A 57,486-nucleotide genomic window follows, 5' to 3' on the forward strand; every position below is an offset into this window, starting at 1 on the left:
TGATGGCCGGGCCGTAATACTCCACCAGCACCGTGCTGGGATGGTCCGCCGTCGCCTCCTGGACGATCCGCGCCCACAGGGCATGCCCGGCATCCATCACCGGCGCCAGCATGGCGGCGGCGCAGGACGGGATGTGCCCGACCGGCGCCAGTGCCGACCACAGGGCGACGGCGTTGTTGTCGTGGGGATTGTCCGGCTCGCGGATGGACATCAGGATGTCGCCATAGCCAGCCCCGTCCATGTGGGCGCCGGGATAGTAGAAGGCCCCGGCCACCCGATCCGCAGCCATGGAAGCGGTGGGCCGGGCTTCCAACCAGGCCCGGCCCTCGGCGATAGCCATCTCCCGCTCCAGCCGTTCGTGGGCACTCCTGCTGCAGCCTTGTCATCGGCCAGGCCGGTGTTGTCATTGGCCCCCGGCAGGGGTGTCATGACTTCCAGCACGAACTCCGCCATGGCGTTGTTCTGGATGTCGCGGACGCCGGAGATCAGCTCCCGCTTGCTCGGGCGGTGGCCGATCTTGGCCTGGAAGACCTCGGCCTTGACGATGACCGCCTCCAGCTTGCTCAGGTTGTATCCGTCCAGCAGGCGCCGCGCGTCGCTCAGGTGCAGCACCGCCACCCGCATGGCCCAGCCCACGTCCTCGGCGTCGATCCGAGCGTCCCCCTTGCCCAGCAGGACGTGGTAGATGGCGGCATATTTGAAGACCCGCCACATGACGCGCCGGAAGAAGCTGGCGGGGATGGAATGGTGCTGCTCGAAATGATGGCGGAAGCCAGCTTCGAATTCCGCCTCGGCCTCGGGCGTCACCGTGTAGAGGGGATGGAGCGGTAGGGCGGCGATATTCTCCCATGCCGCCTGCAGCGGGGCCAGGTTGCCGGCCTCCTCGACACGGTAGATCGGGAAGCGATGGGGCGGACGGGCTGGATCCGCTTCGCCGATGACAATGCCGAACCTTTGCATGAAGCCGTCCAGCATGCTCTCGGCCGAGACGATGGTGGTGAAGGTCTCGAACACCGTGGTGCCAAGGATGACCAAGGCCGGTTCCTCGACCTCAATGGAGCCCTTGGCGGTGCGCCGGGCCAACGGCTTGCCGTCATGGGCGCGCAGCAGGTATTCCCGCATCTCCTCGGCGTAGGACTGGGTCTCGATCCGCCGCAAGAACTGGCCCCATTCATCCTGCAGCCACAGGCCGCGATTGTGCGCGGCCAACTCCTCGATGAAGCGTGCGGAGGTGGTGGTCTCGGGGAACAGCCGAACCGGCATGACGCGAGCCAGCATCGAGGCGGTCTTGGTCTTGCCCGCCCCGCTGGGGGCCAGAAGGGTCGACCACAGATCCGGCTTCAGCCTGGTGCCCGCCACCTCGATCTCCACTCCCCGATCCAGCAGGTAGGCCGCCATGAAGTGCAGCACCATGAAGGCGGGCAGTTCCAGGGGGAAGTCCGTGGTCCGTTCGAACAGGCTGACCGCCCGGTCCAGCAGGCTCCCTGGCGGCATGATGGTAAGACCCCGCCAGGTGGTCGAGGGCGTCTTGGCGGCCAGCAGGCCGCGAAGGGCTTCGGTCTGCTCAGCCCCCAATCGCCTCTCGCCGATCAGGTCCAGCAGGCTCAATTGCACCGGCTTGACGGTAGACGGCGTCCGCTTCCTCGCTCGAAGTATCTTCGGCATGGTTCTCTCCCTCCCTGGGGCGGACGGTCTTGCCCGCTGGTGTCGACCTATGCCCCCGTCGGCGGGTATCAAGTCGGGAGGGAAGATTTTTTGCTGCCGCCGTGGCCCCCCTACCGTCAGCGCCAGCGGATTGGGCGAAACCCTAGGCACACCGCGCCTCACGGGGCGATTTTGGGCCGTCTGCAGTGCGTCTACAGCCCATCGGCACTTGGGTGCGGTGGGGAACCGGCCGGACGCAGCGACCGCCAAGAGTCAGGCGGAGGCTGGCCCGTTATCCACGGCCTCAACGAGGGCAGATGTCCGGCGGGGGCGATCTGATCGCCCCTCCGGTTCAACAATAAACGCGAACAGCGGTTCCTTCCCTCTTTGGGGTCCAGGGCTCTCCCTGGCATACGGTCGGCATTCGCGAAGAGAATCCCGACGGCGTAGGTGCCGCCTTTTAGGCGAGCTGGCTCTTTTTTGCCTTTTCCCCATTGACCTTCCCTTTTTTCGCTCGATGTCGACGGCGGGGCGATTTCGCAGGGAGGGCGTCATGGCGGACAACGACAACAATGGCGGAGGCGGCGGTCCTATGTGCATCCTTCGCCATGGGCGGAAGTCACATACGTGGGGGGAGCTTCGACAGGCTACGCAGCACACCGTCCGGGATCCGGCCGTAAGCTGGTTGGGAGGCCGCCCGCGATCTCCGCCTCAAGGCCGAACAGGATGCCATCCGGGCACAGATCGAGCGGCAGGGGGCCGAATACGCCACCCTGCTGGCCCGGAAGGCGCAGCAGGCCGCCGAGGAATCCCGCAAGGCCACCATCGTCGCCAGGACGGAGGTCGAGGAATCACGGCGCCGAGCGGTCCAGGCCGAACAGGATCAGCTTGCCCTGCTCGCCAATGTCAAAGGCGAACGGGATACGGTCGAGGATGACAAAAGGGCCTTTGGCATTTTCGTGAAGGCCCATGGCATCGAGAGGGAGTTCGACCAATGGCGGGCCGACACCAAGGCCGTCGCCGCCCTGCGACAAAACAAGGGGCCGGAGTGGGGCCAGTATGAAAAATCATTGGCGGCCTATGCCACCGACCTCAATCAATACGGCACCCTGCGCGATATCATCGTCCGCCGGGCGGATCGGCATCTGCGCTTCCTGCTGGAGGTTGGTGCCATGGCCCTGGGGCATTCCTCGATCATCCGCAATCCTGCCCGCCTGGTCACCGATGGCATTGCCGCCTGGCTGCGGCTCGTCGGCGGGAATGATCTTGTCCAGCGGCACCGCACCGTCGTCGGCTGGATGCGGGAGATCTGGGCCGCCGTGGTCGATGCTGCCATCGAGGAGCCGCAGCGGAACAGGGGGCGAGAGCGGTGATAAAGGTCGCAGACTTTCCCAATGGCGGCTGTCGGTCGCATAGCCGTCAGACGCAACGTGGGGGCAATCGCCCGGACATGACCCGACGCGGCCATTCAGTTGCTCGTCGCCCAGGTTCTCTCGGCAGTGGTGAACCAGTTTCCAAGGGATTCGAATGTCGTCACCGCGCACTCGGCGGCCTTCTGTTGCGCGGCGGGGTTTGCATCCAGCTGCTCGGCCATCCGGGTCTGGAACTGACGCCAGTGGGGGCCTGCACCGTCGCCATGGAAATTGTGGAATGAGGTCGCAAGCCCGGAAAGCACCCCCAGGCAATGACTGATCCGGCGCATGACCACCTGACCGCCCAAGGTCGCCCCCTCGAGAACATAGACCATGCCAAGCCCTTCTCCCCAGCTTTCCACCGTGGGAATCGCCGGACTGAGGGGCAGGGCTGCCACTTCCATATCGCTGAAGCCCAAGGCTACCAGATCATGCACCAGGGCTGGTAGCTTTGGCCGGATCCCCATGGTCTCGGCCAGATGGGGGAATTTGGCGTAGAGAAGCTCCTCGCTTGGCCGATAGAAGCCGTAGATGACGGCAAGGGCGTTGCGGTACTGCTGCGGTGTGACGCGCCCCTCGCTGAGCGGAAGCATCAGAGGATGGCGCTCGATTTCGGCATGAAGGTCGCGGGTCGCGTGCCGCAGTAGGGCCAGAGTGTCGACGCCCCGGAGGTTGCGTTCCGGTGCGGCTTGATGTTCCGCCTTTGCCGCTGCGGGAAGGGCGAACTGGACCGTCGTTCCCCGATCCGCAATCGAGGTCAAAGAAATTCTTCCACCCAGCTGTTCGATGATCCGGTGGCACAGGGACAGGCCAAGGCCGATCCCCCTGCTTTGCTCGGCGGGACGCAGGGTCTCGAACAGATTGAAGACGCGTTCGTGATATTCGGGCTCGATGCCGATTCCATTGTCGCCCACGGAGATCGTCCAAACGTCCTCGCAGCGCTCGGCCCAAATGTTCACTTCCGCTCCCCTGTCCGGGGATCGGAATTGCAGCGCGTTGTCGATCAGGCTTTGAAAGACGAACTGTATCCCCCGCTGATCGCCGAGAACCTCGGGCAGATCGCCCAGGACCCGAACCACCGCGCCCACGGACCGGATCTCCTCGTCCATCTGCGCAAGGACCGGCGCCAACGCATCGGCCAATTGCAGGGGCCTCGGCGCAATCTGGGAATGACCAAACTCGGAATAGGCCAGGAGCCCCTTGAGACGCAGATCCATACCCTCGGCGGTGTCGCGCATCTGTTCCAAGATGACCTCTCCACCCCCGTCGAGGTGATCGCGCAAATGGCGCCGGATCTGCTGACAACCGATCAGAATCCGCCTGGGGCTTTCGCGCAGGTGATGCGACGTCACCCAAAGAAACCGTTCGACCTCGCCGTTCAGAGTCTTGATCCGCCGGTTCTGCCGCAAGATCACCTTGGTCATGGCCGTCGCGAGCGCGCCAGCCACCTGGATCTCCCAGGAAAGCCAGCGTGCCGAATGGCCGTGCTTTTGCTCGACCCATCGTTCGAAGGAGCGGCGCGGCAGATAGGTGGTGCCAGTGCTGTCCATGGTCTTTTCCGGACGGCCGCCCCAATTAATCTCGCGGATCACTTCGGGACGGAACCACAGCAGCGCCTGGTCGCGATTGTCTCCAATGAAGGTCGCCAAAACGCCGCTGGCCTCCTTGGCGTGACTGGCGAAGGCCGGAAAGATCGAGGAGATACAATCGGTGGACACCACGGATCCAGCCGAATAGGCCCGCAGCCATTCCATCAGGCGCAACACGTCGTCGGGTGGCGGAGTTTGCCCGATCAGTCTGGTGGCGATTTCCCGGCGTTCGTTCAGGTAGACGATGGCGGCGCCGGTGCAGTTGGCAAACATGTCGGTCGCCACCAGGGGTGGCTCCGACATGGCGTCTACGAAGTCATCGGCTCCCGCCAGCTTACTGAGGAACTGGGCGTGGCGACTGCTGTGCTCCACCAGGGCCTCGGCCTCTCCATGCAGTGACAAGGCCATCAAACGCAGCGAGAAGGCACTTACCAGGCTCTCCACATGCTTGCGGGTGGTGAAGGGGGCCCTGTGGGATTGGCGATGATGTCCGACCACCAGCCCCCAAAGTGCGCCATCCTTGAGAATGGAGATGGTCATGGCGCCATCGACCCCGAGATTGCGCTGATACAGGTTATGGATCGGCGAAACGCTTCGGTAATGGCTGTATCCGATGTCGAACGGCTTGCCCGTGAAAGGATTGAAGTTCGGCACGATGGCAACCGGATCGCAATCGCGGACCGGAACCCAGCGGGCGGTGACGTGCAGATAAAGCCGTCTCGCCTGGGACGGAATGTCCGAGGCCGGGAAATGCAGTCCCATCAGGGATTGCTCCCAAGTCTCGTCCAAACTTTCGGCGATCACATCTCCATGGCCCTCGTCATCGAACTGATAGAGGAGAACCCTCTCGAATCCGGTGGCATCGCGGACGGCCCAGACCAGCGCGTTGCCAAGCTCCGTCAGGGACCGCGCCGACTGGAACTGGCCCAGAACGTGGGCGGATTTGAGAGCCAGGATCGATGCCTGCGGCACCGGGGATTCAGGGCAGTCCACCTCGAATTCCACGAAGATGACGTCATCGCCACGGAAGCAATGGATTTCCCGCCAGCCCAGATCCGGAAGCTCCGCCATCACCGTGACTTCATGGTGCGATTCCGAGCGGATCAATTCACGGATGCCATCCATCACCGCAGGCGGCAGCCACTCGGCGACGGCCTCGCCATCAACGGAAGGACAGGCGTCCTTCAAATTCTCGCTGACCGCCAGTATCCCGAAACTGGGGATCGACAGGGCCAGGATCACGCCGTGGGGCTGAATCGTTCCCGGTGCATGGATGGGTTCTCGCGAGCAAGCTTCGCCTGTCAACTTAATGGCTGTGGCAAGCCCCTTTTCACCTGTATTCAAGATGCCCTCGCTACGCATCACCCTTCACCCTGATGCGGGGGGAACGTCATGAAGAAGGTACTACCAAGGCCCACTTCGGATTCAATCCAAATCTTACCGCCGTGATGTTCGACGATCCTCTTGCAGATTGCCAAGCCGATTCCAGTGCCGTCGTATTCGTCCTGAGCCACTAGCCGCTGGAACACCATGAAGGCTCTTTCCCGATCTTCGGGAGCAATACCGATCCCGTTGTCCTTAACCCACAGGAGATAGTCACCCGCCTCCTCACGCCACCCAATTTCAATCTGTGGTGTCCGTTCTGATGGGATGTATTTGATCGCGTTTCCGATCAGGTTTTGGAAAAGGCGCACCAGTTCGCCCGGATCGCCCATCACGCTGGGCAGCCCTTCGGTAGTAGAGACTTCGGCCTTAGAATCTCTGATATTCACTTCCAGATTGGCGAGGGCCTCACCGACAGCCTCTCGCAGATGGACTGTGACGGATCCCTTGCCCTTTCCGGTTCGGGAAAACTGGAGCAAATCATTAATAAGACGGTCCATGCGCTTGGCTCCGCCGACCGCATAGTCAATAAACTCTTTGATATCGCCTGTTAGCTCTGCCCCGAGTTTCCTCTCCACCAGCGTCAGATAACTGGTCACCATTCTCAAAGGCGCTCGGAGATCATGGGATGCTACATATGCGAACTGCTCCAACTCGGCATTGGTTGCCTTGAGCTGTTGTGATTGTGTCTCCAGCATCCGGTTGGCTTCGGCAATGCGCTGCTCCGCCTTGCGCCTGTAGGTGATGTCCTCCTTGACCGCCACATAGCGCGCAATGTTGCCGTCGTCGTCATAGATTGGAGAAATGGAGATCAACTCCCAATGCTGGGTTCCATCTTTCTTGCGGTTCAGAAGTTCTCCCGTCCAAATTTGACCTGACGCAATGGCAGACCATAACCGCACGTATGTTTCCAGAGGGGTTTGTCCCGAGGACAGAAGCCGGTTGTTCTGTCCAATAACCTCCTCAGGGCGATACCCGGTCACCGTACAGAATTGCTCGTTTACGAATTCTATGGTTCCTTCGGTATCGGTGATAACCACTGATACCGGGCTTTGCTCGACGACTTTCGACATCATGCGCAACTGCATGGCGGCGTTGGCTTTGGCGGTCACATCGGAGCCGCTACCGCGATATCCTTTGAAGTGCCCGTCGTAATCAAACTGCGGTGAACCGCTGATGGAAATCCACTTCGCCGTTTCGTCGCCGGTCTTGATCCAGTAATGGAAATCGCGGAAAGGACGATGAGCGGTAAGGTCAGCGATATGGGCTTCCCATTTAGGGGATTCGACCTCATGGGTGTCCGACACAATATCCCATCGACGTTTTCCCAGGAGAGAATCCGAAGCAATGCCGATGATTGCGTCGAAAGAATCTGAAAACCAACTGAACCCATGATTTTCGTCGGATTCCCATACCCAATCGGTGGTGCCCTCCACCAGAGATCGGAATCGCTCTTCGCTCTGCTCCAGTTTGGCAGCTGCCTGCTTCTGGGTGCTGATATCCTGGGCGACCCCGAGATAGCCGACAATCCGGTTATCCTCGGCATATACCGGGGTGGTAATTAGAGACACTGTCAGATGCCGTCCGTCGCTGCGAACATAGGTCCATTCACGCCGGTCATGCCCCTCTCGCCCCGCCTTTTCAACAAAGACGCGGAAACCGGAGATCGGAATTCCCAATTCATCGGCCAGCTCTCGTCCTCTTGCCTCTACCTCTGCGGCCAAATGGAAGCGAGCCGGAGTCTCCTTATGAACCAATGACTGGGCCTCATAGCCCAGCATGTTCTCAGCGCCACGGTTAAATAGGGTGATGACGCCATCCGGATCGGTCGCGATGATCGCGACCTCGGAACATGCCGCCAGAATATCCTGGAGCTGACGGTTGAGCCGACGAATAGACTCTTCGGCTTCCATGGAGGTGGTGATGTCCTCCTTCACTGCCAAATAGTGGGAAATCCATCCCTCCGCGTTGACGAGGGGGGAGATATGGGCGCGTTCCCAGTACATTTCCCCATTCTTGCGGACATTGTGGAACAGCCCTGACCACGGATGGCCTGCAGTGATTTGGTCCCACATCGCCTTATACTCTTCATCGGTGGTCGCCCCCGATTTGAGAAACCTCGGATTTTGCCCAATGGCTTCCTCGGCGCTGTAGCCAGTCGTCCGGGTGAATGCGGGGTTTACGTATTCGATCAGGCCATTCCGATCGGCGATAATCACTGACGCCGGGCTTTGCTCGATCGCCAAAAACAGTCGGTTGCGTTCTTCGGTGATGCGACGGCGTTCGGTGACATCGTGGATCAGGGAATACAGCAGGGTTCGCCCGCCGACTTCCAGTGGTCCGGTATGGACCTCCACATCCCGGATTTCACCGGAAGCCAAGAGATGTTGGAAATTGAAATGAGAACGTTGTTCTCGTTTGGCATTCTCCATCTCATGAGCGATGAGGTCTGGGGAAAGCGTGTTGATTTGGCGGATGTTCATGGTCCGCAGGCGATCCATGTCCCAGCCATAGAAATCGGCGGCGGTGGGATTTGCATCAACGATGGTGCCATCGGCCGGATCGACCAGCAGCATAGCGACCTTCGACGCAGTGAACAGAGCATGATAGCGGCTCTCGCTCTCTTCCATTCTTACGAGGGCCTGTTTTAGTTCGGCTGTCCGCTCGAAAACCTTCGCTTCCAGTCCTTCCTGTGCCTCTTGAATCCTGTCCATCATGACGTTAAATGACATGCTGAGATGGGCGATCTCGTCAGTGCCAGAGACGACAACACGGTGATCGGACAGGCCTGATGAAATGACTTCGGAGGTAATTGTATTTAGAGATTGCAGAGAAGTCGTAAGCCTTACTCCTGCAATCCGACTGAGCCTCAACACCAGAAGGAACGCTCCCATAGCCGCCAAGGCCAGTAGCAGGAATACCTGAGAACTGCCATGCCCCGCAGCATTTGGGGGTTCGCGCCAATCGATGTGCAGCTTGATATCGGCCAGGAGCTTCGCGACGGGCAAGGTGACGCGGATCGTATCACCGGAAGCGTCAGCGATATTCTCGATCTCGTAATTCAGTGTGGCAGACCCATGAAGCGGCAATTTGGCGAGAGGCAACCGATAGGTCAGGCTTCCCTCTGGAGCATCTGTCCGATCATAGGCCAGCATCTCCGATGCCAGCACATAGGCCCCTTGCGCATTCGCGATTACCGTGGCGGTTGACTTCCCCGCAACGAGGGCAGCGGTCAGCCACTCCCGTTCCTGACCAGACAGATCATTGCCGCCATTTGTGGCGATGGTCCGCCCCGCGTAATCGGTAAATACAATATCAACAGGAATTCCTTGGATTTGCCGCATTCCGCGCAGGAACGGGATGAGATAGGTTTCCTTTCCAGCGCTATCGACCAGGGCATTGGCGATCAAAGAGTTTTCGGACAACGAGGCGATGCTACTGGTGATGAAGGTGATAATGCCGCCAATTCGTTGAGCCTCGTCGGAGGCATCCCTTTCCATGTTGAGCCGTGTCTGCGTCTCGACCTGACGGAGCAACAGTGTCCAGGCCGTTCCTCCGACTACTAAGATCACCAAGCCAGACAATAGGGCGGCCACCAGCGAGATCCGCAGGGATAGACTGCTGCTGAACCACAATCGGAGCTTAGCCAAAAACATGAAATTCCCCTATGGCACCGGCACTAGAACGCCGTCGGTTCGGTACCGTGCCATCAAAAGATCGGCAGCCCCCAACGCTTCGTGACGATCTGCCGTGAAAGGCTGATCGAATTTCCTCACCAACCCATGATAATTCGTCACCCTCTCAAGAGTATCCCGGACGCTGGCACGATCTGTAGTCCCTGCCATGTTGATGGCACGGGCAATAATGTGGGTCAGGTCATAGGCGTGGGCGAATCCCACTGGCGAGACGATGTCTTCGACCTTGCTGATGCCGAACAGCTTGTTGGTGGTCTTCAACACCGAATCGACCTTAGTCTTGTCGGCCTTGAAGAACGAGAAGGTCTGGATCACGGTGAAGTCCACCGCCTGCATCGCGTCTCCCGCCACCTCAACAAGCTGGCCTCCGGTTACCCCCCAATGGGAAATGATGGGAATGCGACGTTCCTTGGGCAGGGCCGCCATCTCCTTGATCAAGACGGAGGCCTGATCGTCATTGGCGATCATGATGATGGCGTCAGCCCCGGCGTTCAGAAGGTGCTCGTACTTGTCGATTACGCTCTTATCTTTCCAATTGAACCATGTTGTGGCCGCGATGGGAGGTGCCCCACCGCTGGCGATATAGCGTTCCGCCGCCGCCAAGCCGGAACGGCCCCAAGCGGTATTGACCAACAGCAGGCCAACCTTGCGTGCTCCGATCTTGCGGGTGTGATCAAACATGAACGGCATCGCCAAGCTGTCCCGCAGGGAAAGGCGGAAGCTGTAATTGGGCACCATGCCGTTATCGATAATGGGGTCAGCTGAGGACCACGGAGCCAGGAACAGGGTCTTGGTATCTCTGAGAATAGGGAGTTCCTCGATCACCACCGGGCTAAAGCGTCCGCCAAAGACGGCGACCAAGCCGGGCATCTCGGCGAAAGATTTGATATTGTCGATGCCTCGGGCGGGCATGGACCGATTGTCCTTGGCCACCAGTTGCAGCGGCCGACCACCCAAAACCCCACCAGCAGCATTGATCTCATCGATGGCGGTAAGGATACCTTTTTCTATGGCTTGACCGCTGGTGCTGTAAGCCAGCCCCATTTCGGCGTCGAGTCCAAGAAGCACGGGGGATTTCGGTTCAGCACCCGAAACAGAAGATGCCAGCATAGCCAATGCGATAGCCATTACGCTGAGTGTTTTCATTATCCCCCTCCTCGGACATCGCAATGCCGTCGTGCTTGGACAGGAACTAGTCCAAAAACCTTTTGAATTGGTCAGTCCAATCAAACTTTCGCGCACTCCCTATACGCCTTTTGTATAAACAAATGTTTTTGTCTAAAGTTAACGGGCCGTAAATAGCTATGATTTTTTGGCAGCGCACAAATTCAAGAACGGGTTCCGCGTCAGGGAGTGATCGGTCAGGTGTGTGGCCGGATTTGGCACAACGGGGCCATAGCGGACTTTCCCGCCGAATGGCGGCAATGCGGCATGTCATTCAACTGGACGATGTCCGCCTTGCGCCCCGGATGCGCCCCTCATTGGTCCCGGCGGCGGGGCGCAGTTGCCTCCGGAAGGGACAAAAAGCAAGAAGGCTCGGACCATGTGGTCCGAGCCTTCCTTGATTTGGTGGAGCCGAGCGGGATCGAACCGCTGACCTCCTCATTGCGAATCAGAAGACAGGGACATTCTTCCTCTGAGACCACTTCTAGGAAACCTTAAGGTTTAAGCCATGGAAGGCGCTAAAATGCTGGCCTTCTAAGCTGACCACTTGTTTCTATTGTCCCGTACATGCTAGAGAATTGAGCTATTCCTAGGCATCCAGATACGTCTGAGCTTGTCCCAGGATTGTCCCAGGACTGTGACAGAGGGATGGCACACATGGCTAAGCTCAACAAGGTGAACCTAACCCAGCGCATGGTGGACACCCTCAAAATCCCAGAGGAAGGCGAGAGCCTGATCATGGATGAAAAGGTGCCAGGACTGGGTGTCAGGATCAGGGACACAGGCAAGGCTAGCCTACTACCTCAACAAGAAGCAGTCGCTGTTCATCATTGCGCGGTCTGAGACGCCTAGTTCCCCTGAATCCGATTCAAGGCTAAGAAGTTCTTAGGTTCCGTGATCACCCCGCGCCTTGGCGCATAGACAGCCGCGCTGTGGCTGAGGTGTTTGGTAAGCAGCATGGGCATGTGCTGCGTGACATCGCTGAAATCAGTAAAAATTTACAGGCTCCAAATTTGGAGGCTGAGTGGTTTCGTGAGTCAACCTACGTTGGAGACAACGGTAAGACCCTCCCCTGCACCAACCTGACCCGTGATGGCTTCATGCTGTTGGTCATGGGGTACACGGGGAAGGATGCTACCCGCTCCTTCAATACCCAGCGGAACGCAGTGGAGCGTACAGACCATCCGAGTGGTCACCATCGATGACCAGCCGTGGTTCGTGGCGATGGATGTGTGCCCTGTTTTGGGTCTGGCACAGCACAAGGGTAGTTACGCGCACCATCTCCAGCGCCTGGATGTGACTGAGCGGAAAAGCACCCCCAGGTCAGAATTAGGGTACTCCCCTGGCGCAGGTATTTCGATTATTTCCGAAAGTGGCCTAAGGATGGGTTCAGCTATCTCCAGAACGCAGCTACCCATAATGCCGACATCGATAAGATGGTTCGCATCCTGAGCTATCGGACGGCTACCGGCGACGCCACCATGAAGGACTGGAAGAAGCTCCTTACCACCGTCCAGGGAGCTAACCGGCGATGATTAAGTATCTCGTGGCTAGCTTCGATTCTGAGGACAACACAGGCCGGTTAATCACCGTGCATGGCCTTAGCGTCGATACCAAAGAGTATGGGCCTGTGGCTCGTATGTATGGCGACAGCGTCGATCTGATCCAGCTTGCTAGGAAGCATGGCCTTCCGGCGGCCCCCAAGGTCGGAGGCAAGTGATATGGCTGAGATCTTGAAGCCCCCTTTCATCCCCGTTGAGGTATCCCGTGGGATTATCATTATGAAGCCTAACTACACTGGTCTACTCCAGACGTTCAGCTAACCCTCATTGAGATGGACTAGAGCCTAGCTGTCCCGGGATTGTCCCAGCGGGTTATGGAGGGACTGAACATCCGTTCCATATCTGCTGGGATTGTCCCAGGATTGTCCCAGACAAGAAAAAGGACCTAGCCATTTCTAGCTAAGTCCTTGATCTAACTGGTGGAGCCGAGCGGGATCGAACCGCTGACCTCCTCATTGCGAACGAGGCGCTCTCCCAACTGAGCTACGGCCCCGAAAAGGGAAGCGCGATAATGTTCAAACCGCTGCGGCCTGTCAAGCCGCTACCATCGCATCTGGCCGCCCAGGGGCTTTGATTTCTGCATGCCGCGCTTGGTCACCAGGACCCAGTCGTTGAACTGCATGTAGCGGGGCGCCAGGAACTGGTAGATATCCCTGATCTTGTTGGTGTTGTCGTCCGAGCGGACGATGAACACCGTCTTCCAGATCTGGATGAAGTCCTCCCAGGGCAGCAGGCGGCAATGCAGCGCGTCGCGCACCTGGCGGATATAGCCGATCTGGTTGTCGATGTTCTTCAGCATGGCCAGGATTTCGCCGGTCTGGGCGTCCACCTGATCGAAATAGTCCTGAAAGACCTTCAGCGCCCGCTGCGACAGGCGTCCCACCTGATCGGTGGTTTCGATCATGGAGCGGTCGGCGCCGTAGATGCGGCGCAGGGCCTGAAGCTTCTCGTCGATCTTCTGCACTTCGGAGAAGGTGTCGCGCAACGCCTCGATATAGGCCAGTTCCTTGGCCAGGGTCTCGATATAGCGCACCACCTCGTCACGGTTGTTACGGCCCAGGCCCAGTTCTTCCGCCGCCTCGGTGAAGGCCAGCTGGACGTTCTTCTTGACCTGGGGGTCCTCAGCCACCTGGGCCAGTTCCGAGACGTTGCTGATGACGTGTTCGTTGCCGGTCAGCCAGGTGACCAACTGCATGGTCAGGCGCTGATAGGCGATGCGCCGGTGGCGGTCCTGGGGCTCCCACGAGGCTTCGCGGGTGGTGACTTCCTTGGGCAGCTTGTCGCCGGGACGCAGGCCGCGCACGAATTGCAGGGCCTCGGCCACCTTGTCCAGCATCTTGAAATCATGCTGGTCGTCCTTCATGCCGAATTCCCGCTTGATACCGTCAAAGGCGAGGACCGCCTCATTGGTGGCAAGCTTGAGAACCGCCACGGGCTCTCCGGTATCGGTCAGACGGAAATAGAGATCCTCGAAGGACGTGAAGAATTTGTGCTCGAAGGAGACTTCTCCTTCGATCGCCGCCGAATCCTTGCCCTTATCGTCATCAGCCATCTATGTCGCTCACCCCTGGCAGCGCTCCCCCCGGCCACGCCACCGCCCCGAAATGCCTATTCTAAAGCGTGATGCCTTAAATGTGCATCACGCTTTAGCTTCATTTGCTTTGCCCTCGCCGGGCGGGCGCCTCCGCGCCCTTGGCCGCTCGCTCAATGCTCGCATCAGAGCCGCGCCTCATATTTGAGGCTCGGCACTCTAAAGCCGAACCAGTATGCCGGGCCTTCCCGCCTTGAACAAGAGTTGGTCAACCTTGCGCGTCAATGAAGAGGTGGCCCGAGCGGCCGTGGATGTAGCCGTTGGCGAATTCCGCCCCAGGGCACAGATCGGACAAAAGGTCCTCGGCCTCTTCCTCACCAGTCTTGCCCGCCAGGACGGAGCGGAACAGGGCGGCCACCGCCACCATGTCGCAGGTCTGTGGCCACAGGCGGAAACGCTGGATTTGGCGCGCCGCCAATCCCCTCACATCCCCCAGCAGGTCCATGGTGTGATAGGACATGGTCTGGGTGCCGTTGACCGCCAGGAAGGGCACTTCGTCCAGGGTCTCCACCGCCATGCCGTCGGGATCGTCGGCGCAGACGTATTGGCAGCCGTCCTTGGACAGGTTGCGGGCCCTGGCGGCATAGCAGCGGGCCGAGATGGCCAGCGGCAGCCGTCCAAAGGCCTGTACCTCCACCTCCATGGCGGTGGAGGCGGCCAGACAGGCCACGGCATCGGCGGACAATTCGGCGGGCAGGCAGACGCGCACCGCCCCCATGGCGGCCAGCGAGGCCAGGGTGCCCTCGTTATAAATGTTGAGCAGCGGCCCGGCGACGAAGGGCCGCCCATTCATCTGCGCCGCCACCGAAATGTCGTTGGCCTCCACCAGGATGCCGTCCGTTTGCGCCAGTTCGCGGGCCTGGGCGATCTCGCGGTCGCTCATGATCAGGGCGAGCGACGACAACACCACTTCCTTGCCCGCACCGGCCAGACGCTCGACCACCTCGGGAATGAAGGGCTCGAAGAACGGCGTGCGCTTGGAGCACACCACCTCGCCCACATGGACGCTATCCACATCGGCCTCGTCGGCCACGCGGAAGTAGAAGTCGCGCAACGCTTCAGGCTTCCAGTTGAACAGAACCGGGCCGAGAGTAAGCTTCGGAATTGAGGTCATCGCCAAGCCTTCTCATAGGCGCCGGTGGTCTGCTTGCCGCCTTCGGTGATGCGGTCCAGATCGATGTCGGGCAGCGGTTTGCCCGCCATCACGGCGTCCACTCCGGCGCGGAAGGCCTGGACCACGGCGGCCACATAGGCGCGGCCGCGCTGGCGGCCCTCGATCTTGAAGGCGGTGACCCCCGCCTTGATCAGATCGGGCAGCATGGAAAGCGTGTTGAGCGAAGTGGGCTCCTCGAACAGATAGCTGGCCTTGTCATGGGCGATGAAGCGGCCCTTGCACAAGGTGGGATAGCCCGCCGCCTCGTCATGGGCAAATTTGTTGATGGTGAAGCCACCCAGTTCCGAGGTGATGCCCTGGGGGGTCTCGGTATAGCGCACCTCGCCCGCGGGCGAGCAGACGCCGTTCATGTTGGGCGACTGACCGGTTACGTATGACGACAGGGCGCAGCGTCCCTCGGCCATGACGCACAGTCCGCCGAAGACGAAGACCTCGGTCTCGACCGGGGCGATGCGGGGGTTGAGCGCGGCGATTTCTTGGACCGTCAGCACGCGGGGCAGCACGACGCGCTTCACGTCGAAACGTTCGGCGTAAAAGCGGATGGAATCGGGATTGGAGGCGGCGGCCTGCACCGACAGATGCAGCCTCAACTCCGGATGGGTGCGGTGTGCGTGCTCGATCAGTCCGATATCGGCCAGAATGGCGGCATCGGCCTTGAGTCGGGCGGCGTCGGCCACCGCCTGATGCCAGATTTCCGGCTTTCCGGCGCGGGGAAAGGTGTTGATGGCCACCAAAACCTTGGCGCCCCGCTCATGGGCATAGGCGATGCCTTCGCCCAGTTCCTTGCGATTGAAGTTGAGGCCGGGGAAGTTCCGCGCATTGGTCTCGTCGCGAAAGCCCACATAGACGCAATCGGCCCCGGCATCCACGGCGCTTTTCAGTGCCGCCGGGGTTCCGGCCGGGCAAACCAGTTCGGGACGGATCAGAGGGGCGACCGATGCCATCTTAAGCCGCTCCTCCACGCCGAGCCGCCTTGCGCAACTGCTTCAGTTCGCCTTCCAACTGGGCGATGCGGGCCCCTTGATTGGCATTGTCCTTGACGGCGGGCGCGATGATGGCGGCGCGCAGAGTCTCGAAATCCTCGCGCATACGGCTCATCAGCCCCACGGCGGCGCCCGCCAGCCCTTTGAAGGGCCGGGCCAGCGGTCCCAATTCCTGGCTGATATCCTCGATCAGGTCGATCCCGGCCCCGTCGATGGCGTTTCTGAGCGCCACCACCACCTCGGTATCGCCCTCGATCACCAGACGGCGCGAGAAGAACAGGGCATCGCCGTCCACCTTGCCCTCGGCCAGCGCGATCAGCATTTCCAGCGGACCATGGATGGTGGCGGCCACCTCGCCCGGTTCGATGGACCGGCGCACGGTGAGGCGCGGGTCTTCCGGGTTGGGCTCCAGCAGGATGACGAAGGGCAGGTCGACGGGGTCGATGCACACGGCCTTGTCGGAATAATCGGCCATGCGTTCCAAGATATCGGGATGGCGGCGGCGCACCACGCCCAGCATGGCGTCGAACAAGGGCTGGAGCGCCGTGGGGCGGAGCGGCTTCAAGACCATGCCCAGCAGCAGCACCGGCGAAAAGGGCGGCGTTACCGGAACTGCCCCGGTCCTGGCGTTTGCGTGCGTCATACTGTGCGGCCCTTTTCCCAAGAGACAGGCGTTCTGCCTGCCGGTGATAGCCCTCCTCATCGACCGGCGTCAAGCAAACGACACAGAAGTCGGCGCGAGTAGGACTTGGCAGAAGCCTTCGCCCTGGCTAACCTCAGGCGGGTCAGCACAGGAGAGGGCCGCCCAATGAACATCGATGTCGATCTGAGCCCGATCACCGCGCTCATCATCGACGATTCGCGCTATGCCCGATCGTTCATCAAGACGGCTCTGCAATCCTTCGGAATCAAGACCATCCTCGAAGCCGGTGACGGGCCGACCGGCCTCGAGATTCTGGGCCAACAGCCTGTCCATCTGGTCATTGTCGACCACGACATGGCCCCCATGGACGGCATCGATTTCACCCGCTTCCTGCGCGCGGGCGACATGGTGGCCTGCGACGACGTGGCCGTGATCATGATGAGCGCCGAATCCGCCTCCGAGGTGGTGTTCCAGGCGCGCAGCGCAGGCGTCAACGAATTCCTGGTCAAGCCCATGTCGGCGGATTCCTTGTTCCGGCGCATCCGCAACGCCCTGGTCAATCCCAAGGCCTTCGTGCGCTCTCCCGGCTTCAGGGGGCCGGACCGCAGGACGTTGTCGCGCCCGCCGCCCGGCGTGGCCGAGCGCCGCGTGGCCCCGCCGCTGCCCAAGCCTCTGCCGCTGGTGATGCCCATGGGCGCCGCCGGTGCCGCCGCCCGCCCGGCCTCGGCCCCCCATGCCCCGGTGGTTCAGGCCCCCAAGCCCGTCCAGGAGCGCACCGGGCGCAAGAAGTTTCACGCGGGCCAGATCATCTTCAATGAAGGCGATCCGGGCGACATGGCCTATGTGGTGGAAAGCGGCAAGGTCGCCATTTTCAAGACGGTGGGCGGCCAGAAGGTCAAGCTGGGCCAGATTGGCACCAATGGCGTGTTCGGCGAGATGGCCCTGATCGACAACGAGCCGCGCATGGCCTCGGCCATGGCCGCCGAGGACACGGTCTGTCTGATGATTCCCATGGCGGCGCTGAAAGCCCAGATCGGCAAGACCCCCGATCTGGTGATCCTGGTGCTGGAAACCCTGCTTCACGACATCCGCAAGATGGGCCGCGAACTGGGCCAGGTGCGCGCCACCTTGGAAAAGAAGCGGGCGGGGAAGTAGGGGCGGCTGTCGCTCGTCTGCCCTCAGTCATCCGCCGCGAAGCGCTCGGCCGACAGGGGCTGGGGCTGGACGGGATCGTCGGAAGCGGGCGAAAGGGATATCTCGGCGATATTGGTCAGCGAGCGGATGGTTCCCGCCGACTGGTACTTGAAGGTCAGCGTCACCGGCAGGACCGCAGCCTGCATCTCATCCATGAAGATGCCGCAGCCCCGTGAATAGCGGGTTCCGGTGGCGAATTCGATACGGTAGGTCCCCTCGGGGATGCCGCCGATGCCGATATGATAGGTGGCGGGCACATAGAAGGCGGTGACCGTGTTCCCGGCCATGGTCTTCAGTTTGACCACACCATCGCGGCGGCCTTCGTTGTGGACCAGCAGGCGGTGGTCGCCGCTGACCCTGCGTGTCAGGATTTCCCCGGCGCCGGGCTGGGCGCCCCGATTCTCGTTGCACCACTGGGTCTTGAAGCGTCCGCCCGATCCGGCATAGAGCGAGCGGGTCTCCACATAGCCGTCGATGCCCGACGGCGTGCGCACCTTGACCCATTCGGGGTCGGCGGGGTCGGCGGTAACCTCCACGGTGGCGAAGCGGTCCAGCAGGGTAAGGACAGGGGCACCGGCTATGGGGGCCATGCGCACTTTCAGGCTGTCCACCGCCACATGACGGATCTCTCCGCTCTTGGCTGGCTGCATGGCGATGGGCGCGGTGGTGGAAACCGGCTGGTCCCAGGGCTTGGCGGCGATCAGGGCGAAGACGCCAACGGTGACGGGCAGGGCCAGCAGTGGCAGCGCCTGGGCCAGGAACACACCGCCGCCCAAACGCCAGCGGGTCTTGAGGCGGCGGTTGTCCGAGACGTCGCGGGTGGCGTGCAACAGGTCTTCTACCCGCGCGCGGTCGTCGGGCATGGAGGCGAACCGGTTGGCCTGCAGCGCCAGGGAGCGGGCCAATTCCAGATCTCCCCGGCCGAGGAAGGCGCGGCCCTGGCGGATCAGAACCCTGGCATTCTCGTGGCGCGGCTTGGCGCCGCCCAGCAGGTTGCGCAACAGGACCAAAGGCGCGAGAAGAAGGCCGGGCAGGGACCACCAGCCCAGGGCCCAGGTGATGGTCGAGGCGCGTACAGCGGCGCGGTCGGCGCATGCCCGGCAAAAAATTCCTTCCACCGTGCCGGTTTTTGCCCACACCAGATACGAGCGGACCCAGTGATAAACCACGTAGCGCGGCTGGGCGGTGAGCGCTCCACAGCCGCAACAGGCGATGGGGGCGCCAGCCACCTGGACGTCGTCGTCATGGGTGGATTCCTGGCCGAATGTGTCGTATTCGGCGCGGCGGACCACGTCCTTCAAGACACCATAGGCCTCGATAACCCGTTGAAACTCCTCACGCGCACGCTTGGAGGCATTGCGGTCGGGATGGACTTTCTTCACGCGGGAGCGATAGGCGGTTTTGATCGCGCCCGCATCCGCCCCCGGGGCGAGACCGAGGATCGCGTAATAGCCTTTGGGGTCGCGCGCGATGGTGTTCATACCGATTGGTGCTTGTTCCTGGGCCTCTGAGTTGCCGGGTTGTTCAAGCAAAGCCTATGCCATCGGTCGGGGTTTGGAGAAATCGCGCAGGGATCATACCACGATTTGCGTTGCAGGTGCGCCAGCCGGGGGCAGATCCACGAAGGACCGTCCCGACTGGAACGAGACCTGGCCCTTGATGCCGGTCATCTGGCCGCATTCGGCGAAGATGCCCGCGATATCGCGGCACATGACGGGCGGCAGGGCCTCGGCGGTGCGCACGATCAGGTCGAAGCGCTTGGCATCCTTTTGCACCAGCCCGTCCAACTGAATGCGGCCCAGCACGCTCATGCGCACATCCAGGATGAAGCGCTGCTCGCTTCCCTTCTTTCCTCCACCCTCATCCTCGTTGGGCGGACGGTGAACATAAAGGTCGATGGGGTCGATATTGGCCCCATGGGCGAAGGGTAGCGTGATGGCCTGCCAATCGCCGCGTCCCATGGGCCGGGTGGACTCCTCGGCCAGATCGAGGAATTCCTTCTTCAGCCGGTCGGCCAGGTCCTTGCGGCCCGCCTTTTCCAGGCCCTTGGTCACCGGCTCGCTCAGCAACTGGCGGGCATCGCCCGAGCGCACCGCGCCCGTGAAGAGGGACATGGCCGCCGCCAGACGGGGGCCCGCCTGGGGGATCATGCGCATCAACTGCTCGGCCGCCTGACGGTCCGATTGCAGCAAGGTGTCCACCGCCTGATCCAAAGTGGGCCAGCCATCCGGCGACAGGCCCTGGGGCGGGCTGGCGGCGGGGGCCATGGGCGGCGGCGGCAGGGGGCGTCCGATCACTTCCAGCCGCAGCACGCTGCCGGGCTGCAGCGTAGTGCCCACATCCAGTGACAGGACGCCCGCCGGGCTTTGCACCAGGGCGGCACCGCCCGTGGGCTGGGAGAGGACCACGCCGGGCATGGTCACATTGGGCGGGGTTTGCTGCGGCTGCGGGCTGGCGGGCATGGAGGGCGCGGTCAGAGCGGCGGCCGGGGCGGGCTGTGTCCCGGGCTGGGGCGGGACGGCGGCGGCGGCTGGGGCGTGCGGCGCGGGCGGCGGAATCGGCGCCGTGCTGGGCAGTGACGAGGCTGGGGCTTGCACGGCTGGGCTCTGGGCCAAGGGGCCTGGCTGGGCGGGTTGGGCGGTGGCGGTGGGAATGGGCTGGCCGCCACTGATGGCGTTTTCGCCGGGAGGCGCCATGGCGGCGATGCGCACCATCAGGCGCGAACCGGGGGCGAGATCGGTCATGGACTGAGGTAGCGGCTGAGCCATGTCCAGACCGGGCGTGGCGGCGTTGGGGGGCAGCATCACCGCGCCCGGCGGACCGGAGCGGATCACCGTGGCGACAAGGCCCACCGGCCCCGCCGCCAGTCCGGGCGCGGTCACTACCGGCGCGCCTGCCGGACCGGGCTGGGCGGCCGGGATCTGGCCGGGCGCGGTCTGCGCCGGACCAGCCTGTTTGACTCCACTACCCAGCATGGCGGCCAGATCGGGGGGATTGGCGGGCAAGAGGGGTTGGGGCGTCAGCCCCATGGGGCGGCCATTGATGGCCAGCAGCTTGAAGGCGGGCAGGCCGTTCTGCGAGATGTACTGAATGGCCAACTGGGCGCCGTCGGGCGGCAGGGGCTGGCCGGGGGGCAGGCGCAGCGACAGGCTGGACCCGTCGGCGGTCATGACCTGGACCACAGCCTTGCCCTCGGACTGGGTCATGGTGGCGGCCAGGACGGCCCCTGCCTGCAACTTGGCCAGGGCTTCGGCGGCACCCTTATCGGCCACCACGCTCAGCACCACCGGAACGCTTGCCTGGGCAGGCAGGGCGACCGGAGGTGGAGCCGGCGGGATGGCCGAACACATGGCGTTATCGCGAGCGGATCAGGCGCTCGACGATGGCTTCGACATCGGCGGCGGCCTCGGCATTGGGTGAGCGCATCATGATGGGCGTCTGGTTGCGGATAGCCTCACGCACCTTGAGATCGCGGCGGATGACACCGGCCAAGGGCGGGGAAATCTTCAAGAAGCCCTCGCAGGCCTTCAAGAGCGTGTTGTAGATGCGCTCGCCCTCACGGGTCGAATTGGCCATGTTGACCACGATGCGCATATCGGTTCCGGGCCGCTCCATATGGGTGACCTTGATGAAGGCATAGGCGTCGGTCAGCGAGGTGGGCTCGTCGGTGGTGACCACCATGATGGTCCCGGCCTGCTGCGAGAAGTTCCGCGTGGTCTTTTCCACGCCTGCGCCCAGATCCACCACGACGCGGTCGTAATTACCCGCCAGCAGAACCAGATCGTCGCCCAGCATCTGCAGGCGCGACAGGGGGATATTGGCCAGGGTTCCGCTGCCTGAGCGCCCGGCGATGATGTCGAAGCCGCCTTCGGGGAAGCGGGTCAGCGCCTGGTTCAGCGTCATGCGCCCGGCCACCACGCTGCCCAGATCGGTCTTGGGCATCAGGCCCAGCTGGATGTCCACATTGGCCAGGCCCAGATCGCCATCGAACAGCAGGACCCGCTGGCCCGCCCGGGCCAGGGCATGGGAGAGCGTGATGGAGAACCAGGTCTTGCCGACGCCGCCCTTGCCGGACGCCACCGCGACGATGTTTCGTCCCTTGGCCCGAAGGGTCGGGCGGGGTGCCAGGGTGGGAACTTCCATCGTGGTCATGATGCGGATGCCTCGGTCCAGAAGGTTTCATCTTTAGGTTCGGCCTCGGCCGATTGCGGCATGATCAGCCGCGCCAGCGCCACGGCCGAGATGGGCGAGATGCCCGAGGCCACATGGGGGCTGGCGGAAACGTCGCAGAACGCCATCTGCCCGCCCTCGGCGGCGGCCAGGATGGAGCCCAGGCGGCGTGTGGTGTCGAGACGCGACGCGAACAGGCGGGTGGCGCCGATGGCGGAGAAGGCCTCGCCGATCTCGGCCGCCTCCTCCGGGTCGCCGCCCGCCGCCATGACCAGGACCGGCTCCACATCGGCGGCCTCGATCAGGGCCTGGAGATAGTCCATGTCGCTTTGCTTGAAGGGATTGAGGCCGGGCGAATCGATCACCACCAGATCAAAGGCCCCGCTCATGCTTTCCACCACGCGGGCCAGGGATTCGGGTCCACGGGCGCGGACCAGATCGATCTCCAGGATGGAGGTGAAGGCGGCCAGCTGCTCCACAGCACCGGCCCGGATATTGTCGCAGGTGATGACCCCCACCTGACGCTGTTTCAAGACCGAGCGGGCCGCCAGCTTGGCCGCCGCGATGGACTTGCCCGAACCGTTGGGCCCCACCAGCATGAAGGGGCGCGGCGCGCCATGCTCGGGCAGATGGGCGAAGGTGAACCCGGCCTCCAGCGCGGCGGCGCAGGCCAGGGGCGGCTGGGTCAGGCCCGATGTCTGGGCGGCGTTGACCAGGCGTTCGACCAGTTTGGCAGGCGTGCCGTGATCAACCAGCGCCTTGCGCACCGCCTCGGATACCTCGGACCCGCCCGTGGCTTCTTCCAGCATGGAGGCGACCGCCAGATCGGCGTCGACGGATTCCAGGGCGGCGGTGATGCGCACCCCCTTGGAGCCTGCCGCCCGCTGGGTCGAGACGATGATGGCGTCGTCGCCCAGTTCCTGGCGGACCAGTTCCATGGCCTCGGCCATGGTGGGCGCGGTGAAGGATTTAAGCCTCATTTGCCGCTCTCCATGTCATCCCGAGCGGAGCGAGGGATCTCCGTCTGGTTCGATGGCGGGAGAGCGGACACAGCGGAGCAGGATGAGATCCCTCCTCCCTTTGGTCGTCGGGATGACAGGGGGAGGGCAGCGAATGCCGTGCGCACCGTATTCATATCTGCCCCAATGTCTTGATGCGGGCCTTGGGATGAATTTCCGACTGGCTCATCACCACGGTCATGGGCCGGAAACGCTCGACGATGGAGCGCACATAGGGCCGGACCATGGGGCTGGTCAGCAAGATGGGGGTTTCGCCCTGCATGGCGAAGCGTTCGAAGGTCTGGCGCGTGCGGCTGATGAAGTCCTGCAACTGGGACGGCGCCATGGAAATCTGCTTTTCCTCGCCCGTTCCCACCAGGGATTCGGCAAAGGCCTGTTCCCATTCCGGCGACAGGGTGATCAGCGGGATGAAGCCCTGCGGGCTGGTATTGTTGTCGGAAATCTGCCGTGCCAGACGGGCGCGCACATGCTCGGTGATCATGGTGACGTTGCGGGTATGGCCGCAGGCCTCTGCGATGCCTTCCAAGATGGTGGGCAGGTCGCGGATGGAGATGCGCTCGCCCAGCAGGTTCTGCAACACGCGTTGCAGACCGCCGATGGTCATCTGGCTGGGAATCAACTCGGCGATCAGCTTCTGATGCTCCTTGTCCAACTCGTCCAGCAGCTTCTGGGTCTCGGCATGGGACAACAGCTCGCTCATATTGTCCTTGATCACCTCGGTCAGATGGGTGGTGATCACGGTGGGCGGGTCCACCACGGTATAGCCGCGGAACAGCGCCTCCTCCCGGTTGGAAGGCTCGATCCACATGGCGGGCAGGCCGAAGGTGGGCTCGCGCGTTTTTTCGCCCGGAAGGGTGATGTCCTCGCCCCTGGGGTCCATGATCAGCAGGGCGGCGGGGCGAAGATCGCCACGGCCAGCCTCGACTTCCTTGACGTGGATGACATAGGTGTTGGCCGGAAGCTGCATATTGTCCTGGATGCGCACGCTGGGCATGACGAAGCCCATCTCGGTGGCGATGGCGCGGCGCAAGCTCTTGATCTGGTCGGTAAGGCGCTGGCCCTTGGGCGTGTTGATCAGCTGTAAGAGGCCATAGCCCAGTTCCAGGCGCACATGGTCGATCTTCAGCGCGGTGGAGATAGGTTCTTCCGGCACGGGGGCCTGCTGCATGGCCTCGGCCAGTTCGGCTTGCTGCACCTGTTCGGCCTTGGCGCGCTGGTCGCGGTCCAGCAGATAGGCCGAGGCGCCCATGCCCATGCCCAGCAGGAAGAAGGGGATGAACGGCATGTTGGGCACCAGCGCCATCAGGGTCATCAGCGCGCCCGCCATGCCCACGGCGCGGGGATAGCCCGCCAACTGGCTGAACAGGGCACGGTCGACGGCTTCCTGCACGCCCGCCTTGGTCACCAGCATACCCGCCGAGACCGAGACGATCAGGGCCGGAACCTGGGTGACCAGACCGTCGCCCACGGTCAGCTTGGTATAGAACTCGGCCGCCTGGCTGAAGGTCAGCCCCTGCTGCGCCATGCCGATGATCATGCCGCCGATGACGTTGATGGCGGTGATCATCAAACCGGCGACGGCATCGCCGCGCACGAATTTGGACGCGCCGTCCATGGCGCCGAAGAAGGCGGATTCGCCTTCCAGCTCGGCGCGGCGTTTCCTGGCCGTGGGTTCGTCGCACAGACCCGCGGACAGATCGGCGTCGATGGCCATCTGCTTGCCGGGCATGGCGTCCAGGGTGAAGCGCGCCGCCACTTCGGCGATACGGGTCGAACCCTTGGTGATGACCACGAAATTGACGATGACCAGGATGGCGAAGACGATGATGCCGATGACGAAGCTGCCGCTCATGATGAAGCTGGCGAAGGCGGCGATCACCTGGCCCGCGCCCTCGACGCCCTCGTGACCATGGGACAGGATCAGGCGGGTGGACGCCAGATTGAGCGCCAGCCGGATCAGGGTGGTCAGCAGCAAGACGGTGGGAAAGGAACTGAACTGCAGCGGCTTTTCGATGAAGATGGCCACCATCAGGATCAGCACGGCGATGGTCAAGGACAGCGCCAGACCGATATCGAGCAGCCATGGCGGCAGGGGCAGGATCAGCATCATCACGATGACGATGATGCCGAACGCCAAGCCCACATCGCCGCGCCGCGCCGACGCGGCGAAGCGGTCGAGGATTTCCCTGCCGAGGCTGGCCCCTGATGCCTGTCCTTCAGCCATGATACTAGATCATGGCTCGTTCAGCCTCGCCGCCGGCGGGCGGCGGCACGTCGATGCCTTCGTCGTTGTACTGCTTCAGCTTGTTGCGAAGGGTGCGGATGGAAATCCCTAGGATATTGGCCGCATGGGTGCGGTTGCCGAGGCAATGGGACAGGGTGTCGATGATCAGGTCGCGTTCCACCTCGGCCACGGTCTTGCCGACCATGCCGCCGCGCGCGCCCATGACCGAGGCGGCGGCATTGGCCGCCTGGGCGACCACGGGATCGGAATTGGTGCCCACCGGATTGCCCGACAGGATCATGGCCTCGGGGCCGATCTCGGCGCCGCTGGCCAGCAGGACGGCGCGGTGCATGGTGTTTTCCAGCTCGCGCACATTGCCGCGCCAGTGGTGGCGCGACAGCATCTGGCGCACTTCGGCCGACAGGGGGCGGGTGGGCAGGCCGTTGGCCTCGGTGTAGCGCTTGACGAAGTGCTCGGCCAGCACCGCGATGTCCAGCGGGCGCTCGCGCAGAGCGGGCAGGGCCAGGGTCACCACGTTGAGGCGGTAATAGAGATCCTCGCGGAAGGTGCCCTTGCGGACTTCGTCTTCCATATTGCGGTTGGAGGTGGCCAGGATGCGCACATCGACCTTGACCGGCTGGTTGCCGCCCACCCGGTCGATTTCCTTTTCCTGGAGTGCGCGCAGCAATTTGGATTGCAGGCGAATATCCATCTCGGAGATTTCGTCCAGCAGCAGCGTGCCGCCCTGGGCTTCCTCGAACTTGCCGATGCGCCGGGCCACGGCGCCGGTAAAGGCGCCCTTCTCATGGCCGAACAGTTCGGATTCCAGCAGATTCTCGGGGATGGCGGCGCAGTTGACCGCCACGAAGCGCTTGTCCGAACGCTTGGATTTGTTGTGGACGAAACGGGCGATCAGCTCCTTGCCGGTGCCCGATTCGCCGGTGATCATGATGGAGGCGTCGGAATTGGCAACCTGTTCGGCCATCTTCAAGGTCTGGCCCATGCGCGGGTCCTTGAAGATGATGTTGTGGCTTTCGGAGGTGACGGCGGCGATGACGGCGGCGATCAGTTCGGCGTCGGGCGGCAGCGGGATGTATTCCTTGGCGCCAGCCTTGATGGCGCGCACTGCCGCCGAAGCGTCGGACGCGATGCCGCAGGCCACCACGGGGACGATGATGCGTTCGGCTTCGAGCGAATCGATCAGGCCCTTGATGTCGCGCTTGACGTCGATCATCACCAGATCGGCGCCCTGGTTGCGCAGAACCTCCAGGCCCGCGGGCACGTCCTCGGCCTGACGCACCTTGGCGCCGCGCGCCATGGCGATCTGGCTGGCGGCGCCGATCTGGCCGTCGAGCGTGCCGATGATCAGAAGTCGCATGTCGTCCCTCTCCCGCTACTGCGCTTTAGGCCCGGTCGGTTTTGATGATTTCGGTCATGGTCACGCCCAGGCGGTCTTCGACGACCACCACTTCACCGCGCGCCACCAGCCGGTTGTTGACGTAGATATCGATGGCCTCGCCCACCTTGCGGTCCAGTTCCACCACCGCGCCGCGTCCCAGCTTCAGCAACTGGTTGACCTGCATGGTGGCCTTGCCCAGCACCGCCGAGACCTGCACGGGAATGTCGTAGACGGCTTCAAGGTCGCGGGCCGATCGCGGCATATCCGGAACATCGCCGCGCCCCTGCTCTTCGCCGTCTGGCTTGAAATCATTGAGTTCGAAATCGGGCATGGGGTCCTCCAGTTACTCTTCCGGGCGGTGTTCGGGCGGCGCCAGGGCCCGGTTCACCGCCGTTTCGATATCGGCGATCAGACGGGCCTGATCGCGTTCGGCTCCGCCATCGGTCCATTCCACCCGGCAATCGCCGATGGCGACCCTGGGATCGGCCTGGACCACGACGCGGCCTTCGAAACCGTGTTCGATGGCCGTCTGTTCCAGTCGTTCGCGCATGGGATCGACCAGGGCGGAATCCACCCGGACGATGATACGCGGTTCGTCCAGCACATTGGTCAGGCATTCCTGCACGGTGCGGACCACTTCCTCGAAGGCGTTCTGCTCGCAAGTGGCGGGCAGGACTTTTTTCAAAATCGCCATGGCCACCCTGGCGGCGACCCGCTGGTTCTCGTCATTGGCGTCGGCCTGGGCGGCGTCCAGCATGGCCAGGGCGTTGGACACCCGCTCCAGGGACGCGGCCAGCAGGGCCTGCTGGGTTTCGTTGGCCTCGGCCGTGCCGTTGCGATGGCCTTCCTCATAGGCGGCCTCGCGCACCACCTGGAGGTCTTCCTCGGTGAAGCTGGGCGGCGGCGGGGCCTCGGGCTCGGGCTCGGACTCGTAGACATCCTCGCTCTGCTCGGCGGGCTTGGGCCGATTGGCCGGAGGCGGGCCGAAATCCAGATCGAACATGTACTTCTGATAAGCCATAAAAACGCGTCCGCCTCGGTTTTCCGCCTAGTACACCAGCTCGTCTTCCTCGCGGCCTTCGGAGATGACGATCTGTCCCGATGCCGCCAGTTCCTTGGCCATGACCACGATGGCGGCCTGGGCCTGATCCACGTCCCTGAGACGGACCGGGCCCAGGGCTTCCATGTCTTCCCTGAGCATCTTGCCCGCGCGTTCGGACATGTTCTTGAAGAACAGTTCCTTGACCCCGTCGGCGCCGCCCTTGAGCGCGATGGCCAGCTTGTCCTTTTCCACCGAGCGCAGCAGCACCTGGATGCCGGCGGCGTCGATGCGGGTGAGGTCGTCGAAGGTGAACATCAGCGCCTTGATCTTCTCGGCGCTTTCACGGTTGCGCTCTTCCAGGGCCGACATGAAGCGGTTTTCGGTGTTGCGGTCCAGGTTGTTGAAGATGTCGGCCATGAGCTCGTGGGCGTCGCGGCGCTGAGTGCGCGCCAGATTGGTCATGAACTCGGTTCGCAGAGTCTTTTCCACGCCGTCCAACACTTCCTTCTGCACCGCCTCCATGCGCAGCATGCGCATGATGACTTCCATGGCGAAATTCTTGGGCAGGATGGCCAGAACGCGCGACGCGTGGTCGGGCTTGATCTTGGCCAGAACCACGGCCACGGTCTGCGGGTATTCGTTCTTCAGATAGTTGGCCAGCACCTGCTCGGACACATTGCCCAGCTTGTCCCACATGGTACGGCCGGCGGGACCGCGGATTTCCTCCATGATGAGGTTCACGCGATCCTTGGACAGGCTCTTCATTAGCAGGCGTTCGGTGGTGTCGAACGAGCCGGTCAGCGAGCCCGTCGATGACAGGGCGTCGGCGAATTCGACGAAGACGCGCTCCACCAGATTGGAGGACACGGTGCCAAGGCTGGCCATGATCTGGGACAGTTCCTTGATCTCGTCGTCGCCCAGCATGCCGAACAGCTTGGACGAGTGTTCCTCGTTCAAGGACAGCATGAACATGGCCGCCTTCTGGGGGCCGGTGAGGCTGCGGTAGTCTTCCTTGACGCGTGCCATGACGGTTCCCTATCAGCTTTCCTGGTAGAGCCAGTTGCGGATGATGGACAGAGCCTCTTCCGGATGCTTTTCGACGATCTCGCCGATCTTCCTGATGGACGACGCCTTGACGCGGCCTTCCACCTTGTCGATGTCGATGAGCTCGTCGGCGATGACCTCTTCCTCGCCGCCCAGGGGCGCAGGCATGGCCGCGCCGCTGGGGCCGGTGAGCTGAGGCATGGCCCCGCCATCGGTGGTCAGCAGACGGCGGCCGTCGGGACCGACCTGACCTTGCATGGACTCGATGGCCCGGCTGATGAGCGGGCGCAGCACGAGGAGCAGGAACAGGATGGCCACCACGGAGAGGCCCAGATTGGAGGCGATCTTCTCGACGAAGTCGCGGCGCATGCCGAAGATGAACTCGCCCGGTTCCTCGGCCTGAAGCAGTTCCTCGCCCTTGTAGAAGGGCATGGAGGCCACCTTGACCTGATCGTCGCGGTCCTTGGTATAGCCGATGGCCGATTTGACCAGGGCTTCGATCTGGGACAGTTCCTCGGCGGTGCGGTCGCGGTACGAGGTCTGCTTGCCGTCGGCCGATTGCTCGCGCACGCCATCGACGATGACGGCGGCGGAAACCTTGCGGATCTCACCCATCTCGCGGACCGTACTCTTGGTCTTGCGCGAGATTTCGTAGTTCACGGTTTCCTGGTTCTTGTTGATCTTGGTCGAGGTGCGGATATTGCCGCCCGACGAGGCGTTGGGATCGGGCAGGTTCTGCTGCACGGTGACCGGGGTGGGCTCGGCGTCCTGGCTCTGCTCGCCCTCGTTGACGGTGACCTGGGAGCGCACCACCTTGGTCTCGGGATCGAAGGTTTCCTCGGTGGTGGTGGCCTGGCTGAGATCCATGTCCACGGTGACCTCGGCCCGCACGCGGCCCGGGCCTAAGGACCGTTCCAGCAGATCCTCGATGGTCTTGACCAGCTTGGCCTCGGTCTTGACCTTCATGTCCTCGGCGGTCTGGGCCTGGTATTCCTTGGAGTTCTCGAAGCCCTTGGCCAGCAGGGTGCCCTTGTCGTCGACGATGGAAATGCGCGACGGCTTCATCTTGGGGACAGCGGCGGCGATCAGGTGCTGGATGGCGCTGACCTGACCCTTGTCCAGGCGCTGGCTGCCGTTCATCTTGATGATGACCGAGGCCGACGGCTCCTGGGTGTCCCTGGAAAAGGCCTCGCGCTTGGGCAGGACCAGATGGACGCGGGCGGCCTTGACCTTGTCGATGGAGCGGATGGTCTTGGACAGTTCGCCTTCCAGGGCGCGGACCATGGTGATGTTCTGCTGGAAGCTGGTGGAGCCCAGCGCGTCCTGCTTGTCGAACAATTCGTAACCGGCCATGCGGCCGCCGGCGGGCAGGGCCTGCTCGGCCATGCGCACGCGCAGATCCAGCTTGCGGTCCTTGGGCACCCAGACCTCGGTGCCGTCCTTCCTGAGTTCGTAGGGGATCTTGTCGGCGGTCAGTTTTTCGATGATCTGCTTGGAATCGCCCAAGTCCAGATCGCCATAGAGCAGCTCCATCTGCGGCGCGGCGACGCGGCTCATCAGATAGATGAAGAATCCCAAAATGCTGACGCCGACGCCAGCGATGGCGGCCAGCCGCATGGGTCCCAGGCCGCGCAGCATCTGCAGGAATGCGTTCACGTCGTCTCCATCGGGTGCCCATCGGTGCGGAGCACAAGGGGGTGCCGCCGACCGGCACACGCGTCCAGACGACAGACTAAGGTCTTGTCGCTGAAGAGATGGTTAACGCCCGGCAATTTTTGCCGGGTGGGGTTTTTATGTAGATCCGCCAGCCCCTCAATCGCCGGGCGTCCCCCAGAATCAATCCGGCGGCCTTCTGGCCGCCGGATCTCGTTAGGAAGCAGATGGGTGGATTGGACGCGTTAACGCTTGATCTGCACCAGTTCGTCCAGCATCTGGTCGGCAGTGGTGATGATCTTGGCGGCGGCCGAATAGGCGCGCTGGGTGATGATCATGGTGGTGAACTCGGAACCGATATCCACGGTCGAAGCTTCGAGCGAGGCCGACTGCACCGAACCGGCACCGGCATTGTTGGCCTGACGCAGCGTGTAGGAGCCGGACGTATTGGTCTCGATCCACGAATTGCCGGTCAGCGATTCCAAGCCGTTGGGATTGGTGAAGGTGGCGATGGGGATCTGGAAGACCGGACGGCGGACGCCGTTGTCGAACAGGGCGGTGACCACGCCGTCGGTGCCCACGGACACGCCGGAGAAGTTGCCGAACTTGGCGCCGTTCTGGGTCAGATAGGACAGCTGATAGGTGCCGCCCAACTGAGTCATGCCGTCGGCCTGGGAGGTGTTGCCCACGAACCAGTTGATGCGCTGGTCGGCGCCGGTGCCGTTGGGAACCAGGGTCATGCTTTGCGCGCCATTGGCCCAGTTCACGGCCATCTTGCCCACATTGATGCTCTTGGGCGTGCCGTCGCCGTTGAAGGTGATGGCGGGGTTGGTGGCGGTGATGGCGTTGACCTTGAAGATGCCGTCCACGCCGTCCACCGACGGGATGGCCGAGCTCCAGTTGCGGGTTTGCGACTGGGTGAGCGAGGTGCCCATGCCCGAGGCATCCACGGTCATGGTCGTACCGCCCTGCTGCTGGACGATTTCCACCGTGCCGCCATTGGCGCGGAACAGCGGCATGGTCGATCCGACGCTGATCAGGTTGCCCGCCAGATTGGTATTGACGGTGCTGTCCCAATTGCGCGGATTGCGCAGCGCATTGGCCACCAGGGTGGCCACGTCGGAGCCCGAGGTATAGCTGGTGTTGTTCAGATTGATGACGACTTCCGCACCGGCGACCGGGGCGAGGGTGCCGGTGGTGTCGAACTTCACCGTCAGAGTGTTGGAGCCCACGGTGAATTTGAGGGTCTTGTTATTGAGCGCCTGGACATCGGCCGCCGAGGAGGCGGTGAAATCCAGCCGTCCCTGGCTGGCATAGACCAGCGAGGGGGTGGATTCATCGAGAATGTCCATGGAGGCGGCGCCCGACGGCGGGTTGACGCCGCGCTGATCCGGGTAGGGGGCGGTCGACGTGGTGACGTAGTCGCATTCCACCACGGTGATGACATTGGCGCCCGGTTCGGTCAGAACCTTGTAATAGCCGGTATTGGCCGTGGTCGAGGCGCTGTTGCTGATCTTGAAGTAATCGCCGACCGCAAGGCCCAGGCTGGCCGGGGTGACGCCAAGGTCGATCTGAGAACCCGCAGCGGTGAAGGTGCCGGTGATGGAGGTGGTGGTTCCGCCGATCTCGATGGTGGCCGAGGTGGCTGCCTGATCGGTGATGGCCGGGGTGGTTGCCACCTGGGAACTGACGTACCAGTCGCCGTTATTGGTGCTGGCTGTGCCCGAGGCGCCCGAGATGTTCAGCACCGAACCCAGCGGCAGGGCCTGACGCGACGCGGCAAGCGATGCGCCCAGGGTGTTGACCGGCATGGCGATGGCGCCGGAACTGGCGAAATAGCCCATTGCGGTGGAGTTGGCGGCGACCAGGGTCTTCACGCCGCCGGTGGTGTTGCCGGTGGCCTCGCCCTTGATGGTGAGGGCGGCGGTGCTGTTGGTCTTCACATTGGTCAGCGTGGTGTTGACCGAGAAGAAGTTGCTCTTGGTTTCCGCGTCCCACTGGTTCGAATTGGTCTTGGTCCAGTTGACGTTGAAATTGTGAGTGTCACCGAGCGAGTCGTAGATCAGCACGCTGGTCTGGTGATAGCCCGACGAAGACGTGCTGCCCGGATTGTAGATGGTGTCACCCGACGGCAGGTTGGCGCCCATCTTGATCTGAGTGGTCTGGTCGGCGGTGCCGCCGATGGTCTTCAGATTGAGGGACTTGGTTTCCTGCGGGTTGATGATGTTCTGGTTGACGTAGTGGAAGGTGCCGTCCGACTGCTTGTAGGCCTTCATATAGGTGTTGCCGTCGATGGTCAGTTCGGTCGGCTTGGCCAGCGTGTTGTTGTTGGTCGGCTGCAGCGGCCAGCCCTGGACGTAGAAGCCCGACACGTTCTGAAGATAGCCTTCCTTGTCCACCTTGAACGATCCGGCGCGGGTATAGGCGAACATGCCATTGCCCGACGTGGCCGGATCGGGGTCGGTGTTGACCACGAACATGCCCTGGCCCGACAGAGCCAGATCGGTGGATTCGGTGGTGGCCTGCAACAGGCCCTGGCTGTCGATGGCCGCCCTGGGCTTGGACTGGACGCCGCCCGGCGAATAGCTGGTCAGGGAGACCTGCTTGGTCACCAGGGTCTGGAAGTTGACCTTGGCCCCCTTGTAGCCGGTGGTGTTCACGTTGGTGATGTTGTCCGAGATGGCCCCCATGGCGCTGGACTGAGAGGCCAGACCGGAGACACCCGAGAACAATGCGCCGTACAAGCTCATGATATCCTCCTGATCCTAAATTCTACTTGGTGGTCGAGCTGGTGCCCGACGACCCTGTGTTGCTGGAATTGCCCTGCAGCGCCTGAAGCTGGGCCAACGCGGCCTGGTATTGGGCGTTGGCGGCTGCCAACTGGGCATTGTTGATACTGGAAGAGTTGTCCTTGACGCTGACCACCTTATCCATGGTCAGCGTGATGTCGTTGCCCTTGGTCCCGGCTCCCATCACCAGGGTGGTGCCGTTGGTGGCGTCGTTGGTCACCTTGGTCACCTTGCCGAAGCTGGTGCTGGTGGTGGTGATGGCCGTGCCGTCGGCGGCGGTGGCGACCACCTGGAAGGAATAGCGGCCATCGCTCAACTGGGTGCCGGACGAGTCCTTGCCGTCCCAACTGAGGCTGTGGGCGCCCGTAGCGGTTTCGCCGGTGATGGAATTGACCTGCTTGCCCGACGAGTCCTTGACCACGATCTTCACGTCGCGGGCTTCCTTGGGCAGGGTATAGGTCAGCGAGGCGGCGCCGTCCTGCAACGGCAGATCGGTGCCCGCCACCTCGACGGTCTGGCCGAGATAGCTGATGCCCTGCGAGGTTTGGGCGGTCTGCTGCAGCTTGATCAGCTTTTCCAGATTGGAATTGGCGTTGATCTGCTGCTCGACGCTGGAGAACTGGACCAGCTGATTGGTGAACTGGGTCGAGTCCATGGGCGACAACGGGTCCTGATGCTTCAGCTGCGTGGTCAGCATGGTCAGGAAGGTGTTGAAGTTGCTGCCCAGCGTGGCCTTGCCAGCCGCCGAGCCGGTGGCGGCGGCCGTGGCGGCGGTGCTGGAGGTATTGGTATTGCTGGTGGTGCCGACGGTGGTCATTGACTTCGCTCCTACACCGAGATGTCGACGCCGGAGCGTCCGCCCAGCGTCCGGCCGCGGGCGGCCTGGGCCGCGCCAGCGGTGGCGGCCATCTGGCCGTCTTCGCCATTGGCGGCGCCACGGCCACGGCCACGGCGCGAACGGGTGTTGTTGTGGTTGCGGTCGGCGTTCTGCTGCTGCTCGCCGCCCTTCAGGCTGAAGGTGGTGGCGGTGGAGTCGGGCTTGAGGCCCGCATCTTCCAGAGCCTTTTCCAGGCCCTTGGCGTCCTTTTGCAGCATGGCCAGGGTTTCGGGCTTGTCGGCGCTGACCGTGGCCGTGACATGACCATCGGCGGAGACTTCCAGCTTGATCTCGATCTTGCCCAGGTCATAAGGCTTCAACTGGATCTTGATGGTGTCGGCGCCGTCCTTGACCTGCTTGTCGATCTGGACGGTGACCTGCTCCATCACCTGGGCCTGGACCAGGGTGCGGGGCGTCCGGGCGGCGGTCTGGGCGGCCTGTCCGGCCGAGGCCTTGTCCGCCGCCTGGGCGCCGCCCACACCGGCGAGACCGATGACGTTGCGCTGTTCCGGAACGGTCTCGTCGGTGACGGAAGCCTCGACCTGGGCGGCCAGAATGGCGGCGAAGGGGCTGGCCTCGGGTTCGGCGGCGGCCGGGCTGCCCGTCTCCTGGGTCGGGGTGGCCGAGGGCTGCTCGACCAGAGCCGCGCCCGCTTCCTGCTGGCCCGAGCCAAAGCCCTGACCCTGCTGCTGGTCCTGGCTATTGCCCTGGGCATTGGCGGCCTGGGCGGCGAGGTCCTGCAAAGACAGGGTTTCGAGCACGGTGGAGGTGGTCTGGGTGGTGGGCGTGGTTTCCACGGTGGTGGTCTGGACCTTGATGTCCAGGTGGACATTGGACCCCGCCAGCAATTCGGCCAGATCGCGCGCCTGCTCGTCGGCCAGGCTGTCCTTCAGATCATCGGCATTGGCCTGGGCGGCGGCCTTGTGCTGGCCCACCTTGGCGACCAGCTGGCTGACCAGTTCGGTCGCAGCGTCCAGGGCGTCGTCCATGTCGCCGTTCTGCACATCCTTGACCAGCCGGTTCTCCAGATCGCTGACGCGCTTGCGGTCATCGGCCGAGAGGCCCGCCATGGGGTCCTTCTGCTGGTCCTTGGTATCGTCGGCGCCTGTCAGCTGTGCCTTCACATCCTGGACCAGGGCGTTGGGATCCTGTGTCGGAGCATTGGCGGAACCGGGGTCCACCTGCACGATCTCGACGGTTTCCTTGATGGTCACATCGACGGCGATGATGATCTGCTGGTCGTCCTGGGCCTTGATCGCTTCCGGCGCCTGGACGGTCTGATCATCCTTGGCGGCGTTGCTCTTGTCCGAGGTATCGGCGGCGGCAATCTGGACGGCGGGGGTGCTGTCATCGTCGTTCTGAGCGGGGGCCGGAGCAGCCTGGGCGTCGTCATCCTTGCGGGCCTTGGCCGTGTTGCCGCCAGCGGCGCGGGGCTTGTCGGCCTTGAGCGCGGGACGGGCATCCTTGGCATCGCCCTGGGCGTCCTTGCGGGCGTCCTTGGCGTCGATCTTCACTTCCGTGTGCAGATGGGTGATGTGCTCGGACAAGACCTTGTCGCCGGAGGCCAGTCCGCCCAGGCTTCCGTTCTTGCCGGCAAAGCGCTGGGTGGTCTGCTGCAGCACCGAGAGGAAGGCGTCCTCCGCCGACACCCCCGCCTGCGCCTTGTCCTGGGAGACGGGCGTCATGTTGGCTTCGGGTACCACACGCTTGTCGATGGATTGCACGGTCATGGTCTTGTCCCCGCGAAATGGGCTGGCGAACGGTCTTTCACGCCAAGACCAGAGCAAGCGGCGGGCCAAGTTCCTTGAATGCGCCTAGTGCGCTGTATTTGCTGAGTAAATTATTTTTCGCGAAGAGGGGCGGATGGGGTCTGGACCCGCTCTTGGGAAAAAAATGCCGGGTGTGGGGGAAAAGCCTGCCGGTTCAGTAGATGTCTGGGTCCCTGTCGTCGTCCTTGGCCAGACTCATGATTCCAACGCCCATGGCCACCGAACCGAAGGTGACGAACAGGCCGAGGAACATCAGGATCAGGACCGGGGCGGGATTGGGGGAATCCATGGCCAGGGTGCGGATATGGCCGAGATCGGTGGCCAGAACCAATCCGCCGAAGGTCGCGGCGGCGGCCAGGCCGTAGCACAGATGCTGGACCAGGAATTTCAGCGGCTCGCGTTCCTTGGGCGTCATGATGTCACCCTTCCTATATCCCGCCCTCGATCGGCGGGCGCGCCTTCCGGGTCGCTTGCCTCCCGCGGCATAAGCCGCGCGGCCCCTTGGGCCTAACCATTTCCCGATGAGTCCGACTCATCGGGAAATGGTGTCACGGCGGCACCCAATTCGGCCGCCAGGGCGCGGGTTTCGGTCATGACGCGGTCCAGTTCTCCGGCATCGACGCCGCGCGCCACGATGCTCACCAGGGAACGGCCTTCGGTGAACGAGGGATAGGAGCCCACATCCACATGGGGATGGCGGTCCTGAATGCGGGCCAGACCCTCGGCCAGATCGCCTTCACGCACGCAAAGCGTCACCGAGCGCGACAACTGGGGCGGTCCTTCCACCAGGGTGTGGCGGATGCCCTCGAACATGGCGCGCAGGATGGAGGGAACGCCCGCCATGACGAAGACATTATCCAGGCGAAAGCCCGGCGCCTGGCTGATGGCATTGTCCACCAGTTGGGCGCCCGCTGGAATCTCGGCCATCTTGAGGCGGGCGGCGTTCAGTTCGCCCTCGCCATAACGGCTTTGCAGGCGGCGGACGGCTTCCGGGTTGCGCTCCAAGGCCACGCCGAAGGCCTTGGCGATGGCCGCCGAGGTGATGTCGTCATGGGTGGGGCCGATGCCGCCGCTGGTGAAGACATAGGTATGGGTGGCCCGCAACGCGTCCAGGGCGGCGATGATGGCGGCCTGATCGTCGCGGACGATGCGCACTTCCGCCAGCGTGATGCCGCGGGCCGCCAGTTCCTTGCCCAGATAGGCGACATTGGCATCCTGGGTGCGACCCGACAGGATTTCGTTGCCGATCACCAGGATTGCCGCATTGGCCATGACTGTCTCCCATATGAGGGAGCTATACTATACCCAGTCGCGCAGGATGGCGACCAGGGGGATATCGGCGGGTGGCATGGGCAGGTCGCCCAGGCGCTGGGCGCGGACCCACCTCAATTCCTGGCCTTCGCGGGCGCTGGGGTTTCCTTTCCACACCCGGACCACGTAAAGCGGCATCAAGAGGTGGAAGGTGTCGTAATCATGGGAGGCGAAGGCGACGGGGGCCAGGCAGCTTTCGCGCACATCGATGCCCAGTTCCTCTTCCAGTTCACGGACCAGGGCGCTTTCCGGCGTCTCGCCCTCGCCGATCTTGCCGCCGGGAAATTCCCACAGCCCTTCCATGCTCTTGCCGGTGGGCCGCGACGCCATCAGGACGCGGCCGTCGCCGTCCACCAGGGCGGCGGCCACCACCAGCAGGGTGGGGCGGAGCGAGCGGGCCATCACCCACTCGGCCTTGCGCAGTTGGAAGACCGGCGAGACGACGCTGGTTCCCCGCGCGGGCATGGGACAGGTATCCACATGGTGGAAGGTCAGCCCCGCCTTCTCCAGCACCCGCTTTGACGCGGCGTTGTCGGGATGGAACGAGGCCCAGGCCCGGTCGAAGCCCAGTGTCTCGAACAAGTGACGGATCAGGCGATGGGCCGCCTCGGTGGCATAGCCCTGGTTCCAGAATTCCTTGCCGATCCAGTAGCCCAGTTCCGGCGTTCCGTCGTGCTCGAGACCGAATCCCATCACGCCGATCAGCACATTATCGGTGGTGCGTTCCAGGGCCAGGGCCACGCCTTTGCCCTCGATGCGGCGGACTTCTTGCTGGGCGACGAAGGTCTTGGCGTCGGCCGGGGTGAACGGGTGGGGGATGGCGGCGGTCAGACGCACCACCTCCCAATCGTCGAGCAAGGCGACCAGGGCGTCCAGGTCCTTGTCGCCCACGGGGCGCATGCGCAACCGCGCGGTCAGCAGGGGATGGCCTGCCCAGACCGTGCCCGTTTCCCGGCAACCCCGCTCCGCCATGACCTCGTCTCCGTTCCCTCAGGTCCGATAGGACCCGTTGATATCGATATAAGCGTGTGTCAGGTCGCAAGTATAGACGGTGGATCGCCCCTTGCCCACGCCCACATCCACTTCGATGACGATATCCTTGCCCTTGAAGTGGGCGGCTACCGGGGCTTCGTCGTAGCCGTGGGCCATTTCACCCTTGTCGGCCACCAGAACGCCGCCCATGCGGATGGAGAGTTTGTCGCGGTTGGCCTTCTCGCCCGCCTTGCCCACGGCGGCCACGACGCGGCCCCAATTGGCGTCCTCGCCCGCGATGGCGGTCTTGACCAGGGGCGAGTTGGCGATGGACATGCCGATGGTGCGCGCCGCCTTCTTGCCCGCCGCGCCGCTCACATGGATGGTGACAAATTTGGTGGCGCCCTCGCCGTCACGCACCACCTGCAACGCCAGATCCAGCAGCAGGTCGAACAGCTTGGCCTTGAAATCGGCCAGACGCTTGTCCTTGGCATCCTTGATCACCTTGTTGCCAGCCTTGCCCGTGGCAAAGAGCATCAGGGTGTCGCTGGTCGAGGTGTCGGAATCCACGGTGATGGCGTTGAAGGACTTGTCCACGCCCTTGGACAGCAGATCCTGCAGCACCGCAGCGGGCAATGCTGCGTCGGTGAAGACGTAGGACAGCATGGTGGCCATGTCGGGCGCGATCATGCCCGCGCCCTTGGCGATGCCGTTGATGATGACCGGGGTGCCGTCGATCACCGCGATGCGGGTGGCGCCCTTGGGATAGGTGTCGGTGGTCATGATGGCCTGGGCGGCTTCCTGCCAATTGCCGGGCTGAAGCTTGGCGCGCACATCGCCCAGCGCCGCCGTGATCTTCTCGTCGGGCAGGCGCACGCCGATCGTGCCGGTGGACGCGATATAGACTTCCGAGTCCTTGCAGTCCACCAGGGCGGAGGTGGCTTCCACCGTGCGGCGCACCGAGGCCTCGCCCACCGAGCCGGTGAAGGCGTTGGCATTGCCGGAATTGACCACCAGGGCGCGGGCCGAGCCCTTGGCTACCGCGCTTCGGCACCATTCCACCGGAGCCGAGGCGGTCAGCGAACGGGTGAACACGCCTGCGGCCGTGGTGCCCTTGTCCATCTCGACCATCAGCAGGTCGGTGCGCCCGGCATAGCGCACGCCGCAGGCGTGGCTGGCCAGCCGGATGCCGTTGATGACGGGCATGTCGGGAAAGCGTTCGGGAGCGAGGGGGGAGATGGCGGTCATGGAATCGGGTCTCGTCTCGGGTGATGAAAAGGAGAAAGGCCCGGCTGCTTGTCAGCGGCCGGGCCTTGGGGAAGGCTTTTACTTCTTGGCCGCGTCCAGCGGCGTGCCGTCGGGCTTGAACCGCTTGATCTTGGCCTTGTCGCGCAAATCCACGACCATCTTTTCCTGCAATTCGTCGGCGATCTGGCGCGCGATCACCGGCTTGGCCTGGTCATAGGGCGGAATGGTCGCCATCCGCTTGTCCTCGACCTTGATGACGTGATAGCCGAACTGGGTCTTCACCGGGGTCTTGGACACTTCGCCCGGACGCATGGCGAAAGCGACGGTGGAGAATTCCGGCACCATGGCGCCCTGGACGAAATAGCCCAGGTCGCCACCCATGGCGCCCGAACCGGTGTCCTTGGACCGGGACTTGGCCAGTTCGCCGAAGTCCTGGCCGCGATTCAGATCGGCGATGATGGAGCGGGCGCTTTCCTCGGTCTCCACCAGGATGTGGCGCGCATGCACCTCTTCCTGCGGCTGGAAGTTCTTCACCGCCTGGTCATAGCGGGCCTTGACCGCTTCCTCGGTGATGGCGCCGCGCACCTTCTTCTGCATCAGGGCCTGGGCCATGAGCTGAATCTCGACACGGTGCAGCGCGGCCTTAACCTCCGGGTCGGCGTCCAGCTTGTCCCGCTTGGCCTGTTCATAGACCAGCTGGTTGTTGATGGCGACCTCGAGCACCGCCTCATAGGGGGCCTGGGGTCCCATCTGGCGGCCGAACTCGGCCAGTTGCGACATCTTGATGTCGGAGCCGTTGACATTGGCGACAACGGTGTCGGCGGCGAAAGCCGGGCTGGCGGCCAGCCCCGCCGCCAGGGAAAGGGCGACCAAGGGGCGGCGCGCGAACAGCATCTTCATGAGCGAACGTTCCTTCTCGTCGATGGCCGGGACGCCGGAAGCGGTATCTACGGCCGAGACAACAGTGCCTGCGGTTGAACCACAACCGGAGGGGCGGCACAAGTGGTCGATTGGTATCACCCAGGAATGCGGCAAAGTCATGGCGGAAATCCGCCCCCACCCAGCACTGGATTCGAAGCCGACTCTGTGCAATATGGTTCCCCGACTTCGCAGGCCAGGGCGTGCTGCTTTTTCGCGCGCGCCGGCGCCACCCAATCCAAGCCCCCGGCCAGGGCGTGCCTGTAAGACGTCGTGTCGGACCAAGTGGAGGAAATTATGACTGTTCGCGTTGGCATCAACGGCTTCGGCCGCATCGGTCGCATGGTGTTCCGCGCCGTGGCGAAGGAATTCCCCGAGATCGAGATCGTCGGCATCAACGACCTCCTCGAGCCCGATTACCTCGCCTATATGCTGAAATACGATTCGGTGCATGGCCGCTTTGCCGGTGACATCTCGGTCGAAGGCTCGAACCTGATCGTCAATGGCAAGAAGGTCCGCCTCACCGCCGTCAAGGACCCGGCCGAGCTGAAGTGGGACGAGGTCAAGGCCGACATCGTCATCGAGTCCACCGGTCTGTTCCTGGATGCCGTCAACGCCGAGAAGCACATCAAGGCTGGCGCCAAGAAGGTGCTGATGAGCGCTCCGTCCAAGGACGACACCCCCATGTTCGTCTATGGCGTCAACCACGAGAAGTATGCGGGCGAGAAGATCGTTTCGGCCGCTTCGTGCACCACCAACTGCCTGGCTCCCGTCGCCAAGGTGCTGAACGACAACTGGGGCATCAAGCGCGGCCTGATGACCACCGTGCACGCCGCCACCGCCACCCAGAAGACCGTCGACGGCCCGTCCCAGAAGGATTGGCGCGGCGGCCGCGGCATCTTGGAGAACATCATCCCGTCGTCCACCGGTGCCGCCAAGGCCGTGGGCAAGGTCCTGCCCGAGCTGAACAAGAAGCTGACCGGCATGGCCTTCCGCGTCCCCACCTCGGACGTCTCGGTGGTCGATCTCACCGTCGAACTGAACAAGGACGCTTCTTACGAAGACATCTGCAAGGCCATGAAGGCCGCCTCGGAAGGCGCGCTGAAGGGCGTGCTGGGCTACACCGAGGACAAGGTGGTCGCCACCGACTTCGTCGGCTGCAACATGCCGTCCATCTTCGACGCCGACGCCGGCATCGCGCTGGACAGCACCTTCGTCAAGGTCGTCACCTGGTACGATAACGAATACGGCTATACCTGCAACATGCTGCGCTTCCTGCGCCACATCGCCAAGTAGGCCGGTCGTTCGATGCGGGCGGAAGGGTCTCCCTTCCGCCCGAATTCCATTTAAGACAAAAGGGGGCATTCATGTTCCGGACCATCGACAGCTTCGACGTCAAGGGCAAGCGGGTGCTGGTGCGCGCCGATCTCAACGTTCCGGCCAAGGACGGCAAGGTCACCGATACCACCCGTATCGACCGCTCCGCCGCCACCTTGAAGGAGCTGGCGGGCAAGGGCGCCAAGGTCATCGTACTGACCCATTTCGGCCGCCCCAAGGGCCGTGACGCCAAGTACTCCCAGAAGCTGCTGGTCGAGCCGCTGGCGCGGGCGGTGGGACAGCCCGTCCTGTGGGCCGATGACTGCATCGGCGTCGAGGTCGAGCAGATGATCGCCAAGATGAAGGACGGCGAGATCGCCCTTTTGGAAAACGTCCGCTTCTACGAGAACGAGGAAGAGAACGACATCGGCTTTGCCAAGATGCTGGCCGGTCTCGGCGATATCTATGTCAACGACGCCTTCTCGACCGCGCACCGCGCCCATGCTTCCACCGAAGGCGTGGCCCATCTACTGCCCTGTGCCGCCGGGCGTCTGATGCAGGCCGAGTTGGAAGCGCTGGGCAAGGCGCTGGAACATCCCGAGAAGCCCGTGGCCGCCATCGTCGGCGGCGCCAAGGTCTCCACCAAGCTGGACCTGCTGGGCAATCTGGTGGCCCGCGTCGATTACCTGATCATCGGCGGCGGCATGGCCAACACCTTCCTGTTCGCCCAGGGCAAGCAGGTGGGCAAGTCCTTGTGCGAGAAGGATCTGGCCGACACCGCGCGCGAGATTCTGGAAAAGGCCAAGGCCGCCCATTGCCATATCGTCCTGCCGGTCGATGCCGTGGTGGCGGGGGAGTTCGCCGAGAATGCCGCCAATCAGGTGGTTTCCGTCGATGCTGTGCCCGCCGACAAGATGATCCTGGATGCCGGTCCGGCCTCGGCCGAGGCCATCATCGACCGCCTGGGCGGCTGCAAGACCCTGGTGTGGAACGGCCCCCTGGGCGCCTTCGAGATCGCGCCCTTCGACAAGGCCACCAACGCGGTGGCTCAATGGGCCGCCGAGCGCACCGTTCAGGGCAAGCTGCTGACCGTGGGCGGGGGCGGTGACACCGTCTCGGCCCTGGCCAAGGCGGGCGTCGAGGACAAGTTCTCCTACATCTCCACGGCGGGCGGCGCCTTCCTGGAATGGCTGGAAGGCAAGGTCCTGCCCGGCGTCGCGGCCCTCGAGGTCAAGAACTGCGGCTCGGGCTGCGGCTGCGGCGGCTGATCGCGTAAACCCCAGGCGGGCTGCCGCCCGCACCCGCTTGGGGAGGTCCCCAAACCCCCTTTGTTTCAAAAATTAAGGGGGGTTCGGGGCATCGCCCCGATCGGGTTTGGGCGAAAGCCCAACCACTTCGAGGATTGGCGTCATATGACCGTTCATTTCATCGGTGCCGGACCCGGCGCTCCCGACCTGATCACCGTGCGGGGGCTGAACCTGATCCGCCGTTGCCCGGTGGTGCTCTATGCCGGTTCGCTGGTCCCGCCCGAGATCGTCGCCGAGGCCATGACGGACGCGCGGGTGATCGATACCGCGCCGCTTCATCTGGACGAGATCATCGCCGAGATGGAGATGGCCCATAATCTCGGGCAGCAGGTCGCGCGCGTCCATTCCGGTGACCCTTCCATCTATGGCGCCATCGCCGAGCAGATGCGCCGTCTCGACGCGCTGGGCATTCCCTATGACGTGACGCCGGGCGTCCCGGCCTTTGCGGCCGCGGCGGCCGCGCTGGCCACCGAGCTGACGCTCCCTGATATCAGCCAGACGGTGATTCTGACCCGGACCTCGGTGCGGTCCTCGGCCATGCCCAATAACGAGGATCTGGCGACGCTGGGTAAAAGCGGCGCGACCCTGGCCATCCATTTGTCGGTGTCCAATCTGGCCCATGTGGTCAAGGAGCTCTCGCCCCTTTACGGCGCGGATTGCCCGGTGGTGGTGGCCTTTAGGGTGGGCTGGCCCGATCAGAGCTTTATCCGGGGCTGCCTTTCGGACATCCGCGACAAAGTCAAGGCAGCGGGCCTGACCCGCACCGCCCTGATCCTGGTGGGCCGCGTGCTGGGTGGCGCCGAGTTCACCGATTCCCGGCTCTATGCCGAGGACCATACCCATGTCTTGCGCCCCGCGAAGGGGTAAGACTCGAGGGGCGCAACGTCCTATAGTACGGGCCACCATGCTCGACCTGCCTATTGACCTTCCCGAATTTCTCCCCGGTTCCGTTTGGCTGGCGGGTGCCGGGCCCGGTGATCCGGGGCTGCTGACCCTGCTGGCGCTCCATGCCATCAAGAGCGCCGAGGTGGTCATTCACGACGCCCTGGTGGATGGGCGCATCCTGGCGCTGATCCCCGCCGCGGCAGAGATCGAATCCATGGGCAAGCGGGGCGGCGAGGCTTCGGTCCGCCAAGCCGAGATCACGGCGCGGATGATCCATCTGGCCAAGGCGGGCAAGCGCGTGCTGCGCCTCAAGGGCGGCGATCCCTTCGTCTTTGGCCGCGGGCCGGAGGAGGCCTTGGCTTTGGCGGGCGCCGGAGTGCCTTTCCGCATCGTGCCGGGGATCACGGCGGGGATCGGCGGCCTGGCCTATGCCGGTATTCCGGTGACCGCCAAGGAAACCAATTCGGCGGTGGCCTTCGTCACCGGCCATGGTCCCGATGGCGAGATGCCCGACGCGTTCGACTGGGACGCCCTGGCGCGCGGCGCGCCGGTCCTGGTGTTCTATATGGGGCTGAAGCATCTGGAGCGCCTGACGTCGCGGCTGATGGCGGCGGGGCGGCGCCCCGATGAGGCGGCGGCCCTGGTCTGCAACGCGGCGACGGAACGCCAAAGCGTGCTGGAGACCACCCTGGCCGAGGCGGCGGGCGCGGTGGAGCGGGCGGGCCTCAAACCCCCCGCCCTGTTCGTGGTCGGGCAGGTGGTGGCGCTGCGGCGGCAACTGGACTGGTGGCGGGGATGAGCCGTTTCCCGGAATTCGTCATCCCGGCCTTGAGCCGGGATCCAGGGGGGGCGACTCCTGGATTCCGGATCGCGCGTTGCTTGTCCGGGATGACGAAGACGAGGGGGGCTGGGCGTGATTGAGATTTTCACAAATCTCGCCCATGCCGGAATGGGCATCTGCCGCGTGGGTATCGATGGCAACGAGAATCTGCTTCTCGGCCTGTTCGTCACCGGGCTGGTGGGCAGTCTGACCCATTGCGGCGGTATGTGCGGCCCCTTCGTCTTGTCGCAATGCGCGGCGCGGATGCAGGCCATCCCCTTGGAACGCATGACCGAGATGAGGCGGCTGGCGGGGGCGGCCTTGCTGCCTTATCATCTGGGCCGCGCAGCCACCTATGGCGCGCTGGGCGCTTTGGCGGCAAGCTTTGGCGGCATCTTGGGCGGCGGCGGATCGTTCCGGCTGCTGGCGGCGGGCTTGCTGGGCGTGGCGGCTTTTCTTCTGCTGGCCATGGCCTTGCCCGGGATCAAGGCGCTGGGCGGCGCGGGCGGCGACAGTCGCTGGGCGCAAAGCGTGGGGCGTCTGGCAGGCCCCTTGTTCGCCAGGCCCTTCGGGCTACGCGGCTGGGCGTTGGGGGTATTGTTGGGGTTCATCCCCTGTGGTTTGCTTTATGCCGCTTTGGCGGCAGCCGCCGCGGGCGGTAATGGGGTGGCTGGGGCGTTCGGCATGCTGGCCTTCTGGGCGGGCACGGTGCCCATGCTGGTTTTGGTGGCCATGGTGGGGCAGGCGGCCTTGTCCCACTGGCGGGCTCCGCTTTTGCGGGCGGCGCCGGCCTTGTTGGTTCTGAACGCGGGAATGCTGGGCTTCATGGCCTGGCAACTGCTCGCCTCGTGAATACGGAGAGACTTGTATGAAGTTCTCGCGCAGCCTGTTGGCCCTGATGGCGGTCATCGTCGTCGCCTTCGTGGTGATCGGTGTCCGTCTGGTCATCTGGAGCGGCCAGAGTTCCGAGGGCGCCAAGGCCATTCCGTCCATCGGCGGGCCTTTCCAACTGACCGATCACACCGGCAAGCAGGTCAGCGACCGGGATTACCGCAATCGCTACATGCTGATCTTCTTCGGCTATACCTTCTGCCCCGATGTCTGCCCGACCACCCTGTCGACGGTGACGGCGGCCATGGAAAAGCTGGGGCCCGGCTATGCCAAGAAGGTGGTGCCCATCTTCGTCACCATCGACCCCGAGCGCGACAGCGTGGCGGTGATGAAGGAGTATGTGAATGCCTTCTCGCCCGATATCGTCGGCCTGACCGGCACGCCCGAAGAGATCGCCAAGGTGGCCAAGGAGTTCAAGGTCTACGCCGCCAAGGTCAAGGGCGACCGGCCGGAAAACTACACCGTGGACCACTCAGCCATCCTTTACCTGATGGGACCCGATGGCAAATTCGTGGCCCATTTCACCCACGGCATTTCCGCCGATGATCTGGCGACGGGGCTGAAGAAGCACGTTGGTTAACGGTATCATCATCGCCGCGCCCGCCTCGGGCAGCGGCAAGACCACCCTGACGCTGGGCCTGCTGCGTTTGCTGGCCCGCAAGGGAGTGGCGGTGGGTTCGGCCAAGGTGGGGCCGGATTATATCGACCCCGCCTTCCACGCGGCGGCCTCGGGGCGGCCCTGCTACAATCTGGATTCCTGGGCCATGCGCCCGGCCACATTGGCCGCTTTGGCCGCCAAGGCGGGGCGGTGCGCCGATCTGCTGGTCTGCGAAGGGGTGATGGGCCTGTTCGACGGCGCCTTCGTGGCCCAAGGCCAGCCCGACGGCAGCACCGCCGATCTGGCCGCCGCCACGGGCTGGCCGGTGGTCCTGGTCATCGACGGGCGCGGCATGACCGGATCGGCGGCGGCCGTGCTGGCCGGTTTCGCCCATCTGCGTTCCGATCTGCGGCTGCGGGGCGTGATCTTCAACCGGGTGATGGGGGAAAAGCACAAGGCGGCCATCGCGGCGGCCTGCGCCGCATATTGTCCGGAGGTCACGCTGCTGGGCTTCCTGCCGCCGTCTGCCGGACTGGAGACGCCGTCGCGTCATCTGGGGCTGGTCCAGGCCGCCGAGCGCGCCGACCTTCAGGCCTTTCTCGACGGCGCGGCCGCCCTGGTGGCGGAGCATCTGGACGTGGACGGGCTGATCAATCTGGCCGAGCCGTCGCGTCTGGCGGCAAATAACGGCGGCACAGGCGTCCCCCCCCTGGGACGTCGCATCGCCGTGGCCCGCGATACCGCCTTCGCCTTCGCCTATCCCGCCCTGCTGGAAGGCTGGCGGGAGGCGGGGGCGGAACTGTCCTTCTTTTCTCCCCTGGCCGATCAAGGGCCGGACGAGGGGGCCGATTCCGTCTATCTGCCGGGCGGCTATCCCGAACTTCATGCCGGGCGGCTGGCAGGCAATGCCGGGTTTCTGGGCGGGTTGCGCGGTGCTGCGTCGCGCGGTGCGGTGCTCTATGGCGAATGCGGCGGCTATATGGTCCTGGGCCGAGGAATGGAGGACGCCCAAGGCGGCCGTCATGAAATGGCCGGGCTGCTGGGGCTGGAAACCTCGTTCGCCAGACGCAAACTGCATCTGGGATACCGCCACGCCACCCTGGCCGCCGCCGGGCCCCTGGGCCGGGCGGGGGCGGGTTTTCGCGGCCACGAATTCCACTATGCCTCCATCCTGGCGGAAGAGGGCGCGGCGCTCTTCTCCATCACCGACGCGCCAGGGACGCGGCTGGGAATGGCGGGACTGGTGGAGGGCCGGGTAATGGGTTCCTTCGTCCATCTGATCGATTCCAGCCCTTGAACTTGCTGCGACGCAGCATGAAATGATTCCAGGGTCAAGGCGTAATCTGCATCACAATGCCGAATAATTTTGTTGCGGGGAATGCTATCGGCCTGTAACAAAAAACCACGCCACCGTTCCAATCAGCCGGGGTTCGACGGACATGCTCTATCATCTGCACGAAATGCAGCACCACGCCTTTGCCCCCATGCGCATGCTGGCCGAGGCCATGCAGTCGGTTTACAGCCACCCCTGGGTGCCCATGGCCTATACCAAGTTCGGCCGCACGGTGGCGGCGACGGCGGAACTGGTCGAGCGCACCACGCGGCGGTATCCCAAGCCGCCCTTCAACCTGCACACCACCACCGTCGACGGCGAGTCGGTGCATGTGGTCGAGCAGGTGGCCAAGGCGACGCCATTTTGCAATCTGCTGCATTTCAAGCGCAGCGTCGAAGGGCGAAAGGACCCCAAGGTGCTGCTGCTGGCGCCCATGTCGGGTCACTTCGCCACCTTGCTGCGCGGCACGGTGGAGACCATGCTGCACGAGCATGACGTCTACATCACCGACTGGATCGACACCCGCAACGTGCCGCTGTCCCATGGCGATTTCACCCTGGACGACTATATCGACCTGCTGGTGGAGTTCATGGAATTCTTAGGCCCCGACACCCATGTGATGGCGGTGTGCCAGCCTTCGGTGCCCATGCTGGCGGCGGTGTCGCTGATGGCGGCCGACAACAACCCCAACCAGCCGCGCTCCATGCTGATGATGGGCGGGCCCATCGACACCCGCGTCAATCCCACCAAGGTCAACGACGTCGCCACCCACAAGCCCTTTTCTTGGTTCGAGCGCACGGTGATCCACACGGTGCCCATGAACTATCCGGGCCATGGCCGCAGAGTCTATCCCGGCTTTTTGCAACTGCACGGCTTCATGAGCATGAATCTCGAGCGCCATGTGGGCGAACACGTCAAGCTGTACCAGAACATGGTCAAGGGTGACGGCGATTCCGCCGCCCAGCACCGGGAATTCTATGACGAATATCTGTCGGTGATGGACCTGCCCGCCGACTACTATCTGGAAACCATCCGCAAGGTGTTCCAGGAGCATCACCTGGCCCGTGGCATCATGGTGTCGCGGGACCGCAAGGTCGATCCCGGCGCCATCCGCCATACCGCCCTGATGACCATCGAGGGCGAGAAGGACGACATCACCGGCGTGGGCCAGACCAAGGCAGCCCACGCTCTGTGCTGCAATCTGGCGCCCGAGAAGCAGCGCTACCACTTGCAGCCCAAGGTGGGTCATTATGGCGTCTTCAATGGCCGCCGCTGGCGTGAAGAGGTCTACCCCAATGTCCGCGAATTCATCCGCCAACACGACCGGGGCTGATCGAGACGCGGAGGGTCCGCCCTTCTGGCGGACCACTCCGCTGTCGGCCATGACGCGGGCGCAGTGGGAGTCGTTGTGCGACGGCTGCGGCCGTTGCTGCCTGCATAAGCTGGAAGACGCCGATACCGGCGAAGTCCACTACACCAATGTGGCCTGCCGCCTGCTCAACCTGCACACCTGCGGCTGCAAGAAGTATACGACGCGCTGGGATTCGGTGCCGGACTGCGTTGAACTCAGTCCCGTGGTGCTGCCCACCCTCCACTGGCTGCCGTCCACCTGCGCCTATCGGGTCCTGGCAGAGGGCAAGGTGTTGCAATGGTGGCATCCGCTGGTCTCGGGCGATCCGGAGAGCGTGCATCGGGCGGGCATTTCGGTGCGCGGCAAGGTCATTGCCGAATCTCGCGCCGATCTGCTGGACTATCATGTGGTGACCTGGCCGGAATAACCTGCTTCCAGGCATCCTCAGTAGGCGTATTCCTTGAAGATGGGATCGACCGAGCCCTGCCAGCGGGTGTGGAAGGCTTCCAGCATCTCCTCCGACGCGGTCTTGCCGCTTTTGACCACGGTTTCGATGGGGTCGAGATAGATGGTCTCGTCGCGCCCCGAATCGTTGAGGCGGCCACGGGCCTTCAGTCCGGCCCTGGCCAGGGCCAGAACGTCGGAGGCCACCTCGCGCACGCTGCGGCCATTGATGGTGGCGGCCAACCCTTGCGCGGGAACGGTGGCGCGCAGCGCCTCGCGCTGTTCGGCGCTCCAGTCCTTGACCAGATCCCAGGCCCCATTCAGGGCCGCGTCGTCGTAAAGCAGGCCGGTCCACAGGGCGGGCAGGGCGCACAGGCGCCGCCAGGGGCCCGCATCGGCGCCGCGCATCTCCAGGAACTTTTTGAGCCGCACATCGGGGAAGGCGGTGGTCAGATGGTCGGCCCAGTCGCCCATGGTGGGCAATTCGCCGGGGAAGGCGGGCAGCTTACCCGCCATGAAGTCGCGGAAGCTCTGGCCCGCCGCGTCGATATACTTGCCGTCGCGGTAGACGAAATACATGGGGACATCGAGCATCCAGTCCACATAGCGCTCGAAGCCCATGCCGTCCTCGAAGGCGAAGGGCAGCCCGCCCGTGCGGTAGCGGTCGGTATCGGTCCAGACATCGCCGCGCGACGAGATGAATCCCGAGGGCTTGCCGTCGATGAAGGGCGAGGCGGCGAACAGGGCGGTGGCGATGGGCTGCAGCGCCAGGGAGACTCGCAGCTTCTTGACCATGTCGGCTTCGGAGGCGAAATCCAGGTTCACCTGCACCGTGCAGGTGCGCAGCATCATGTCCAGACCCTTGGTCCCCACTTCGGGCATGTAGCGGCGCATGATGACGTAGCGGCCCTTGGGCATCCAGGGCGTATCGGTCCGGCTCCATTTGGGCTGAAATCCCACGCCCAGGAAGCCTATCCCCAAGTGCTGGGCCACATGCTTGACCTGGGCCAGGTGATGGGTGACCTCGGCGGCGGTCTGATGGATGTTCTCCAAGAGGCCGCCAGACAGTTCCAACTGCCCGCCCGGTTCCAGGCTGATGGCGGCGCCGCAGTAGTCGTGCAGCGCGATCACATGGTCGCCCTCGAAGACCGGCTCCCAGCCCAGGCCGACCAATCCGTCCAACATGGCCTTGACGCCATGCCCGCCTTCATAGGGCAGCGGCTTCAGGTCGTCGAGGGAGAAACCGAACTTCTCATGCTCGGTGCCGATGCGCCAGGCGTCCTTCGGCTTGCATCCGGATTCCAGGTACTCGACCAGCTGGTGCTTGCCGGCGATGGGTTCGCCGCTGGGCTTGGCGGGTGCGGACATGGGGGGATGATCCTACTGAGCTAATCGGAGCCACAGCAAACGACAGGGCGCATGGGGGCGTCAAGCGCCGAATCCGCCTCCCTCCTCCTTGAAACCATTCCCCTTGGCGCGAATAAGGTGTTGCGGAAGGGGCCCCAGTGCGTTTACGTCACTGACCTATCGCTGCAAGTTTGTTCCGGTGTCTCATGATGAAGATCATTCGCGCGAAGCTGCATGGCATTCGCGTCACCAATGCCGACCTCAATTATCACGGCTCGATCACCCTTGATCCCGAGCAGTGCGAGATGGCCGGCATCTATCCCATGGAATTCGTCGACATCTGGAATAAGAATTCGGCGGCCCGCATTTCGACCTATGTCATCTTCGGCGAGCCGGGCTCGCGCTGCTGCGTGCTGAACGGCGCCGCGGCGCGCACCTGTCAGAAGGGCGACGAACTGATCATCGCTGCCTCGGCGGATATTTCCGGACCGGAAAAGCTTTACGAGATCAAGCCGCGCATCCTGACCTTCCTGCCCGACAATCACGTCGATCAGGTGCTGTATTACGACGTCTTCCAAAGCGAGAAGCGTCCTTACGACTTCCGCATCGTCGATGCCGACAAGCATACCATCGAGAGCTGCCACACCTGGCCCAACGTGGATATCACCAAACTGCGCTCCGATCTGGCGGCCAAGGGCTGGAGCGAGGCCGAAATCGACGCCTTCATCGCGTCGCATTTTTCTCTGTAGATCTAATACTGCCCCTCGCCGGGCGGGCGCCTCGGGCGCCCTTGGCCGCCGCCTCAATGGCGGCTACATTCCGGCGAAAAGGAGGTTCGCCGGAATGACTGTCAGACCCGCCATCGTCTTGCTCAGCGGCGGCCTCGATTCCGCCACCGTGCTGGCCATCGCCAAGGCCGAGGGATTCACGCCCTCGGCGCTGACGTTCCGCTACGGCCAGCGTCATGCGGTGGAGATCCGGGCGGCCGAGCGGGTGGCGGCGGCCTTGAGGGTCAGCGATCACCGCGTCGCCGATATCGATCTTCGGGTCTTCGGCGGTTCGGCGCTGACTTCGGATATCGCGGTGCCCAAGGGCAATCTGGATGAGGCTATCCCGGAGGGAATTCCGGTCACCTACGTTCCCGCCCGCAACACCATCATGCTGTCCTTCGCCCTGGCCTTTGCAGAGGTGCTGGGCGCCGCCGATATCTTCGTCGGCGTCAATGCCGTGGATTATTCCGGCTATCCCGATTGTCGCCCCGACTACATCAAGGCCTTCGAGGCCATGGCCAATCTGGCCACCAAGGCGGCGGTGGAGGGCACCCGCATGACCTTGCACACGCCGCTGATCGACCTCACCAAGGCCGACATCATCCGGCGCGGTCTGGCGCTCGGCGTGGATTATTCGCTCACCTCCACCTGCTATGATCCCGACCCCATGGGGCGGGCCTGCGGTCATTGCGATTCGTGTCGGCTGCGCCTCAAGGGCTTCGCCGAGGCGGGGCTGGCCGATCCGGCGGAATACGCCCCGTGATCCGGGCGGTTCTCGGCCTCCTCATCGTCTTGGCGGCGGGGTGGGCCGAGGCGGCTGATGTGCATGTCATCTCGCAGATTCAGGGTGACACGGCAAGCGAGCAGGGCATGGTGGTGGTGCGAGAGGCCTATCGCCGGGTCGGCATCGAGGTCAGGGCGGAGCTTTTGCCCAACGAGCGTGGCACCGTCTCGGCCGATACGGGCGATACCGACGGCGACACCATGCGCATGGCCGGGCTGGAGGCCAAATATCCCAATCTGGTGCGGGTTCCCGAGCCGGTCATGCTCTTCAACCTCGTCGCCTTCACTGCTGGGCTGAAATTCGACGTGGAGGGCTGGGAAAGCCTGCGGCCCTATACATTGTGCATCGTGCGCGGGTTCAAGCTGGGCGAGATGCGGAGCCAGGGGATGAACCGCGAACTGCCTGCCTCGTCCGAGGCCGCCTTCCGCATGCTCCGGGCCGGGCATTGCCAGGTCGCCCCCATGGGGGAAGCCTTCTGGCTGATGATCGACGAATTGAAGCTGGGGCCGTTGCGGGCGCTGAACCAGCCGGTGGAGGTCACGCCGCTTTACCACTACGTCAACAAGCGCCACGCCCATCTGGTGCCCAAATTGGCCGAGGCGTTGAAGGCCATGCGCCGGGACGGGACCATTGATTCCATCATGGCCGCCGACCGCGCCGCCATTCATTCGGCCAGAGAGCGCAATTCGGTCAGGGATTGACCGAGTCCAGCCAGGCCTGGAACATCAGGGCGTGCCATATCTCGTTCTGCCAGTTCTTGGCGCCCGAGCGGTGTTCGCGCCAGCACTGGGCCACCAGGGCGGTGTCGAGAAATCCCTGACGGCGCAGGCGGTCCTCGGACAAGAGATCGTCGGCCCAGTCCCGCAACTGGCCGTTCAGCCAGCGGCGCAGCGGCACCTCGAAGCCCATCTTGGGGCGGTCCACCAGGGCGCGGGGCACATGGCGGTACAGCACCCGGCGCAGAACCGCTTTGCCCGTTTCCCCCTCGATCTTCAGGCCCGTGGGCAGGCTCCAGGCGAATTGGGCGATTTCCAAGGCCAGGAAGGGCAGGCGGGCTTCAAGCGAGGCGCCCATGGTGGCGCGGTCGGTCTTCACGCACAGATCGTCGGGCAGATAGCCGCAGGCATCCAGAACCATGGTGGCCAGGGCGTCGTCTTTCAGGGCGGGCGTGGGGGCGGAGAACAGGCTTTGCGCCTCTCGCGCTCCCGGCACCAGGGCAGGCATGCCGCGCCAGCGGGAATAGTGTAGCCCCAGCAGACCGGCCAAGGACTGGACCTCCAGCCGCTCGGCCTCGCGCCGCAGGCGGTGGCCGGGATGGCTGCGGCGCTTGGCGAATCGTCCGGCCAGGGCGGCCAGCCCCTCGGCGGGTTCGGCCAGCTGGCGTGCGCCCAGGGCGCCCAGGGATTTGAGGCCGCCGGGCAGGCCCCGCAGCCGTCCCCAGTCCTTGGGGATGGACCGGTAGATGCCATAGCCGCCGAACAATTCGTCGGCGCCGTCGCCCGACAGGGCCACCGTCACGCTCTTGCGCGTCACCTGGGCCAGCAGGGCGGTGGGCAGGGCGGCGGCATCGGCGAAGGGCTCGTCATAGAGCAGGGGCAGGCGCGGCACTTGGGCCAGGGCTTCGGCATCGCTGATCCGCACCTCGGTATGGATGGTACCCAGATGATCGGCCACGGCGCGGGCATGGGGGCTCTCATCCAGGCCGGATTGGTCGAAGCCGATGGTGAAGGAATGAACCGGCTCGGACGACAACTGCCGCATCAGGGCGGCGGTAATGGAGGAATCGATGCCGCCCGACAGGAAGACGCCCACCGGCACATCGGCCTGCATGCGCAGCCTTACCGATTGACGCAGCAGTTCTTCCAACCGGTCGGCGGCCGCCTCGGCATTGCCGGTAAAGCCGTTCTCGACCCCGGCCGCGCATTCCGCCGCCGACCAATAGGCCTGGGTGGAGATTTGCCCCTCAGAGACCCGCATCACATGGCCGGGTTCCAGCTTGAATACGCCGGAATGGATGGTGTGCGGCGCCGTGATCCAGCCCAGCCGCATGTAAAGGGCCAGGGCATCGCGGTCGATGCCGCCTGTCCAGGCGGGATGGGCCCTGAGCGCCTTGATCTCCGAGCCGAACAGCAGGTGGCCGCCCGATTGCGTCCAATACAGGGGCTTCTCGCCAAAGCGGTCGCGGGCCAGGGTCAGGACGCGGTCCTGCCGATCCCACAGGGCGAAGGCGAACATGCCATCGAATTCGGCCAGGGCCCGTTCCATGCCCCAGGCGGAAACCGCCTGCAACAGCACTTCGGTGTCGGAATGGCCGCGCCAGCCGATGTCCTCGCCCAGCCGGGCGCGCAAGGCTTCGTGGTTGTAGATCTCGCCGTTGAAGCTGATCACCCAGCGCCCGTCATGGGACGTCATGGGCTGATGGCCCTGGGGGCTCAGATCGATGATGGCCAGGCGGCGAAAGCCCAGCGCCACCCCCGCTCCGTCATCCACCCAGGCGCCGTCGTCGTCGGGGCCGCGATGAAGAAGGGTGGCGGCCATGGCCCGCACCACCCGCTCCCGGTCGGGAGTGGCCTGGGTGAGATCGAGAAAACCGGCGAAGCCGCACATGGTCGGTGAAGTGTTCCGCGATGAAACCTGGGGGACCTTATAGCAAATCTCGATGAGGGGCGCGCACCGAGATTTGCCTAGGCGCTCCCTCCGGGGAATCGAGATATATCTCGATGGCGGCGCGGCTTATGCCGCGGGAGCCAAGCGGGTTTGAAAATCCCGCGCCCGGCGATTGATGGGCATTTAAGTCTTGCGCAAAACCACCACAAGGCCGGGCACATCCTCTCCCGCTTCCTGGCGGGTGGAGGCTTTTTCCGCATAGGTCACCTGAAAGCCCTGGTCCAGGGCCACCGCTTCCACGTAAGCATGGGCATGGGCGTAACGGTTCTTGGCCCCCAGCACATAGGAGGCGCAGTCGTCGGCCCGCTCCACCGTGAAGGCGAAGATGCCGCCGGGTTTCAAGGCCTCGGCGGTGGCGGCCATGACCTCTTCCAGGCCGCCGAAATAAACCAGGACATCGGCGGCGACCACCAGATCATAGGCCTGAGGGTGGCGTTTCAGACCGGCGACCAGTTCCCCCACTTCCAGCCCGTCATACAGGCCGCGGCTGCGGGCCTTGTCCACCATGGCGCCTGACAGGTCGATTCCGTCCAGCCGGGCGGCCAGGGGGCGCAGGACGGGCGCGGCCAGCCCGGTGCCGCAGCCCGCGTCCAGCACGATCAGGTCCTTGCGGCCGTCCAGAACCTTCTCCAGGGCCTGGGCCAGCAAAGCCGGAGCGCGATAAGCCAGCTTTTCCACCAGGGCCGCGTCGAAATTCACGGCGTAATCATCGAACAATTGGCGCACATAGGCGTCGGGAGCGCGTTTGGGGGCATCGACGGCGCCAGCCTGGGCCAGGCCCAGGGCGGCGCCGTGGCGGTCTTCGGGGTCCAACTCCAGGCATCGGCGAAAATTCTTGGCGGCCCGGTCCTTCTGCCCCAGTTCCAGACGGGCTTCGGCCAGGCAGTAATGGGCATGCACCGCGTTCGGGTCGGCGGTCACCGCCCGTTCGAAGGCGGCGGCAGCGGCTTCGGGCATGCCCAGGGCTTTGCGGATCAGCCCGAGTTCCAGCCAGCCCGACACGTCGCGCGAATTGAGCTTGGTGGCGCGTTCGGCATGGACCCTGGCGTCGTCCAGGCGGCCCATGCCGCGCAGGGCGGCGGCCAGATTGGCCCGGGTGCCCGCGTGGTCGCGGCGCAGATCGGCGGCACCCGAAAGAACGGCGACCGCGCGGTCGTACTGGCCGAGCGCGCTCAGAACCAGCCCGTAATTGTTCAGCGCCACGGCCCAGTCGGGGCGAAGCGCCAGCGAGCGTTCCAGGACGTGGGCCGCTTGCACGTGTTCTCCGGTCTGGTGCAGCAAGGTCCCCAGGGTGCACAGCGCCTCCGGATGACGGGGATCGGAGGCGACGGCCCGCTGGGCGTATTCCAGCGCCTCTGTCCGGTTGCGGCCCAGACGGCCGAGAAGTTCGGCCAGACGGGCATTGGCCTCGGCGTGGTTGGGGTCGGCGGCCAGAATGGCGCGATAGTGCAAAATCGCGCTGTTGTGATTGTCCAGGGCTTCCAGGGCACGGCCCAAGGCCAGACGCGGCACGGCCTGATTGGGGTCGGCCGCCACGGCCTGGGTCAGATGTTCCGCCGCGCGGCGGGCTTGGCCCTGGCCGAGGGCGATCAGGCCCAACAGGTAATGGGCGCCTCCGAATTCGGGTTTTGTCTCGATGATGGACCGCGCCAGCCGCCGGGCCTCGGCGGCATTGCCGTCATCCCAGGCCTGCATGGCGCGACCGAACGCCTCGCCGATATTCAGCGGCTTGCTGCTGGTCGTCATGGTTTCCCCTCTTTTGTTACAGAATATGCCTCCAGGTCGTGGAGGAGCAACGCGGGAAACCGGGGGCGGCATTACGCCTTGCGAATGGCAACGATGTCTGTTACATATTGCCCATGGCCAAGAACTGCCGCTTTGCTGTCGCCGTCCACATCGCATCCCTGCTCGCCTCCATGGATGGCAAGGCGTGCACGTCGGAATGGATCGCCGGTTCGGTCAACACCAACCCCGTGGTGGTGCGGCGCCTGCTGTCGGCCCTGGCCAAGGCCGGGTTGGTGCATTCGACCCGGGGAAGTGCTGGCGGATCGGTCCTGGCGCTTGGCCCCGAGCGCATCTCCCTGCTCGATATCCACCGGGCGGTGGACGAGGAGGAGGAACCCGCGCTCCATAACCAGCCGCCCAATCCGGATTGTCCGGTCGGGCGCAACATCCAGTCGGTGCTGGTCCGGGTCATCGAGAGGGCCGACGCCGCCCGCGACGGTGTTTTATCCGCCACCTTACTGTCCGATGTGGTGGGGGCTCTGAAGGCCGAGGGGAAGTAGAGCCATTTTTTTTGTGGTTAAACGTAACAGTAACGATTGCCATTACATCTCAGGAGAGCATCATGACATCCATCGCCATCGTTTTTCATTCGGGATATGGCCACACCAAGGTGGTGGCCGAGGCCGTCGCCGCCGGTGCCGCTTTGGTCGCGGGGACGCAGGTCCATCTGGTCGCCGCCGAGGAGGCGGAGGCCAAGGCCGATCTGCTGAACGGCGCC

General features: G+C 63.8%; 50 protein-coding genes, 1 tRNA gene and 1 pseudogene (1 of these 52 only partly in view). 20 read left to right on the forward strand and 32 right to left on the reverse strand.

Going from position 1 to position 57,486, the window contains the following annotated elements:
* Positions 1–241, reverse strand: a 241-nt coding sequence (locus tag CCC_RS22090; RefSeq protein ID WP_201773283.1) for an HIRAN domain-containing protein, incomplete at its 3' end; no start/stop codon positions are given.
* Complete coding sequence (locus tag CCC_RS05110) at positions 211–1,665, reverse strand: DUF3987 domain-containing protein (protein ID WP_082036502.1); 1,455 nt, start codon at positions 1,663–1,665, stop codon at positions 211–213. The genes CCC_RS22090 and CCC_RS05110, both read right to left, overlap by 31 nt.
* A gap of 938 nt (positions 1,666–2,603) precedes the next feature.
* Between CCC_RS05110 and CCC_RS05115 the strand changes: the two genes are divergently transcribed.
* A complete protein-coding gene (locus CCC_RS05115; RefSeq protein ID WP_041040170.1) occupies positions 2,604–3,017 on the forward strand; it encodes a hypothetical protein in 414 nt (137 codons plus the stop codon).
* A gap of 95 nt (positions 3,018–3,112) precedes the next feature.
* Here CCC_RS05115 and CCC_RS05120 read toward each other — a convergent pair whose 3' ends face one another.
* From CCC_RS05120 to CCC_RS05130, 3 genes are read right to left on the reverse strand one after another with little or no spacing between them, the layout of a single operon-like run.
* Positions 3,113–6,007, reverse strand: coding sequence for an ATP-binding protein (locus CCC_RS05120; protein ID WP_082036503.1), 2,895 nt, complete (start codon positions 6,005–6,007; stop codon positions 3,113–3,115).
* Positions 6,007–9,684 (reverse strand): PAS domain S-box protein, encoded by a 3,678-nt coding sequence (locus CCC_RS21055; protein WP_052472945.1) that lies wholly within the window; start codon positions 9,682–9,684, stop codon positions 6,007–6,009. Before CCC_RS21055 ends, CCC_RS05120 begins: the two co-directional genes overlap by 1 nt.
* Positions 9,685–9,693: 9 nt before the next feature.
* Positions 9,694–10,869 carry an ABC transporter substrate-binding protein gene (locus CCC_RS05130; RefSeq protein ID WP_041040176.1) on the reverse strand — a complete coding sequence of 392 codons (1,176 nt, stop codon included), beginning with the start codon at positions 10,867–10,869 and terminating at the stop codon, positions 9,694–9,696.
* 675 nt (positions 10,870–11,544) lie between these two features.
* On the opposite strand from CCC_RS05130, the gene CCC_RS05135 reads away from it, so the two are divergent.
* From CCC_RS05135 to CCC_RS05145, 4 genes are all read left to right on the forward strand, one after another.
* Positions 11,545–11,730, forward strand: a complete 186-nt coding sequence (locus CCC_RS05135) for a hypothetical protein (protein WP_041040178.1) — start codon at positions 11,545–11,547, stop codon at positions 11,728–11,730.
* Positions 11,731–11,804: 74 nt separating this feature from the next.
* A complete protein-coding gene (locus CCC_RS23020) occupies positions 11,805–12,092 on the forward strand; it encodes a Rha family transcriptional regulator (protein ID WP_082036504.1) in 288 nt (95 codons plus the stop codon).
* Positions 12,019–12,339 carry a BRO family protein gene (locus tag CCC_RS23025; RefSeq protein WP_407668824.1) on the forward strand — a complete coding sequence of 107 codons (321 nt, stop codon included), beginning with the start codon at positions 12,019–12,021 and terminating at the stop codon, positions 12,337–12,339. Before CCC_RS23020 ends, CCC_RS23025 begins: the two co-directional genes overlap by 74 nt.
* 79 nt (positions 12,340–12,418) lie before the next feature.
* Positions 12,419–12,607, forward strand: coding sequence for a hypothetical protein (locus tag CCC_RS05145; RefSeq protein WP_041040180.1), 189 nt, complete (start codon positions 12,419–12,421; stop codon positions 12,605–12,607).
* Positions 12,608–12,866: 259 nt separating this feature from the next.
* Here CCC_RS05145 and CCC_RS05150 read toward each other — a convergent pair.
* The 5 genes from CCC_RS05150 to ubiT all read right to left on the reverse strand — a co-directional run bounded on the left by CCC_RS05150 (position 12,867) and on the right by ubiT (position 16,840).
* A tRNA-Ala gene (locus tag CCC_RS05150) sits at positions 12,867–12,942 on the reverse strand.
* Between the two features lie 48 nt (positions 12,943–12,990).
* Positions 12,991–14,001 (reverse strand): hypothetical protein, encoded by a 1,011-nt coding sequence (locus CCC_RS05155; RefSeq protein ID WP_009870031.1) that lies wholly within the window; start codon positions 13,999–14,001, stop codon positions 12,991–12,993.
* Between the two features lie 247 nt (positions 14,002–14,248).
* Positions 14,249–15,154 carry a ubiquinone anaerobic biosynthesis protein UbiV gene (gene ubiV / locus CCC_RS05160; RefSeq protein WP_041040182.1) on the reverse strand — a complete coding sequence of 302 codons (906 nt, stop codon included), beginning with the start codon at positions 15,152–15,154 and terminating at the stop codon, positions 14,249–14,251.
* Positions 15,151–16,158: a ubiquinone anaerobic biosynthesis protein UbiU gene (ubiU, locus tag CCC_RS05165; protein WP_009870033.1), complete on the reverse strand. Its 1,008-nt coding sequence runs from the start codon at positions 16,156–16,158 to the stop codon at positions 15,151–15,153. The genes ubiV and ubiU overlap by 4 nt, the downstream gene beginning before the upstream one ends.
* Position 16,159: 1 nt before the next feature.
* Positions 16,160–16,840 (reverse strand): ubiquinone anaerobic biosynthesis accessory factor UbiT, encoded by a 681-nt coding sequence (gene ubiT, locus CCC_RS05170; protein ID WP_041040184.1) that lies wholly within the window; start codon positions 16,838–16,840, stop codon positions 16,160–16,162.
* Positions 16,841–17,005: 165 nt separating this feature from the next.
* On the opposite strand from ubiT, the gene CCC_RS05175 reads away from it, so the two are divergent.
* On the forward strand, positions 17,006–17,995 hold the full coding sequence (locus CCC_RS05175) for a cyclic nucleotide-binding domain-containing protein (protein ID WP_009870035.1): 990 nt from the start codon (positions 17,006–17,008) through the stop codon (positions 17,993–17,995).
* Between the two features lie 23 nt (positions 17,996–18,018).
* On the opposite strand, the gene CCC_RS05180 is transcribed toward CCC_RS05175, so the two are convergent.
* The 19 genes and pseudogenes from CCC_RS05180 to CCC_RS05265 form a co-directional block, all read right to left on the reverse strand.
* A complete protein-coding gene (locus CCC_RS05180; RefSeq protein WP_009870036.1) occupies positions 18,019–19,515 on the reverse strand; it encodes a DnaJ domain-containing protein in 1,497 nt (498 codons plus the stop codon).
* 93 nt (positions 19,516–19,608) lie between these two features.
* Entirely contained in the window at positions 19,609–21,384 is a 1,776-nt protein-coding gene (locus tag CCC_RS05185) for a DNA polymerase III (RefSeq protein ID WP_041040186.1), read from the reverse strand.
* 4 nt (positions 21,385–21,388) lie between these two features.
* Positions 21,389–22,186, reverse strand: coding sequence for a MinD/ParA family protein (locus CCC_RS05190; RefSeq protein WP_009870038.1), 798 nt, complete (start codon positions 22,184–22,186; stop codon positions 21,389–21,391).
* Positions 22,183–23,184, reverse strand: coding sequence for a flagellar biosynthesis protein FlhF (locus tag CCC_RS05195; protein WP_041040188.1), 1,002 nt, complete (start codon positions 23,182–23,184; stop codon positions 22,183–22,185). The genes CCC_RS05190 and CCC_RS05195 overlap by 4 nt, the downstream gene beginning before the upstream one ends.
* 151 nt (positions 23,185–23,335) lie before the next feature.
* On the reverse strand, positions 23,336–25,447 hold the full coding sequence (gene flhA, locus CCC_RS05200; protein ID WP_009870040.1) for a flagellar biosynthesis protein FlhA: 2,112 nt from the start codon (positions 25,445–25,447) through the stop codon (positions 23,336–23,338).
* Positions 25,448–25,451: 4 nt separating this feature from the next.
* Entirely contained in the window at positions 25,452–26,825 is a 1,374-nt protein-coding gene (gene flbD / locus CCC_RS05205; protein ID WP_009870041.1) for a sigma-54-dependent transcriptional regulator FlbD, read from the reverse strand.
* 25 nt (positions 26,826–26,850) lie between these two features.
* Positions 26,851–27,177, reverse strand: coding sequence for a flagellar motor switch protein FliN (fliN, locus tag CCC_RS05210; RefSeq protein WP_009870042.1), 327 nt, complete (start codon positions 27,175–27,177; stop codon positions 26,851–26,853).
* A 12-nt stretch (positions 27,178–27,189) separates the two neighbouring features.
* Positions 27,190–27,867 carry a FliH/SctL family protein gene (locus CCC_RS05215; protein ID WP_009870043.1) on the reverse strand — a complete coding sequence of 226 codons (678 nt, stop codon included), beginning with the start codon at positions 27,865–27,867 and terminating at the stop codon, positions 27,190–27,192.
* 27 nt (positions 27,868–27,894) lie between these two features.
* Positions 27,895–28,914, reverse strand: a complete 1,020-nt coding sequence (fliG, locus tag CCC_RS05220; RefSeq protein WP_041040190.1) for a flagellar motor switch protein FliG — start codon at positions 28,912–28,914, stop codon at positions 27,895–27,897.
* Between the two features lie 12 nt (positions 28,915–28,926).
* Positions 28,927–30,588 carry a flagellar basal-body MS-ring/collar protein FliF gene (gene fliF, locus CCC_RS05225; RefSeq protein ID WP_041040192.1) on the reverse strand — a complete coding sequence of 554 codons (1,662 nt, stop codon included), beginning with the start codon at positions 30,586–30,588 and terminating at the stop codon, positions 28,927–28,929.
* Between the two features lie 242 nt (positions 30,589–30,830).
* Complete coding sequence (locus tag CCC_RS05230) at positions 30,831–33,335, reverse strand: flagellar hook-basal body complex protein (protein ID WP_041040194.1); 2,505 nt, start codon at positions 33,333–33,335, stop codon at positions 30,831–30,833.
* A 22-nt stretch (positions 33,336–33,357) separates the two neighbouring features.
* Positions 33,358–34,191, reverse strand: coding sequence for a flagellar hook assembly protein FlgD (locus CCC_RS05235; protein ID WP_009870047.1), 834 nt, complete (start codon positions 34,189–34,191; stop codon positions 33,358–33,360).
* Between the two features lie 11 nt (positions 34,192–34,202).
* Entirely contained in the window at positions 34,203–35,981 is a 1,779-nt protein-coding gene (locus CCC_RS05240; RefSeq protein WP_009870048.1) for a flagellar hook-length control protein FliK, read from the reverse strand.
* Between the two features lie 193 nt (positions 35,982–36,174).
* Positions 36,175–36,435, reverse strand: coding sequence for a hypothetical protein (locus tag CCC_RS05245; RefSeq protein ID WP_009870049.1), 261 nt, complete (start codon positions 36,433–36,435; stop codon positions 36,175–36,177).
* 92 nt (positions 36,436–36,527) lie between these two features.
* Positions 36,528–37,292 carry a competence/damage-inducible protein A gene (locus CCC_RS05250; RefSeq protein ID WP_009870050.1) on the reverse strand — a complete coding sequence of 255 codons (765 nt, stop codon included), beginning with the start codon at positions 37,290–37,292 and terminating at the stop codon, positions 36,528–36,530.
* A gap of 27 nt (positions 37,293–37,319) precedes the next feature.
* Positions 37,320–37,733: a (deoxy)nucleoside triphosphate pyrophosphohydrolase gene (locus CCC_RS23055; protein ID WP_456095276.1), complete on the reverse strand. Its 414-nt coding sequence runs from the start codon at positions 37,731–37,733 to the stop codon at positions 37,320–37,322.
* A 102-nt stretch (positions 37,734–37,835) separates the two neighbouring features.
* A pseudogene (locus CCC_RS23060) lies at positions 37,836–38,303 on the reverse strand (GNAT family N-acetyltransferase); the annotation flags it as partial.
* An 18-nt stretch (positions 38,304–38,321) separates the two neighbouring features.
* Positions 38,322–39,551: a bifunctional glutamate N-acetyltransferase/amino-acid acetyltransferase ArgJ gene (gene argJ / locus CCC_RS05260; RefSeq protein ID WP_009870052.1), complete on the reverse strand. Its 1,230-nt coding sequence runs from the start codon at positions 39,549–39,551 to the stop codon at positions 38,322–38,324.
* Positions 39,552–39,629: 78 nt separating this feature from the next.
* Entirely contained in the window at positions 39,630–40,451 is an 822-nt protein-coding gene (locus CCC_RS05265; protein WP_009870053.1) for a peptidylprolyl isomerase, read from the reverse strand.
* A 315-nt stretch (positions 40,452–40,766) separates the two neighbouring features.
* Between CCC_RS05265 and gap the strand changes: the two genes are divergently transcribed.
* The 9 genes from gap to CCC_RS05310 all read left to right on the forward strand — a co-directional run bounded on the left by gap (position 40,767) and on the right by CCC_RS05310 (position 49,398).
* Positions 40,767–41,765 (forward strand): type I glyceraldehyde-3-phosphate dehydrogenase, encoded by a 999-nt coding sequence (gene gap, locus CCC_RS05270; RefSeq protein WP_009870054.1) that lies wholly within the window; start codon positions 40,767–40,769, stop codon positions 41,763–41,765.
* 71 nt (positions 41,766–41,836) lie between these two features.
* Positions 41,837–43,054 carry a phosphoglycerate kinase gene (locus CCC_RS05275; RefSeq protein ID WP_009870055.1) on the forward strand — a complete coding sequence of 406 codons (1,218 nt, stop codon included), beginning with the start codon at positions 41,837–41,839 and terminating at the stop codon, positions 43,052–43,054.
* 144 nt (positions 43,055–43,198) lie between these two features.
* The gene (gene cobM / locus CCC_RS05280) at positions 43,199–43,960 is read left to right on the forward strand and encodes a precorrin-4 C(11)-methyltransferase (RefSeq protein WP_009870056.1); all 762 of its coding nucleotides are present in this window, start codon (positions 43,199–43,201) and stop codon (positions 43,958–43,960) included.
* A 37-nt stretch (positions 43,961–43,997) separates the two neighbouring features.
* Positions 43,998–44,777 (forward strand): uroporphyrinogen-III C-methyltransferase, encoded by a 780-nt coding sequence (cobA, locus tag CCC_RS05285; protein ID WP_009870057.1) that lies wholly within the window; start codon positions 43,998–44,000, stop codon positions 44,775–44,777.
* A 114-nt stretch (positions 44,778–44,891) separates the two neighbouring features.
* A complete protein-coding gene (locus CCC_RS05290) occupies positions 44,892–45,650 on the forward strand; it encodes a sulfite exporter TauE/SafE family protein (protein ID WP_041040196.1) in 759 nt (252 codons plus the stop codon).
* A 16-nt stretch (positions 45,651–45,666) separates the two neighbouring features.
* Positions 45,667–46,269 (forward strand): SCO family protein, encoded by a 603-nt coding sequence (locus CCC_RS05295; protein ID WP_009870059.1) that lies wholly within the window; start codon positions 45,667–45,669, stop codon positions 46,267–46,269.
* A complete protein-coding gene (locus CCC_RS05300; RefSeq protein WP_009870060.1) occupies positions 46,262–47,584 on the forward strand; it encodes a cobyrinate a,c-diamide synthase in 1,323 nt (440 codons plus the stop codon). The genes CCC_RS05295 and CCC_RS05300 overlap by 8 nt, the downstream gene beginning before the upstream one ends.
* Positions 47,585–47,726: 142 nt before the next feature.
* Positions 47,727–48,953 (forward strand): polyhydroxyalkanoate depolymerase, encoded by a 1,227-nt coding sequence (locus CCC_RS05305; RefSeq protein ID WP_009870061.1) that lies wholly within the window; start codon positions 47,727–47,729, stop codon positions 48,951–48,953.
* The gene (locus CCC_RS05310) at positions 48,916–49,398 is read left to right on the forward strand and encodes a YcgN family cysteine cluster protein (protein ID WP_082036507.1); all 483 of its coding nucleotides are present in this window, start codon (positions 48,916–48,918) and stop codon (positions 49,396–49,398) included. The genes CCC_RS05305 and CCC_RS05310 overlap by 38 nt, the downstream gene beginning before the upstream one ends.
* A 17-nt stretch (positions 49,399–49,415) precedes the next feature.
* Here CCC_RS05310 and CCC_RS05315 read toward each other — a convergent pair whose 3' ends face one another.
* Positions 49,416–50,783 (reverse strand): glutamate--cysteine ligase, encoded by a 1,368-nt coding sequence (locus tag CCC_RS05315; protein WP_009870063.1) that lies wholly within the window; start codon positions 50,781–50,783, stop codon positions 49,416–49,418.
* 185 nt (positions 50,784–50,968) lie between these two features.
* Here CCC_RS05315 and CCC_RS05320 point away from each other — a divergent pair, with 185 nt between their 5' ends.
* The 3 genes from CCC_RS05320 to CCC_RS05330 all read left to right on the forward strand — a co-directional run bounded on the left by CCC_RS05320 (position 50,969) and on the right by CCC_RS05330 (position 53,017).
* Entirely contained in the window at positions 50,969–51,511 is a 543-nt protein-coding gene (locus CCC_RS05320) for an aspartate 1-decarboxylase (RefSeq protein WP_009870064.1), read from the forward strand.
* Between the two features lie 94 nt (positions 51,512–51,605).
* The gene (gene queC, locus CCC_RS05325; RefSeq protein ID WP_009870065.1) at positions 51,606–52,295 is read left to right on the forward strand and encodes a 7-cyano-7-deazaguanine synthase QueC; all 690 of its coding nucleotides are present in this window, start codon (positions 51,606–51,608) and stop codon (positions 52,293–52,295) included.
* Positions 52,292–53,017, forward strand: a complete 726-nt coding sequence (locus CCC_RS05330) for a substrate-binding periplasmic protein (RefSeq protein WP_041040198.1) — start codon at positions 52,292–52,294, stop codon at positions 53,015–53,017. The genes queC and CCC_RS05330 overlap by 4 nt, the downstream gene beginning before the upstream one ends.
* On the opposite strand, the gene asnB is transcribed toward CCC_RS05330, so the two are convergent.
* Both asnB and CCC_RS05340 read right to left on the reverse strand, forming a co-directional pair.
* Positions 53,007–54,923 (reverse strand): asparagine synthase (glutamine-hydrolyzing), encoded by a 1,917-nt coding sequence (gene asnB, locus CCC_RS05335; protein ID WP_009870530.1) that lies wholly within the window; start codon positions 54,921–54,923, stop codon positions 53,007–53,009. The genes CCC_RS05330 and asnB overlap by 11 nt on opposite strands.
* 183 nt (positions 54,924–55,106) lie before the next feature.
* Complete coding sequence (locus tag CCC_RS05340; protein ID WP_009870531.1) at positions 55,107–56,729, reverse strand: tetratricopeptide repeat protein; 1,623 nt, start codon at positions 56,727–56,729, stop codon at positions 55,107–55,109.
* Positions 56,730–56,842: 113 nt separating this feature from the next.
* On the opposite strand from CCC_RS05340, the gene CCC_RS05345 reads away from it, so the two are divergent.
* Positions 56,843–57,268: an Rrf2 family transcriptional regulator gene (locus tag CCC_RS05345; RefSeq protein ID WP_009870532.1), complete on the forward strand. Its 426-nt coding sequence runs from the start codon at positions 56,843–56,845 to the stop codon at positions 57,266–57,268.
* Positions 57,269–57,330: 62 nt separating this feature from the next.
* A protein-coding gene (locus CCC_RS05350) for a flavodoxin family protein (protein WP_009870533.1) crosses the window boundary here: on the forward strand, positions 57,331–57,486 show its start. The gene runs 408 nt beyond the window's last position; 156 of the gene's 564 nt are visible here — the first part of the coding sequence; the start codon lies at positions 57,331–57,333; its stop codon lies beyond the right edge, outside the window.

The sequence above is a fragment of the Paramagnetospirillum magnetotacticum MS-1 genome, assembly GCF_000829825.1.
Classification (GTDB): Bacteria; Pseudomonadota; Alphaproteobacteria; order Rhodospirillales; family Magnetospirillaceae; genus Phaeospirillum; species Phaeospirillum magnetotacticum.

Excerpts from the sequence above, each read along its gene's own strand:
- CCC_RS05215 (WP_009870043.1), bottom strand. The coding sequence starts at position 27,867 with ATGGCTTATCAGAAGTACATGTTCGATCTGGATTTCGGCCCGCCTCCG.
- CCC_RS05180 (WP_009870036.1), bottom strand. The coding sequence starts at position 19,515 with ATGAACACCATCGCGCGCGACCCCAAAGGCTATTACGCGATCCTCGGT.
- CCC_RS05195 (WP_041040188.1), bottom strand. The coding sequence starts at position 23,184 with ATGAGGCTTAAATCCTTCACCGCGCCCACCATGGCCGAGGCCATGGAA.
- CCC_RS05130 (WP_041040176.1), bottom strand. The coding sequence starts at position 10,869 with ATGAAAACACTCAGCGTAATGGCTATCGCATTGGCTATGCTGGCATCT.
- CCC_RS05235 (WP_009870047.1), bottom strand. The coding sequence starts at position 34,191 with ATGACCACCGTCGGCACCACCAGCAATACCAATACCTCCAGCACCGCC.
- CCC_RS05190 (WP_009870038.1), bottom strand. The coding sequence starts at position 22,186 with ATGACCACGATGGAAGTTCCCACCCTGGCACCCCGCCCGACCCTTCGG.
- CCC_RS05275 (WP_009870055.1), top strand. The coding sequence starts at position 41,837 with ATGTTCCGGACCATCGACAGCTTCGACGTCAAGGGCAAGCGGGTGCTG.
- fliN (WP_009870042.1), bottom strand. The coding sequence starts at position 27,177 with ATGCCCGATTTCGAACTCAATGATTTCAAGCCAGACGGCGAAGAGCAG.
- CCC_RS05135 (WP_041040178.1), top strand. The coding sequence starts at position 11,545 with ATGGCTAAGCTCAACAAGGTGAACCTAACCCAGCGCATGGTGGACACC.
- CCC_RS05230 (WP_041040194.1), bottom strand. The coding sequence starts at position 33,335 with ATGAGCTTGTACGGCGCATTGTTCTCGGGTGTCTCCGGTCTGGCCTCT.
- CCC_RS05340 (WP_009870531.1), bottom strand. The coding sequence starts at position 56,729 with ATGACGACCAGCAGCAAGCCGCTGAATATCGGCGAGGCGTTCGGTCGC.
- cobA (WP_009870057.1), top strand. The coding sequence starts at position 43,998 with ATGCTCGACCTGCCTATTGACCTTCCCGAATTTCTCCCCGGTTCCGTT.
- queC (WP_009870065.1), top strand. The coding sequence starts at position 51,606 with ATGACTGTCAGACCCGCCATCGTCTTGCTCAGCGGCGGCCTCGATTCC.
- flhA (WP_009870040.1), bottom strand. The coding sequence starts at position 25,447 with ATGGCTGAAGGACAGGCATCAGGGGCCAGCCTCGGCAGGGAAATCCTC.
- cobM (WP_009870056.1), top strand. The coding sequence starts at position 43,199 with ATGACCGTTCATTTCATCGGTGCCGGACCCGGCGCTCCCGACCTGATC.
- fliG (WP_041040190.1), bottom strand. The coding sequence starts at position 28,914 with ATGGCACGCGTCAAGGAAGACTACCGCAGCCTCACCGGCCCCCAGAAG.
- CCC_RS05245 (WP_009870049.1), bottom strand. The coding sequence starts at position 36,435 with ATGACGCCCAAGGAACGCGAGCCGCTGAAATTCCTGGTCCAGCATCTG.
- gap (WP_009870054.1), top strand. The coding sequence starts at position 40,767 with ATGACTGTTCGCGTTGGCATCAACGGCTTCGGCCGCATCGGTCGCATG.
- CCC_RS05250 (WP_009870050.1), bottom strand. The coding sequence starts at position 37,292 with ATGGCCAATGCGGCAATCCTGGTGATCGGCAACGAAATCCTGTCGGGT.
- CCC_RS05110 (WP_082036502.1), bottom strand. The coding sequence starts at position 1,665 with ATGCCGAAGATACTTCGAGCGAGGAAGCGGACGCCGTCTACCGTCAAG.
- flbD (WP_009870041.1), bottom strand. The coding sequence starts at position 26,825 with ATGCGACTTCTGATCATCGGCACGCTCGACGGCCAGATCGGCGCCGCC.
- CCC_RS05320 (WP_009870064.1), top strand. The coding sequence starts at position 50,969 with ATGATGAAGATCATTCGCGCGAAGCTGCATGGCATTCGCGTCACCAAT.
- CCC_RS05315 (WP_009870063.1), bottom strand. The coding sequence starts at position 50,783 with ATGTCCGCACCCGCCAAGCCCAGCGGCGAACCCATCGCCGGCAAGCAC.
- CCC_RS05155 (WP_009870031.1), bottom strand. The coding sequence starts at position 14,001 with ATGGCTGATGACGATAAGGGCAAGGATTCGGCGGCGATCGAAGGAGAA.
- ubiU (WP_009870033.1), bottom strand. The coding sequence starts at position 16,158 with ATGGCATCGGTCGCCCCTCTGATCCGTCCCGAACTGGTTTGCCCGGCC.
- asnB (WP_009870530.1), bottom strand. The coding sequence starts at position 54,923 with ATGTGCGGCTTCGCCGGTTTTCTCGATCTCACCCAGGCCACTCCCGAC.
- CCC_RS05310 (WP_082036507.1), top strand. The coding sequence starts at position 48,916 with ATGTCCGCGAATTCATCCGCCAACACGACCGGGGCTGATCGAGACGCG.
- ubiV (WP_041040182.1), bottom strand. The coding sequence starts at position 15,154 with ATGACCTCAATTCCGAAGCTTACTCTCGGCCCGGTTCTGTTCAACTGG.
- CCC_RS05175 (WP_009870035.1), top strand. The coding sequence starts at position 17,006 with ATGAACATCGATGTCGATCTGAGCCCGATCACCGCGCTCATCATCGAC.
- CCC_RS21055 (WP_052472945.1), bottom strand. The coding sequence starts at position 9,684 with ATGTTTTTGGCTAAGCTCCGATTGTGGTTCAGCAGCAGTCTATCCCTG.
- CCC_RS05240 (WP_009870048.1), bottom strand. The coding sequence starts at position 35,981 with ATGACCGTGCAATCCATCGACAAGCGTGTGGTACCCGAAGCCAACATG.
- CCC_RS05185 (WP_041040186.1), bottom strand. The coding sequence starts at position 21,384 with ATGTGTTCGGCCATCCCGCCGGCTCCACCTCCGGTCGCCCTGCCTGCC.
- CCC_RS23055 (WP_456095276.1), bottom strand. The coding sequence starts at position 37,733 with ATGGCCCGCTCGCTCCGCCCCACCCTGCTGGTGGTGGCCGCCGCCCTG.
- CCC_RS05265 (WP_009870053.1), bottom strand. The coding sequence starts at position 40,451 with ATGAAGATGCTGTTCGCGCGCCGCCCCTTGGTCGCCCTTTCCCTGGCG.
- CCC_RS05120 (WP_082036503.1), bottom strand. The coding sequence starts at position 6,007 with ATGCGTAGCGAGGGCATCTTGAATACAGGTGAAAAGGGGCTTGCCACA.
- ubiT (WP_041040184.1), bottom strand. The coding sequence starts at position 16,840 with ATGACGCACGCAAACGCCAGGACCGGGGCAGTTCCGGTAACGCCGCCC.
- CCC_RS05145 (WP_041040180.1), top strand. The coding sequence starts at position 12,419 with ATGATTAAGTATCTCGTGGCTAGCTTCGATTCTGAGGACAACACAGGC.
- CCC_RS05305 (WP_009870061.1), top strand. The coding sequence starts at position 47,727 with ATGCTCTATCATCTGCACGAAATGCAGCACCACGCCTTTGCCCCCATG.
- CCC_RS05295 (WP_009870059.1), top strand. The coding sequence starts at position 45,667 with ATGAAGTTCTCGCGCAGCCTGTTGGCCCTGATGGCGGTCATCGTCGTC.
- argJ (WP_009870052.1), bottom strand. The coding sequence starts at position 39,551 with ATGACCGCCATCTCCCCCCTCGCTCCCGAACGCTTTCCCGACATGCCC.
- CCC_RS23025 (WP_407668824.1), top strand. The coding sequence starts at position 12,019 with ATGCTACCCGCTCCTTCAATACCCAGCGGAACGCAGTGGAGCGTACAG.
- CCC_RS05345 (WP_009870532.1), top strand. The coding sequence starts at position 56,843 with ATGGCCAAGAACTGCCGCTTTGCTGTCGCCGTCCACATCGCATCCCTG.